We start from the raw sequence: 49724 nt of genomic DNA, 5'->3' as shown, positions 1-49724 counted from the left end.
CGCTCAATCTTACGGCTTCTTCTTTGAATGCTTTGTCGTATCGATTCATTTCTCTCGTCCCCTCGTCAGCTTTCATTTTATTTCATACGAGGGTGTTTTTCGACTGCATTTTTATCGTAGCACTCCAGATTGGCGGTAAGACACTTACTACCTTAAGCGATGGATACAGTCCCATTGATTATGACACCCTTCACTCGATCCCAAAAGAAGTGGGGATTCATCTTCAGCGTGAAGCACACCGAACAGACAATCCTATTTTTACCCATAACATGTTTCTCATTCGCGGTGAAGACCATCCTCCAATTTTAATAGATGCCGGTATGGGGGGATCTGCTGGTCCTACATTAGGTTGGCTTACAAGTTCTTTAGCAAAGGCAGGCGTGGAAAAGGAAGAAATCGGGTTCATCTTAATGACCCATTTACACCCTGATCATTGTGGGGGACTCGTGGATGAGAACGGAGAAGCAGTTTTCCCGAATGCTACACTTGTAGTGCACCAAGATGAATTAGATTTTTGGCTCACAGTAGAAGGCGAGCAACGCTCACCGGAAAGTCTAAAACCGTTTTTTGGTATGGTTCGAGCATCCGTGGAACCTTACCTTGAGCGGCTAATAAAAATGACCTCTGGAGAAGTTGCTCCTGGTATTCGTGCCGTACCACTGCGTGGACATACTCCCGGACATACCGGTTTTCTGGTTGAAAGCGAGGGAGTGGAAGTTTTTATTTGGGGGGATATTATACACCTGCCTGCCATTCAACCTGCATGGCCGTCCGTTGGAGTAATCCACGACGTCGATCCAGACGCCGCTGCAGTCACGAGAAAGAAAGTATTTGTTGAAGTAGCCGATCGGAAACAGTTAGTTGCAGGAAACCATCTAGAGTTTCCAGGTTTAGCTTATTTAGAGCGTAAAGGTGAGGCCTTTAAGCTTGTCCCAGAACTCTGGATTTCTAAGCTATAACGAATAAACAACACAGAAAAGAGCAAATAAATAAAATAAGGAGTTATGCGAAATGAATGGATTTAGGAGCCAAGGCGAAGAGCTGCTTACGGAGTTATGGGCCAACGTATATAATCTTCCTCAAGATCTCGATGTTATCGACCGTGTATGTACCGATGACTGTATCCTCTCCAATCCAGATGGCGACGTTGTAGGGCGCGCTGCCTTTAAAGAGTGGGCACGGACATTTACCTCGAAAATCCGCGACATCAAACTAAAAAGCCTCGACATGTTCAGCAGCGCCGATGGGAAGCGCGTTGTCTCACGATGGGTAGTCACGGGGTACAATCAAGGTATACTAGGCTCCCTTTCTGACGATCGCCCGATTCAGTTTACCGGAATCGCGGTATGGGAGGTTCGCGATGGTAAGCTCGCTCACAATTGGGTTGAACGAAGCACATATGAGCTCTTTCGGCAACTCCAGGAGTAGTAAGAATTTGCCCGCGATACCATTTTTCGTTTAACAAAGCAGACAACTGCGATACATTGACATGTCATTCGTTCGATCATCAAGAGCCAGGTACGAGCGAATTGTTTGTAATGTAACCGCAGATCACATAAAAAATATAAGTGTCCAAGACTTTGCATCATTTGCAAGGTTTGGACGCTTATATTTTTTTTCGGTTCCGCATGGACTTTATATACCCATACCAACTATTTTCGTTATTTATATCGTATAACGAACTAATTTTCCCGCATATGCATTTATAGAAGAAGAAGAAGGAGGATGGACGTGCAGAAGCTCCTAGCGGAAGCCTATTGCCCGAGATGCCGGACGCTCAGATGGACCCCGGCCTGTCCGGAACGCGACGAACCGTTAAGCCCCGGGGCGTACCCCGTCGCGCTATGCCCGGCCTGCAAAGCAACGATCGAGGAAACCTTGACCGCTTATTATAGGGATCACCATTCCGAATAAGCGTCGTGAACGCTGGTTTGTACCAATAACCAATCGGATACAAACGGATGAATGACCACATCTTTGTGAAAGGCGTTGATCCGGATGTATGGCATGGGTTATTTCGGACCGATAACCAGGCACAGAACATGATTTCGATTGATCGTGGATGCGGAGAGGAACATTCCTTTAAGCAAAGCCATGAAATGCTAGTAAAGCGCGATAACGACAAAAGAACCTGGACCGCCGTCCAGGTTCTTCCTATTGTACAGATATAGCTATCATGATAAAATCAGATTACGCCCAAATTATTACACGAGACAATAAAAAGTCCATTTTACAATTTAATCTTACCATGCCACCGGATCCCTGTCAACCGAATGTTTTCACGATTCTGCTTGTGAAGGAGAGATGTCGAATGAACGCCTTGGTTCTCGATTTCAGGGAAGCGGACACTAGCCAGCTGATGCTCGTCGGCGGTAAAGGGCTCCATTTAAGCGAGTTATCGGGCCTTCCGGGCATCCGGGTTCCGGAAGGATTTTGCGTCACGACGGAGGCCTTCCGGCAAGCCGTCGCCCATAGCAGCGCGTATGCCGCGCTGCTGGACCGGCTGAGCGCGCTAAGCGCGGAGGATCGGGAGCAAATCGGCGCCGTCAGCGGGCAGCTTCGGCAGTTCATTCTGGAGGCCGACCTGCCCTCCGATATCGCGGATGCCGTTGCCCGCCGTCTCTCCCGGTTCGGCGAGGCGCACGCGTACGCGGTACGCTCCAGCGCGACCGCCGAAGATTTGCCGCATGCTTCGTTTGCCGGCCAGCAGGATACGTACTTGAATGTCGTCGGCACGGAAGCGATCCTGGCGCATATCCGCAAATGCTGGGCGTCGCTGTTCACGGATCGCGCGGTTATTTACCGGGTGCAAAACGGCTTCGACCACCGTCACGTATACGTATCCGTCATCGTGCAGCGAATGGTCTTCCCCGAGGCGTCCGGGATCTTATTCACCGCCGACCCGGTGACGTCGAACCGGAAGCTGGTCTCGATCGACGCCGGCTTCGGGCTGGGCGAAGCGCTGGTCTCCGGCTTGGTATCCGCCGACGGGTACACGGTTCGGGATGAACAAATCGTCGAGAAGCGAATCGCGGCCAAAGCATTGGCGATCCACGCACGGACCGAAGGCGGGACGGAGACGCGTCCGATCGAGCCCGGCCAGCAGCGGACGCAGGTGCTGACGGACGAACAGATCTTGCGGCTGGCCAGCCTCGGCAGGGCGATCGAAGCTCATTTCGGCTGCCCGCAGGACATCGAATGGTGCTTGGCCGGCGATGAATTCCATATCGTCCAGAGCCGCCGATCACGACGTTATTCCCGCTTCCCGAAGAGTCCGATCAAGCGAAGCGCGTGTATCTCTCCGTCGGGCACCAGCAAATGATGACCGACCCGATCAAGCCGCTCGGCTTGTCCTTCTACCTGCTCGTTACGCCGGCCCCGATGCGCATAGCCGCCGGCAGGCTGTATGTCGACGCGACGCCGATCCTGTCCTCGCCCGACACCCGGGAATCGGTGCTCGATACGTGGGGCAAAGCCGATCCGCTGATTAAGGACGCGCTGATGACCGTGATCGAGCGGGGCGATTTCATTCCCGCGCCGCCGAACGATGCGCCGGAACCGGATCCAGGCATGCGTGTGAAAGGCAAGCCTCCGGAGGGTTTTCAGCCGCCTCCGTTCGAAAACGATCCGGCTATCGTGGCCGAATTGATGAACCGCAGCCGAGCGTCGGTCGAAGCGCTCCGACAGAACATCCGCGGGAAGTCGGGACCGGAGCTGCTGGATTTTATTCTGGACGACATCCGGGAGCTGAAGCGGATTCTGTTCGATCCGCAAAGCACGGCCGTGTTCATGGCCGCCATGAACGCGTCGTTCTGGATCAACGAACAGATGGAGAAGTGGCTGGGCGAGAAGAATGCGGCCGATGCGATCTCGCAGTCCGTCCCCCATAACATCACGTTGGAGATGGGCCTGGCGCTGCTGGATGTCGCCGATGCGATCCGTCCCTATCCGGACATCGTTGCGTATCTGCAGCGGACGAAGAACGACCGTTTCTTGGAGGAGCTGCCGAAGTTCGAGGGCGGACGGGAGGCCCGGGAGGCGATCGAGGCGTATCTCGGCCAATACGGCATGCGCTGCGCCGGCGAAATCGATATCTCGCGGACGCGCTGGGCCGAGAAACCGCTCACCCTCGTCCCGATGATTCTCGCGAACGTCAGAAGCTTCGAGCCGCATGAAAGCCGCCGGAAGTTCGAGCGGGGGCGCCGGGAGGCAGCGGCCAAAGCGCAGGAGCTGATCGAGCGCCTGAAGGCCTTGCCGGACGGCGAGCGAAAAGCCGCCGAAACCGAGCGAATGATCGGCCTCGTCCGCAATTTCATCGGGTACCGGGAATATCCCAAATACGGCCTGGTGAGCCGCTACTACATCTATAAGCAGGCCTTGCTGGAGGAAGCGGGCCGGCTCGTGCAAGCGGGCGCCCTGCGGGAGCGGGAAGAGCTGTTCATGCTGACGTTCGAAGAGCTGCGCGAAGCCGTCCGTACCCGGACAGCCGACCGCGGGCTCATCGGCAGACGACAGGAGGCGTACAAGGTCTATGCCACGCTAGCGCCGCCGCGCGTCATGACCTCCGACGGCGAGATCATCACGGGCACGTACATGCGCGACAACCTCCCCGCAGGCGCGATTGTCGGCTTGCCTGTCTCTTCCGGCGTCGTCGAGGGACGGGCGCGCGTCATCCTCGACATGGAAGCGGCCGACCTGGAGGAGGGCGATATCCTAGTCACCTCCTTCACGGATCCGAGCTGGACGCCCTTATTCGTATCCATCAAAGGCCTCGTCACCGAAGTCGGCGGCGTGATGACCCATGGGGCCGTCATCGCGCGCGAATACGGCTTGCCGGCGGTGGTCAACGTGGAGCGCGCGACCGAGCGGATCCGGGACGGGCAGCGCATCCGCGTACATGGCACCGAGGGGTATATTGAATTGCTGTAGACGGGCGAGAAATAAGCTGGCATCCGAGGCATCCGGGGGGAATCCCCCGGATGTTTTTTTGTACCCGGAGCCCCTGTGCGTGCAATAGCCGGGTTTCGCGCCGATCCCGCTGAAACTTTTCCGGCTGAACACTCGTCAAGCATGCATTAGAAGAAAAAACAACTTTTGGTTCGAACCTACAAGGATTTCCACATGGAAATCTCGTATTCATTTAGAGGATTAATCGCGGCAGCCGTGAAGAGCGGGGTTACGCAAGACTAAGAGACGTGGGTGATCATTTTTGTTACTGTTCGACTACATCGTGAATCTTTCGATATTTTCGCTCTTGGTCAGTATGCCGTTCGTGATCCGTTCGTTCATCAACCTCAGGCCGCTGCAGCATCCGCAGATTTGGATCGGCCTCTATGGGGGCGCCGTTGCGATCGTGCTCGTCCTGTTGGCCGTGAAGCAGCAAGGCTATGTCTACGATATCCGATACGCCCCCGTCATCTTGACATTTGCTTATCTCGGCCCGGTGTCGGGCTTGATTACCGCGTTCTTCGCTTTGGCCATCCGCTTGCTGTCAAGCGGCAACTGGTTTCCCGCCATCGGCGGCTGGGCGTTCATCATGGCGGTCTTCTCCCTGCTGCATCTGTACTTTGCCCGCCGCGGACTGCCTCCGTTCAAGCGAAGCGTAGCGTTGTCCGGCGCGTACATCGTCCTGTACCTCTGCACCGTGGTGACGTTCCGCATTCTGGTGAACAAGCCGCTTTTTCACGTTCAATATTTGGTGTTCGTCATTCTAGGGGTCCTGCTGGGCGGGCTGCTGATCGAATCGCATGAGCGGCTGCGCCGGATCATGGCCGAACGAAACGACATGGAAGCGTCGCTGAACGCAAGCGAGTACCAGTACCGGCTCATTGCCGAACACACGTCCGACCTCATCATGGTGATGGATCCCGACCGCGCGATCCGGTATCTCTCGCCTTCGCATGCCTTCGTGCTCGGGTATCCCGACTTGACGCAGGATTGCGCGACGTTGAACCGGGTCATCTGCCCCGAGGACGCGAAGGTATTCAACCAGACCGTCGCCCGAATCCTGGCGCAGAAGCAGGCGCAGTCGATGGAAATCCGGTTCCGGCACCAAGACGGGCATCTGATTCCGTTCGACTCGCTGTGCAAGCCGATCGAGGGAGAGGGCGGACAAATCGAGCATCTCGTCATCATCAGCCGGGACATCTCCGAACGGAAGAAGGCGGAGGCGTTCCTGCTGCAGTCCGAGAAGCTGTCCATCGTCGGCGAATTGGCGGCGGGCATCGCCCACGAAATCCGCAACCCGCTGACGACGCTTAAAGGCTTCCTTCAGCTGTACAGCCTGGAGAACTCCGAGATGAAATACGGCGATCTGCTCCGGGACGAGCTGGAACGCATCGAGATCATCACGAGCGAGCTGCTCTCGATGGCCAAGCCGCAGGCCGCCGCGTATACCGTCGCGAACGTCAAGGACGTCATCGAGCAGACGCTCGAGTTCCTGACGCCGCAGGCGCTGATGCACAACATCGCGTTCGTCCGCGATTACCGGGGGGCGCACTTTCCGGTGACGTGCGCCAGGAATCAATTAAAGCAGGTGTTTCTCAATATTCTGAAGAACGCGATCGAATCCATGCCGGGCGGCGGCGACATACGCATCGGTCTGCGGCTGGAGGAGAACGGGGAGTGCCTCGTCTCGATCGAGGATCAGGGCTGCGGCATTCCGGAGGAGCATCTGCAACGGCTGGGGCAGCCCTTCTACAGCCTGAAGGAGAAGGGGACGGGACTCGGCCTCATGATCAGCCATAAAATCATCAAGCAGTATCACGGACGCATCGCCTACCGGAGCAAAGTCGGCGAAGGTACGCGGATCGACATCTGGCTGCCGGTCGGCGGCTGAGACCGGGCGGAGGCCGCTTCCGGTCGGGCTGAAGCCAGACGTCACGGGGTCTCGATCGCGGCCGTTATGAGGCCGTCGCGCCGCCCGTTACTCGCCGGACGGGGGCTCTTTCGAAAGCGGTACCAAGCCGAACGCCCGTAACGGGAGCAGCAGGATCGCGGGAAGATACGAGGGCTTTTTCGGTTTCGGTTTCATTTCTGCCTGCGTCCATTTCCAAGCGTGCTTATCGCTTTCACGGAGCTCCCGATTTTTTAATTGCATCTGTTTTTCGTGCCAATAGGGATGATGCATCATCTGCCTCACGTTCCTTTCGGGTCGCCGTTATGAACGGCCAGCGCTTCGAACGTGGTTCATTATAAGAAAAGAAGTATGACAGCAGCGTGTCATACTTCTTCGTAGCGGCCCAGCATGGCCGCTATTTTCTTTGTCATCCGCTGCCGCAGCGACGGCGGCTCGAGCACGATCGCGTGCTCGCCGAAGCCGAGGAGCTTCTCGATCAGCCAGTCGGCGTCGATCGTTTCGGCGATGGTGAGCGTAAGCGTGCCGTCTTCATGGAACGTCTTCTCGTCCTCGTAAAATTCGTCCAATACCCGGGCGGAAGACCCGGGCTCGAAGCGAATGACGGCATGCTCGACCTGCTCTTGGCCGTATCCGCCGCCGGGGAAGATCTCATCCATGCGGGCTTCCCGATGCGGCTCGAAGGAGTCGGCCAGCTCGGCCAGCTCCGACATTCTCGTGAGCTTGAACACCCGGTAGTCGCGGCGCAGCCGACAGTAGCCGTACAAGTACCACGTGTTGTATTTCATCACGAGACTGACCGGCTCGACGATCCGGTCCCGATGCTCGTCCTTCGCGTTCATATACCGGAAGCGGATGACCCGGCCGGCGTGGATGGAGGAGCGAATCGCACGGAGCTGCGAGACAATGGCGCACCAGCTGCCGAGGTCCATCCGGAGGCTCGGGGCGCGTCCGTTGTCGGTCTGCACGGTCTTCAGGCGCTGAATCGTCTCTTGCGCCCGCTCGTCCTCGAAGACGGTCGACGCGCTGTCGAGCAGGGTGATCAAGGAGGCGATGTCGTCGGAGCCGAGCAGGCTTTTGTCCATCTTGTATCCCTTCATGATCCCGTACCCGCCGTTCGCGCCTTGATAGGAGACGACGGGAATGCCCGCCGCTCCGATCGCCTCGATGTCCCGGTAGATCGTCCGCTGCGAGACACCGTACCTGTCCGCCAATTCCGCCGCCGACACCACCTCGTGATTCAGCAGCCTGTAGATGATGGATAACAAGCGTTCGAGCTTCACGACTGCATACCCGCTTTCGTCACAATTTCGGATATCCGTTACTATGATCGTAGACGAGCGAAGGAGAATCTTCAAGCCTCATTTGCCAACCCCGCCCATAATCCCAAGCCCTGGCTAAACTCCTATCCATCCTCATTCCTGTATATGGTAAACTGAGGCTGCAGTTAAAATGGACCTGATAGGAGCATGCCGGTTATGGAAGCGAGTAGACTCAAATCGTTGCGCGTAAAACAAATCATATTCATGAATGCATGTATGTGCATCGTCATTCCGGCTGTCGGCTGTCTCTTGCTTGGTTTAGAGCCGTCGTCTAAGGATACGTATCTGGTATGCGCTTTTTTGTATGGCGCCTTATTGCTTCTTGAAATCTGGGGCTTCTTTTTTCCGAAGCATCTGCTCTTTATGTATGGCCCGCGGTTTATGCGTGAAATTGCGGAATATGAATGGAGAAAGCTGGGCAAGACGCAAAATCGGAAAGAGAGGATTGTCAGACTAGTTGCCTTTGCAATCTTACTTGGGAATCAAGTAGCGGCTTTCCATCGCAATAGGAATGACGCTCCCATGCAATTCCGGGATTTGCCCGAGTTTTGGACGATTGTGGCCATCATCCTATTTATCCTTACCTTAGTGGTCAACGTGGCCCTCCTGTACCGTATTCAGAAAGTCGATAACACCGAGCCGGAGCAATTCCGCTGGTTTACGCTTAAGACGCTGGCATTGGGTGTTATCTTAGGCTTGGTCTCGACTGTCCTTATGAGTACGGGGTTCGCCATCGTGTCAAACTAGCTGGGAGAACGCAATAACTCTGAACTGTAAGGCGGCTTCCGAACCTGGGATGCCGCCTTTGTCGTGATCGATCGCCTGCGTAAACTTTGTGGCGTTAAACGCTTACATAGCTGATATACTGGTCGGGGGAGGGGGTCGCGGAGTGACGTTTTTGAATCGGATTCGTCAATACCGGGTATATCGTAGATTGATTATGTCCTATCTCGTTCTGATCGTGGCGTCGATCGCGGTTGTCAGCTCGATTCTGTACGCGCTGTTTTCGCTCGAAGCGGTGAAGGAGATCGACCGTTCGTCCAAACAGGTGCTGTCGCATGTCAGCTACACGTCTAACGTGGTCTACCAACAGATCCAAGACGTCTCCAGTCAGCTGCTGGTCGATAAGGACGTCCTGTCTTTCTTCTATGCCGACGAGGTCGATAAGCTCAAGAATTACAGAGCCTACATGATGATCGCGAAGGTGCAGAGCGTGTACCCGTTCATCAAGGATATCAGCATGTACAATTTTACGAACGGCGAATATATCGATACGTTCGGACTGCCGCGGGACCCGAAGGTGAACGCGAAGTCGAACGCCGATTATTTGAGCTTCTACCCGCGCGTGGCGGTCGCCGATGACGATGCCGGCCTGCGGCTGCTGACGTTCAGCATCGTGCCGGAGCGGAAGCTGGACACGAATACGCCGAAGTATGCGCTCGTGCTCGACCTGGACGAAGCCTCGATCCAGAATACAATCGGAAGCTTGAATACGTCGTCGAAGCGGGGCGACACCTATGTGATGAACGCAGGCGGCGAAGTGCTGTCCCACTCCGACGCCGTGTATTTCATGAGCGATTTCACGGGCCGGCCCGAAGTGAAGCGGATATTGGGCGACGGACAGAATCAAGGCAACTTCGTGCAGAAGATCGACGGCAAGAAGAATATGATTACCTACGTGAGGTCGCCCGCGCTCGACTGGTACTTCGTCAGCTCGCAGCCATACAGCGAGCTGCTGTCGAACATACACGCGCTGCGCAGCTGGACCTGGATCATCTCGCTGCTCTTGATCGTGCTCGGCGTCGGCATATCGCTGCTGTGGACCGGTAATTTCTATCATCCGATCCGCAGGCTGCTCGATCAGGTCACGCCGGCCCAGGCCGCCGAGCAAGGCGGCGGGACGCTCCTGAATCAGGACGAGTACGCGCTGCTGACGAACGCGTTCATGCAGTCCATGCAATCGGCCGAGAAGCTGGAATCGAAGCTGAACCGTTCCCGGCGGGTGCTGAAGAGCAGCTCGATTCTATCCCTGCTGCAAGGTATCGATAAATTGACGGCGGAACAGATCGGGGAGGAATGGGGGAAGCGGCTCAAAGGGCCATGCTTTCGCGTCCTGCTGTTCAAGATCGACGACAAGGCGCAGTTCAAGCAAACCTATCAGCCGTTCGAGAGGCAGCTGATCCGGTTTGCGATCGGCAATATCGCCCAGGAGCTGCTCGGCCGCGATTTCGAGAACGACGCCGCCGTGACCGAGGATGAGCTGGCCGCCATCCTGCAGCTGCCGGACGAGGCGCTCGGCGACACGCTCTATCTGACGCTCTCGGAAATTCAGGACGTGGTGCAAGCGTATTACAAGATTAGCATCACCGTCAGCATCGGCGACAGCTGCGACTCGTTCGCCGGCCTGCACGATTCGTACAGCTCCGCCCGGGAGTACGGCGAATACCGCCTCTTCTTCGGTTATCATGCCATCATTGACGCCGCGCGGGCCAACCGGAACCGCGACGGGAATCTGCAGTACCCGTCCCTCAAAGAGCGGAAGCTGATCGATGCGGTCAAGCTGAGCAGCGCGAAGTCCATTCAGTCGGGCATCGCCGAGTGGATCGCGTTTATTTCCGCGTGTACGTACGCCCAGGCGATGCAGTTCACCAATTTTCTGCTGCTGACGATGATTCGGGAATTCGGCTCGATTTCGGAGCTCGGCGATACGAATACGAACGGCTTGTACGCGTATTTCCATCGCATCGAGCAGGTGGAGACGCTGGATCAGCTTGGCGCGGCGCTGGCGGATTTCTGCGAACGCGTCGTTACGGTCACGGAAGAGCATAAATTGCAAGTTGCCTCGCTCAAGAGCGCGCGCGTGATCGAAGAGGTCAAGCAGCTGATCGAGTCGCGCTACGCCGACGCTCGATTGTCGCTTGAATATGCGGCAGGGCAGGTTGACCTATCTGCCGGCTACTTGGGCAAAATGTTCAAGCATCAGACGCGGACGACGTTCAACGATTACGTGACGCTCGTGCGCATCGAGCATGCCAAACGGCTGCTGACCTCGACGAATGAAATCGTCTCCGAGGTCGGCGCGAAAGTCGGCATTCCGGGCGCCGCGTATTTCTCCACGCTCTTCAAACGCCATACGGGCATGTCGCCGTCGCAGTACAGGGAGAACCATCGGATTACCGGATAGCGGATGGAATCGTTCCGGAAAGGACTTTAGCGGCAGAGGCGCAAATACATACGGTTCATGCGGCAGACGATAAGCGGCTTCTCCCCCGCTTATCGTCTTTTCGTTTCGCGCACTCGCTTTCGATATCGAGCGAATCGCGGTTTTTCGCAAGTAATATCGCGAGCTTGAAATTTACGCTGCGCTGCCGGACGGGATATGCTGAGGCAAGAAACAGAAGGAGTGCATGCCGATGAACGACGCGACCGTTAAGCTTCGAACCTCAGCGAATCCAAGAGAAGGGAAGGTGAAGCCGAAGAGGCCGGGCGTACTGCGCGAGCTGTCCAAAAATCGTTTCTCGTATTTACTGGCGCTGCCGGCCGTCATCTATGTGTTTATCTTTTCGTATGCGACTTATCCGTATCTGGTCATCGCCTTCCAACGATTCAACTACCAACAGGGGATCTTCCGCAGCGAGTGGATCGGGCTCAAAAACTTCGAATTCTTCTTCAAGTCGAGCGACGCATGGACCGTCATGGCCAACACGATCAAGCTGAACCTGTTGTTCCTGGTCTTCGGCACCGTCTTTGCGGTCGCGCTGGCCATGCTGTTCAATGAAATCCGCCATAAGCTGTTCATTAAGCTGGCGCAGTCCACGATGATCTTCCCGAACTTCCTGTCCTGGATCATCGTCAGTTACTTGATGTACATGTTGTTCGCGACCGACAGCGGCATGGTCAACCGTATTCTGGACGCACTCGGCCTTAGCGCGCCTAACTGGTATTCGGAGGCAAAGATGTGGCCCTGGCTGCTGACCGGCATGAAGATTTGGAAGGATGCGGGCATGGGCTCGATCATCTATCTGGCCGCGATCACGGGCATCGACCAGTCGCTGTACGAATCGGCCGATATCGACGGGGCGTCCCGCTGGCGGAAAATCCGCAGCATTACGATGCCGCTGCTGGCGCCGACCGTGGCGATTCTGACGCTGCTGAACCTGGGCAAAATCTTTTACGGCGATTTCGGGATGCTCTACGCGATCATCGGGGATAACGGCGTGCTGTATCCGACCACGGACGTCATCGATACGTACGTGTTCCGCGCGCTGCGGCAGATCGGCGACCCGTCCAACGCCGCGGCGATCGGCTTGTTCCAATCCGTCGTCGGCTTCCTGCTCGTCTTCATCGCCAACTTCATGACCCGCAAATTTTATAAAGAAGGGGCGTTGTACTAATGAGCCGGCGCCGTTTCTCTGTCGTTTCCGCATGCATTTACTTGGTTCTCGCGGTGTTTTCCCTGTTCTGCCTCTTTCCGATGGTGCTGACGATCATCGTCTCGTTCTCCGACGAGAACAGCATTACGGCGCACGGGTACAGTCTGTTCCCGGACCGGTTAACGCTGGACGCCTACCGGCTCGTGTTCTCGCAGGGAAGAATTATTTTCCATGCGTATCTGATCTCCGCCATCGTCACGATTGCCGGCACGTTCCTGGCCTTGCTCGTCACGAGCATGGCCGCCTACACGCTGTCGAACAAAAACGTCAAGTACCGCAACGGGCTGGCGCTCTACTTCTTTCTGACGACGCTGTTCAGCGCCGGGCTGGTGCCGTGGTACTTGATGTGCCAGAAGCTCGGCTTGCTCGAGAACATCTGGTCCTTGATCGTGCCGAATCTCATGTTCAGCGCGTTCAACATGTTCCTAGTGCGCAACTTCATGGACAGCCTGCCCGGCGAGCTGCGCGAGTCCGCTTATGTAGACGGGGCCAACGATTTGCGCATCTCGTTCCGCATATATCTGCCGCTCTGTTTGCCCGTGCTCGCGACGGTGTGCCTGTTTTACGCGCTCGGCTACTGGAACGACTGGTTCAACGCGATCATGCTCGTCTCCGACAAGGACCTGTATCCGATACAGTACTTGCTGCTGCAGATCAAATCCAATATCGACGCGCTGAGCATGATTCCGAAGGGTGCGCAGATGATGACGATTCCGGCGGAATCGACCAAGATGGCCACTGTGGCGCTGACCGTCGGGCCGATCGTGCTGCTATATCCGTTCCTCCAGCGGTATTTCGTGAAAGGCTTGATCGTGGGTTCCGTGAAAGGCTGATAGCGAGGAACCGATCTCCAACGAGCAGGACATAAGCAGCACGCCAGGGCAACATCAATTCAAAGGGAGTGGGTCAGTGATGAGAAGAAAATCGGCTTACATGCTTACCGCAGCGGTGCTGAGCGTGGCGCTCTTGGCCGGATGCGGCAATAACGGCGGCAATGCCGGCAATTCCGGCAACGCGGGGAATGGCGGCTCTGGTTCGGGGACCGCGAACGCGAATGCCGATGGAGGCGGCGCTAACACCGCCAAGCAAGATGTCGTCACGATCAAATACGTCATTCCGGGCACCGAACCGGCCAGCTGGAAGGAAGTCAGGGACGCGGTCAACAAGAAGCTGCTTGCCGACGGCGTGAACGTCCAGATCGACGAGCAGTACATCGACTGGGCGGCATGGGATCAGAAGCTGAACCTGATGCTCTCGACCGGCGCGGATTTCGATATGTTCCAGGTCATGAACGACGTCGTGTCGTTGTCCAATTACATTGCCCGCGGCGCGGTTAAAGACATCTCGGCGGAACTGAACGAGTACGGCCCGAACATTAAAACCGCGATCAGCGACGATATTTTCAATGCGGTCACGAAGGACGGCAAAATTTACGGCATCCCGGCCAACTGGATGGAGCCGGCGGTCGTCGACTTGTTCACCTCGAACGACTTCCTGCTGAAGAAGTACGGCATCAACACCAAAGTCACCACGCCGCAGGAGATGCTGGACGCGATGGAGCAGCTATACAACAAGGCGCCCGCGCCGAAGCCGCAGTTCCCGTTCACGCTCAGCAACGTATCCGCGACCGGCATGGACTTCCTGCACCGGACCTTCGATTCGTTCCCGTTCGACGTCCGCGACGGCATCGCGATGATTAACAACGACGGCACGGTCAAGGACTGGGTGGACACCGACGAATTCAAGCAGGAGAGCGCCTTCTTCCGACAAGCGTACCAGAAGAAGCTGATTAACCCGGACGTCCTGACGCTGAAGCAGGACCAAGTGCAGAAGGAAACGGAGAAAATGAATTGGGGCTTCGTGATGGGCACGCTCGCCAACTCGCAGGCCCAGCTCGATAAAGACCTGCCAGGCGCGAAGCTCGGCGATTTCTCGCTGCAGGAGTTTAATCCGGAGAAGGGGCATTACCGCTTCACGAACGCCAAAAACCTCAACGTCGTCGCGGCGAACAGCAAGCATCCGGAGGCCGTCATCCAATTCTTGAACTGGCTGTACGCGAACCAAGATAACTACGACTTGTTCATGTACGGCATCGAGGGCAAGACGTTCAAGAAGACGGGCGACAATTCGATGGAACCGATCCTCGATCCGAAGACCCAAGCCTCGCTAATCCCGAATGCGGATTGGATGATCGGCAACCTTAACTTCATCCGCGTCGGGGACATCATCACGGCGACGCGCAAGCTGTATGAGCCGGACAACGGCGCGAAAAACTTCCTCTCCTCGGGCTTCTTCTTCGACGCCACGCCGGTGAAGACCGAGCTCGGCAACGTGAAGGCAGTTATCACGTCCGATATCGCGCCGATCTATGCCGGCGTCGTGGATTACGACAGCCACATCGCGCAGGCGCAGCAGAAATTGAAGGCTGCGGGCGTCGATAAAGTCATCGCCGAATACCAGAAGCAGCTGGACACTTATCTGGCAAGCGCCGCCAAGTAATCGGCAGCATCGCCGCTGGTGGCTGTGGCAAACGGAAACTGGAACATCGTAGCGGAGGGCGGAAAGCAATAGTTGAGCGGCCTCCCGATTGCTCTGGCAAACGATTTTCGGCTGCGCAACTTGCTTTCCGGCGGTTCCGATTCGGTTGCGCATAATCCATAAGTTGGATTTTATGAATAAAGAAGGGAATGGCAAGGAGCGTCGCGAATAGCCTGGATGGAAGCGAATTTGAGAGGTTGAACCTCTTGGGAGGGTATCTATGGCGCGCCGTCCAATCGTCTTGATTCACGGCTATTCGGGGAATGGCCGATCCTTTCGCACATGGGTCGATAAGCTGATCGCGCGGGGCTATGACCCGCAGTCGGTGCATGTCTGTTCGTACGAGACGCTGACCAACGAGGTGACGATTCCAGACATCGCCGAAGCGTTCGACCGGGCGCTCCGCGAGCGGGTCGGTCTCATGGAGGACGAACCGTTCGACGCGATCGTGCACTCCACGGGGATGCTCGTGCTCCGAGCCTGGCTGACGGTATACGCGAAGCGGCGGGACCGGCTGAAGCATCTGGTCGGACTGGCGCCCGCCACGTTCGGGTCGCCGCTGGCCCATAAGGGCAGGAGCTGGCTGGGCGGCGTGTTCAAGGGCCGCAAGGAGATGGGGCCGGATTTCCTGGAGGCCGGCGACCGCGTGCTGGATGCCCTGGAGCTGGGAAGCCGGTTTACCTGGGAGCTGGCCGAGAAGGATCTGCTCGGCAGCGTGCCGTGTTACGGCCCGAACGGGGATACCCCGTACGTGTTCATATTCTGCGGGACGGAAGGGTACGGCGGCATCAAGAAGCTGCTCAGCGAGCCGGGGACGGACGGGACCGTGCGCTGGGCGGGCTGCGGGCTGAACGTCCGGAAGATCAAAGTGGATATGACGCTTAGCGCGCCGGACCAGCGAATCGCGTTCTCGGCGTGGAGCAACGTGAACATTCCGATGCTGCCCGTCGCGGGGGCGGATCACGGCTCGATCTTATCGAAGCCGCCGGAAGGGCTGGTCGATATGGTTCATGCCGCCCTGGGCGTCGAGGACGGGCAAGCGCTCGCGGAATGGAAGAAGGATGCCGACAGCCGGACCACCGGCGTCCTGACCAAACTGGCCAAGTGGCAGCAGTTCGTGATCCGGGCGAGGGACGAGCGGGGCGACCCCATTCAGGATTATTACATTCAATTGGTAGGCAGGCGCAATCAGGGGCGGGCCAAAGCGCTGGAATCGTTCGCTCTGGACGTGCATACCTATAACGGCGACGCGAGTCTGCGGAGTTTTCACGTCAATCTGGATAAGCTGGACCCCGGCTCGCTGCAGAGTCTTTCGCTTAAGGTGATCGCCTCCTCCGGATCCTCGCTTGTCGCGTATTCCGGCTGCGTGAGCGCGGCGACGGCGGCGGCCGAGGTGCACGGGAACGAAGGCACATGGCAGGCCGAGCTGGATTTGTCCAGCTTGCTGGGCGAACGGGAGGTCAAGTTTTTCTACCCGTTCACGACGACGCTGGTCGAGCTGAAGCTGAACCGGGAGCCGCTTCCGCTTACAGGGCCTAACCGCGTTTGCAGGTTCATCGAGCCGAAGTGAATGCGAATCTTCTACCTATAGAATAGTGTTAGCCCTCGGGGACATTGCCGTCCCGGAGGGCTTTTTGTCGTTCATCGTTGGATGGAATAAACATTCCGAAATCGCTTGACGTTCGCTCTGTACGGGACTATACTAACTATGGAACAAACATTCCAAATAATTCTGAGGAGGCATCATCATATGTCGAAGGTTTGGCTCATTACGGGAAGCTCCCGCGGTTTTGGACGCAGTCTGGCGGAAGCGGTGCTGGCGAAAGGCGACCGGCTCGTCGCGACGGCCCGCAACACCGATCAAATCGCCGACTTGGCGGCGCGTTACGGCAGCCGGGTTCGCATCGTGCAGCTGGACGTGACGCGGTACGAGCAAGCCGAAGCCGCCGTCAACGCCGCATTCGAAACGTTCGGACGCCTGGACGTCCTGGTCAATAACGCCGGTTACGGCAACGTATCCGCCATCGAAGAAACATCGCTGGACGACTTCCGCGCGCAAGTGGAGACGAATCTGTGGGGCGTCGTGAACGTCACGAAGGCCGCGCTGCCGTCGCTGCGGGAGCAGGGCTTCGGCCATATCGTCCAGTTCTCGTCCATCGGCGGCCGCACGGGCGCGCCGGGTCTCGCGCCGTACCAAGCGGCGAAGTGGGCGGTGGAAGGCTTCTCCGAGGTGCTGGCCAAGGAAGTCGCTCCGCTCGGCCTGAAGGTTACGCTGATCGAGCCGGGCGGCTTCCGCACCGACTGGGCCGGCTCCTCCATGCAGCATGTCGAGCCCGGCGAAGCGTACCAAGGCACGGTCGGCGGCTTGCTGAAGCATCTGCGCGACACGACCGGCCAAGAGAACGGCGATCCGGACAAAGCGGCGCAAGCGATCCTTGCGATCGCGGACGAGGCGAATCCGCCGCTCCGCCTGCTGCTCGGCAGCGACGCGGTGGACATCGCGAATGCTGTGGATACGGGCAAATTGGCCGAAACGAAGCGGTGGGAGGCGCTCAGCCGTTCGACCGACTTCGCGGCGAAGACGCTGGATCCGACCGTAACGCGCATGTACGACGAGTTTAACGAGCAATAAGCATCCCCTAGAATGGCGAAGGACGCATATTCGGCTGACGGAACGCCCATCCTAAACCAAAGCGGCAGCTCCATACGGCCAAGTGAAGAGCAGGATAGAAAGGAGTTCCATCGATGACGCAAATCTCCGCCGATAATCAAGTGCTTACCTTAATCAACGTGTTCACTGTCGAACCCGAGAATCAGGATCGGCTTGTCGAGCTGCTCACATCGGCGACGGACGTTTCGGTCCGGTACGCGGACGGCTTTATTTCCTGCAGTCTCCACCGCAGCCTGGACGGGACGAAAGTGACCATGTACGCGCAGTGGAAGAGCGAGGAGCACTACCAGGCGATGCGGGACGATCCGAAGCCGCTTCCGTATCTGCAGGAAGCGATGAAGATCGCTACGTTCGAGCCCGGCAAGTACGAAGTCGTCAAGACGTTCGAACATGTAAAGGCCTAATTCCGGACAACCTTGCCGCTGCCGGTTAAGCGCGCAAGGGCTGGACGTTTCCTATAGGGTATCCAATGGGGATTCCATTCATGCCGCGAGGCGGAATGGAATCCCTTTCCGCGTTTGACGGAGGGAACCTTATGCAACTAAGCGCTTGTTGTGAATGAACATTCCGAATATAGCGGGGCTGCAAATCGGAAAGAGGAGTCGAGTGATGGAGAGGTATGGAATATTGGTTCCAGTGGAGCGGCACTTCAAACAATCCTCGCCATGCCTGTATCGTCGCCGCGCCGACCTGGTATATAATCGGAACTAGCAGGGGATCGATGCAATCGGGATCGGATGAGATTGCAAACGCTTACCCCGACGCCATCTCGGAATGGTCATCCACAAGGAGCGTGAATGGAATGAATGCCATGTATGCGTTCGACGACGTCGCGAGACTTCCTCTGCCCGGGGACAATTGCGCCATCGCGATTCGCCGGCTGGACGCCGGCACTGTCTTGGAGTACGAAGGCGAGACCATGACCTTGGATTATACGGTGATGGAGGGCCACCGCTTCGCGGTGAAGCCGATTGCGCCCGGCGAGGCGCTGCTATCCTGGGAGCTGCCGTTCGGCGAGGCGCTCGAGGCGATCCGGCCCGGCCAGTATGTTATTAACGAAACGGTATTGGAAGCGCTAAGCGTGCGGCAGCTGACGTTCGCGCTGCCGCCGGCGGCGAACTTCGCGGACCGCGTGCCGCCGTACGTGCTGGACGAAGCCGGCTTCCGGCCCGCGCCGGCCGCGCCGGCATATCCGGATACGCGGACGTTCATGGGCTACCGCCGCAGCAAATCCCGCGGCGTGGGCACGCGCAACCACGTGGTCCTGCTCGGCACCACCTCCCGCACGGGCAGCTTCGTGAAGCAGCTCGCCGCCCGGCTGCAAGCGGACTTGAAGGCGTACCCCCATATCGACGGAATCGTCCCGGCCGCCCATACCGAAGGCGGCACCGAGAACCCGAATAACCTCGACGTGCTGCTGCGGACGCTGGCCGGCTTCATGGTGAACCCCAACGTCGGCGCGGTGCTGGTCGTGGATTACGAGCGGGAGCCCGTCACCAACGCCATGGTGGAGCAATATCTGCGCGAGCATCATTATCCGATCGGCGACGTGCCGCACCGCTTCCTCTCGCTCCGGGGCGGCTTCGAAGCGAACTTGGCGGCGGGCGAAGCGATCGTGCGCGGCTGGCTGCCGGCGGTCAACTCGACCGAGCGGACGCCGGAATCCATCCGCCACTTGAAGATCGGGCTGCAGTGCGGCGGTTCGGATGCGTTCTCCGGCATTTCCGCGAATCCGCTGCTGGGCTGGATATCGGAGGAATTGGTGCGTCACGGCGGCGCCGCCAGCTTGGCCGAGACGGACGAATTGATCGGCGCGGAGCCGTACGTACTGGCGAAGGCGAGCAGCGTGGAGACTGCGCGCAAATTTCTGGCGCTCGTCGACCGGTTCAAGGAGCGCGCGTCCTGGCACGGAGCGAGCGCGGAAGGCAATCCGTCCGGGGGTAATATGTACCGCGGCCTGTATAACATTTACCTGAAGTCGATCGGCGCGGCCCGCAAAAAGGATCCCGTCACCCGGCTCGACTACGCTACGGAATACGGGGAGCGCATGACGGAGGGCGGCTTTTATTTCATGGACAGCCCCGGCAACGACCTCGAAAGCATCGCCGGGCAGGTGGCGGCCGGCTGCAACCTGATCTTCTTCACGACGGGCAACGGCTCGATCACCAACTTCCCGTACGTGCCGACGGTCAAGGTCGTCACGACGACGACCCGCTATCAGCTGTTGGCGGACGATATGGACGTGAACGCGGGCCGGTATTTGGAAGGAACGCCGATGGAGGAACTGGGGCAAGAGGTGTTCGAGCACACGATCCGCATCGCTTCCGGCCAGCGCAGCGTCGGCGAGCAGGCGGGCCATGCCCAGGTTCAGATCTGGCGCAACTGGCAGCAGAAAGATGCGAGCCGTCTCGAGGCCTTGCTCCGTCCGTCCGCACCGGCGGGAGAGCCGATCGCCATCCAAGCGGATGCAGCGGCGCCGGCTGGCCCTAACGTCGCGTTCACCTTCATCCGGCGTCCGGAAGGAACGGCCAGCGATGCCATCGGGCTGATCGTGCCGACGAGCCTATGCGCCGGCCAGGTCGCCCAGATGATCGCGCAGCGGCTGAACGAAGCGGGAGTCGGCCGGCCGGGAGTGACGCGCTACGTGGCGCTGGCGCATACGGAAGGCTGCGGCAATTCGGGCGGACAGGCCGAGGAGCTGTACGCGCGGACGATGATCGGCTATATGACCCATCCGATGGTGAGGCATTGCCTGCTGCTGGAGCATGGCTGCGAGAAGACGCATAACGACTTCATGCGCCACCGGATGGAGGAGACCGGCGTGGACGCGAGCCGGCTCGGGTACGCCAGCATTCAGCTCGACGGCGGCATCGCGAGCGTGACGCGGAAGGTAGAGACGTGGTTCGCCGACCGTGCGGCGGCGGACGCGCCGGCCGCGAAGGCGACGGTCGGCCTGGAAGGAATGCGGATCGGCCTCATGAGCGATGGTCCGGTCGCGGAGGAAGCGGGCGAGCAGCTGGCGAAGCTGACCCGGCTGATCGTCGGCGCGGGCGGCGTGGTCGTCGTGCCGCAGAACAGCGGCCTGCTGGATTCGGAGGCGTACGGCGGCCGATTGCTCGCCGGCACCGGCGCCGGGCCTTCCCTCGCCTATGGCGAGCGCGTCCGCCGCAACGGCTTCCACGTCATGGAGACGCCGACCGAGCATTGGGTGGAGACGGCGACGGGCCTCGGCGGCACGGGCGTCGAGCTGATCCTCGCGCTGGCCGGGCGGCGTCCGATGCAGACGCATCCGTTCATCCCGATGCTGCAGCTCGCCACGGAATCGGCCGATTCGCTGCCGTACGCGCAGGATTTAGATCTGCTCCTGGACGGAAATCCGGAGGCGTGGACGGCGCGCATACTCGAGCTGAGCAAGCGGACCTTGGAGCGCGAGTTCACGCCGCGTCTCTACCGGCAGGGCAACGTGGATTTCCAATTCACCCGCGGCTTCTTGGGCGTGTCGCTGTAATCGTCCGTTGTCTGCCGTCTGGCGCAGATGAAGCCGGGCGCCGCACTCCCGCTTCTCCGATTAGGCTGCCGATGCGTCGGCGGCCTTTTTGCCGCGGCCGAAAGGCAGCCGGACGGCGGCTGCGCCCATGATAGACGCTTAGGTATGATGTAGTGAAAGACGCCGTAAAACAATCATAATTCGCCGATTCACAACAATAACATATTGTAAAACGATAAATCGCATGATATATTCAAAACGATCAATCGAAAGCGGGGTGCATGCAATGGAACGTGGAACGACCTTCTTTCTGAGGGCGACGGTGGTCTTGATCGGTTTGCCGGTCTTGGGGATCTGCGCGTGGGGACTGCCTCTCGTCATCGGTACCGGTTATTTTCCGGCGTATATGCTTCTGCCCGTCGTGATTCTCGCGTACGCGTCGGCGATTCCGTTTTTTTATGCCCTGTACCAGGCTTTGCGGCTGCTGGGCTTCATCGACCGGAACCGCGCGTTCTCCGAACGCTCCGTGCAGGCGCTGAGCAGGATTAAGGGCTGCGCCTTCGCCATCTGCGTCTTGGACTTGGCCAGCCTGCCGTTCCTGTATCTCATGGCGGAGAGCGACGACGCTCCGGGGCTTATCGTCGTCGGCCTGGTCATCGCGTTCGCCTCGCTGGTCATCGGGGTCTTCGCCGCCGTGCTGCAGAAGCTGCTGAAATCCGCCGTCGAGTTCAAATCGGAACTCGATTTGACGGTCTGAGGTGATCTTATGGCGATGATTATTCATATTGACGTGATGCTGGCGAAACGAAAAATGAGCGTGACCGAGCTCTCGGAGCGGATCGGCATTACGATGGCCAACCTGTCGATTCTGAAGAACGGGAAGGCGAAAGCGATCCGCCTGTCGACGCTCGAGGCGATCTGCAAGGCGCTCGACTGCCAGCCCGGCGACCTGCTGGAATACCGGCCGGACGTTTGACCCGCCAGATGACCGGCCATAATCCCGTTACCCGCCGCCGCGGCGGGGAAGCCAAGCTCGCGCGGCCGCTTGCGCAGCTGCTGCTGTTCGGCTATCATCAGGCGATGAGCTGCATGTTCCCCGTGGCGATCTTCTGCACGTTGGCACTATCCGGCCTGATCCGGGTGCCGTTCATCCATCGTTACGATCTCATCCTCCTCGTGCTGCTTGCCGTGCAGTACTTGATGTACCGCAGCGGCCTCGAGACGCTGGACGAGATCAAGGTCATTGCCGTCTTCCACGCGATCGGGCTGATGCTCGAAATCTACAAGGTCGGGATGGGATCGTGGTCGTACCCGGAGCCGGCCTTCACGAAGCTGCTCGGCGTCCCGCTCTACAGCGGATTCATGTACGCGAGCGTCGCCAGCTACATGTGCCAGGTATGGCGCCGGCTGCGGATGGACATGACCGGATGGCCCGGGCTGCTGCCCTCGTTCGCGCTGGGCGGCGCCATTTATTTGAACTTTTTCACGCATCATTTTATCCCGGATATTCGCTGGTGGCTGACGGCGCTGGTGGTGGTCGTCTTCCGGAAGACGCGGATCGTCTACCGGGTCCGGAGCAGCACTTATCGGATGCCCTTGACGGTTGCGTTCTTCCTGGTCGGATTCTTCATCTGGCTGGCCGAGAACATCGCGACGTTCTTCAAGGCCTGGCAATATCCCGATCAGCATCAGGCGTGGCGGCTGGTGAGCTTCGGGAAGATCAGCTCGTGGTTCCTGCTCGTCATCATCAGCGTCATCATCGTGGCGCAGCTGAAGCACGTGAAGGCAAATCGGACGCAATAGAATGGAGGGCTTCGCATGCAAAAAGTATTGTTGACCGGGTTCGATCCATTCGGAGGCGAAACGACGAACCCCGCGTGGGAGGCGGTCAGCCGGCTGCGCGGCAAGCGTTACGACGGCTTCGAGGTGGAGGTTCGGCAAGTGCCGACCGTATTCCGGACGTCGCTCCTCGCGCTCCGGCAGGCGATGCTGGAGGTCCGGCCGGACGTGGTCATCGGCGTCGGGCAAGCCGGCGGCCGGAGCGATATCGCGGTCGAGCGGGTGGCGATCAATCTCGATGATGCCCGCATCCCCGACAACGGCGGCGAGCAGCCGCTCGATCAACCGATCGCTGAGGATGGGCCGGCGGCGTATTGGTCCACCCTGCCGGTCAAGGCGATCGCGGCCGGGATTCGCGAGGCGGGCATCCCGGCAAGCGTCTCGCTGTCCGCGGGCTCGTTCGTCTGCAACCATCTCTTCTACGGGCTTCGGCATCTGATCGCCACCGAGTTTACGGCGTGCCGGGGCGGCTTCCTTCATGTGCCCTATCTGCCGGAGCAAACGATCGGGCGCGCGCCGACGCCGAGCATGAGCCTCGCGCACATGGTCAGCGCCATCGAAATCGCCGCCAAGGTCAGCGTGCGGTACGACAAGGACATTGTCGCCGTCGAGGGCCGGTTGGACTAGCGCGTACCGGCGGAAGCGTTCGCCTGAATCGCATGATTGATTGGATCGCCTAATAGAGTCGGCTCGCCTTCTTCGGAGGCGGGCCTTTTCGCCGTCCGGGCGCCTCGCCGCGCGAGCCTCGGATCTTCGGCAAGCGGAGAGGCGGAACCGCATACCATAGGGTAGCGCCTATTTCGCTGTGGCGCCGGAAGCGGGGGAAGTCATGAGAAGCCGATCGGCATTCATTTCTGAGCGAGGGGTGGCGCTATGCATAGCGAAGCCGCGGAGCCGACCTTGGCTTATGCGCAACGGCAGGATAAGGCCGACGGATTGGCGCGGTTTCGGGAGGAATTCTACCTGAAGCCGGGCACGGTCTATATGGACGGGAATTCGCTGGGGCTGCTGTCGAAGCCGGCGGAGCGGACGCTGCTCGACGCGCTGGCGGATTGGAAGGAGCACGGCATCGACGGCTGGACGCGGGGCCGGCATCCGTGGTTCTCGTTGTCGGAGCGGCTGGGCGCCATGATGGCGGGGCTCGTGGGCGCCGATCCCGACGAGGTGATCGTGACCGGCTCGGCCACGGTCAACCTGCATCAGCTCGTCGCGACGTTTTACCGGCCGCATGGCGCGAGGACGAAGCTGCTGGCCGACGAGCTGAATTTTCCATCGGATCTCTACGCCCTTCAGAGCCAGCTGGCCGTCCGCGGCCAGGATCCCGGCGGGGGCTTGGTCTGCGTGAAGAGTCCGGACGGTCGGTTCCTGGACGAAGACGCGATCATCGAGGCGATGACGGAGGACATCGCGCTGATCGTGCTGCCGGCCGTCCTCTACCGGAGCGGGCAGCTGCTGGACATGGAACGGTTGACGGCGGAGGCTCACCGGCGGGGCATTCCGATCGGGTTCGACTGCTGCCATTCCGTAGGCGCGGTGCCGCATGCGTTCGATGCCTGGGGCGTGGATTTCGCGTTCTGGTGCAGCTACAAGCATCTGAACGGCGGGCCGGGCTGCCCCGGCGGCCTGTATATCAACCGCCGCCATCTCGGGACGCGGCCCGGGCTGGCTGGCTGGTTCGGCTCGCGCAAGGACCGCCAGTTCGATATGGCCGCCGCGCTGACGCCGGCCGAATCGGCGGGCGCGTATCAGATCGGCACGCCGCATATCCTGAGCTTGGCACCGCTGATCGGCGCGCTGGAGCTCGTCGCGGAAGCCGGGATCGAGGCGATCCGCCGGAAATCGCTCGGTCTCACCCGGTACCTGATGGCGCTGATCGGCCAGGAGCTGGCCGGCTGCGGCTTCGGCATCGGAAGCCCGGAGGAGGACTGCCGGCGCGGCGGGCATGTCAGCCTCGAGCACGCCGAAGCGGCGCGGATCTGCAAAGCCCTAAAGGAGCGCGGCGTCGTTCCGGACTTCCGCGCGCCGAACATGATCCGGCTGGCGCCGGTGGCGTTGTACACGTCATATCGCGAGGTGTGGGACGTCGGTCAGATCCTCCGGGACATCATGGAGCGGCAGGCGTACAAGGCTTATCCGAACGAACGCGACATCGTCGCTTGAGTGAATGGCCGGCCCGGCTCCGCCCGGCAAGCCGGAAAGGGCCTTCGGGCAAGATGCCAAGAGAGGGGCAGCGCGCATGGAAAAAGACATTCGGACGGACTTCAGCGGCTCGATGTCGTACGGGGACTATCTCCGGTTGGACCAAATCTTGTCCAGCCAGCAGCGCCGCTCCGGTCATCATGACGAGATGCTGTTCATCGTCATACACCAGACGAGCGAGCTGTGGATGAAGCTCATCCTGCACGAGCTGAACGCCGCGACCCGCAGCATCCGGGCCGGTGAGCTCGAGCCCTCATTCAAAATGCTGGCGCGCGTTTCGCGGATCCAGCAGCAGCTCACGCAGTCCTGGTCCATTCTTTCGACGCTGACGCCCGCCGACTATATGGGCTTTCGCGACAAGCTGGGCAGCGCGTCCGGCTTCCAGTCGCACCAGAACCGGCTGATCGAATTCGCGCTGGGCCAGAAGAAGGGCGAGACGCTGACGGTGTTCCGGCACCGCCCGGAGCTGTACGCGGCCATGCAGGAGGCGCTGCGCGAGCCGAGTCTGTACGATGCGGCCATCGGGGCGCTTGCCGCGCGCGGGCTGCCCGTCGACGAAGCGGCGCTGGACCGGGACTGGTCGCAGCCGTACGCGCCCAACGCGAGCGTGGAAGACGCATGGCTGACCGTGTACCGCGACGTGGAGGCCTACTGGGATTTGTACGAACTGGCGGAGAAGCTGGCCGATATCGGCAGCCAGCAGCAGGCGTGGCGCTTCCACCATCTGTCGACGGTCGAGCGCATCATCGGGCATAAGCAGGGGACGGGCGGCTCGTCGGGCGTGACGTATTTGAAGCGGGTGCTGGAGCAGCCGTTCTTCCCGGAGCTGTGGAGCCTGCGAACCAAGCTCTGAGGACGGACCGGAAGACGGATGGGAGGCGGGCGGGGTGAACGATAACAAATGGATCGATATCTCGCAGCCGCTCGATGAACGGGCGGCCGGCTGGCCGGGAGACACGCCGTTCGCTTACGAGCGGGCTTGGCGCAAAGAAGATACCGGTTCCGTGAATGTCGGCCGGATTCGCATGAGCCTGCATACGGGCACGCACATCGACGCGCCGTATCATTTCGACGATGCGGGCGCAAAAGCGATCGACCTGGAGCTGGACGTCTATCTGGGTGAGGCCCGCGTCGTGCATATGCCGGGTGTGCGAGGTATCGGAATCGTCGGCTTAAGCGGCATCGACCTGGGGGAGACGGCCCGACTGTTGATTCGGACGGACGCCTGGCCGGACCGGCATGCGTTTCCGGCGTGGATTCCGCCCGTCGAGCCGGGGCTGGCGGCGTATCTGGCGGCGCGCGGCGTTCGCCTGCTCGGGCTCGATCTGCCGTCCGTCGATCCGCTGGACAGCAAGGAGCTGCCCGCGCATCACGCGCTGGCGGCGCACGGCATCCATATTCTCGAGGGGCTCGTCTTGGACCATGTCCAGCCCGGCCGCTATGAGCTTGCGGCCCTTCCGCTGCCGCTCGCGCAGGCCGACGGCAGCCCGACCCGGGCCGCGCTTCGCAAGCTACTCTAGTGCGCGAATGCCGTGCCCGGGCACGGCTGCGCGGTTTTACGCCAAGAACCAATATTTCTCGGGAAATAACGCTAATGAGGTTGATCGTGCCTCTGCCGTCCCATGGCGGCAGACACAGCCGACATGATCGACCGAACGGACACGATTGGTTATACGAACCGAATCAATCCGCCTAACCGAATCTAAGCAACCCGGTCTCTCGCTGGAGCCGGCTGCTTATATTTGGTAATTTATGGATATATCCCGCGCGGGCAGGGCGGCGCTTGTCGAGCTCAGCCGACGCAGCCTTCGTTTTCGAATCGCTTCCCTTGTCCGCACCGTTGGATGTACAATCGGTGGAGAGATTCTGCGCTTCGGCAGAGCAGGCGAAGGAGGGCGAAGACATGATACGGCTGGCGATCGTAACGAGCGCCCTGCAGCGGATGACGGTGTGCGAGGCCAACGAGCTCTACGGCGAAACGGGGCGGTTCCGGTATTTGCAATTCGCGGACGACGCGGTTCAAGGCGCGATCGATCTGAGGCGGCCCGAGCGGATCGTGCTCGAGTATCCGCGGGCGCTCATCCATCTGATCGACCGCAACGCGCCGGACTTCCGGCGGCTCTTCATGATCGGCCACGGCATCGGGACGATTGCGGCGCACTACCCGGACCAGGAGGTGACCGTCGCGGAGATCGACGAGCAGGTCGTGGAGCTGAGCCGGACGTACTTCCATTACCGCCGGGACAACGTCCTGATCGGAGACGGCCGGCAGCTGCTCGCGGAGCAAGCCGACGGGGGGCATGATTGTCTCGTGCTGGACGCGTTCACCGAGGAAGGGACGCCGCATCACTTGAGCACGCTGGAGTTTTTCCGGCTGGCGCGCGGCAAGCTCCGCGATCCCGCGCTGATGCTGCTCAATCTGATGGGCAAGGGAGCGGGGGACAAGCGCGTGCGGGCGATTCATACCGCGCTGGCGGAGGTCTTCCCGCATACGTTGGCGTTCGCGCTGCCGGGGGAGGCGTCGTCGGAGCAGCGGAATATGCTGCTGGCCGGAAGTGCTTATCCGCTGGCGTACGACCCGAGGGCGATGGCCGGCTTCGCGTGCATCGCGCTGGATCCGGGATTCGCGCCGCGAGACCGGAAACCTTCGGCGGCGGATACCTTTTAACCTAAAAATCTAATTTCGCCATTTTCTTTCTTTGCGCGAATCGTGATTTTAGCCAGCATTGCTCCGGGTTTGCATACCCGCTCTCTACTTCATGAAACAAGGCTGCTAAGATAGCCTGTACTTGGGCTAATGTTGTATCGCCCGGAAGTTCATGGACGCGCATAAGTTCAGTGCTTTTAAAGGCTTCTGCCGTTCCTTGAACCTCCTGTTTTCCGAAGGCTCTGACTTCGATTTCGATTTTCATAGATACAAACCTCCTCGCATCGGTTACGGTAAGCAGGCACGATGGGACCGATTGGACCAGCACCAGCCTGTTTTTCTTATTCATGGAGGTATTCTCGTATTCCTTGCCGTCTATATTACAAAACTATGAGAACTATTTGAAATCGTTGGTTGCAGCAAAGCCAAAAGCAAGTACCGCCCAGGGCAGCGGTGCTTTTTTTGCGTTTACACGCCAGGCGAACGGAAGCATAGCCGGCGAGCTGTCCGTGGCGAAGTAGTCGAACATGCTGCGACCGGATTATATAAAAGGCACCCGAAGGAGGAATAGATGGGAACGGACGAGTGAGGTAAAATTTAGGATAAATAGAATTGTAAGCGTTTCATATGTTGCTCCGCATGTTAAGAGGTGAGGTTCAGAGGATGAAGATTAGGGAGGGAACTAGGACGATGACGATGAGGATACGCACGCGCTGGTTACCGGGCATCATTTGCGTGCTTTTTGCGCTTGTCGCTTATCCGGCGGCTGCCGCCGCGAATAGCGCAGGCACGATCTACACTCAAGAGGGCCGCGCGCCGGCGGCACAAACCCCCGGCGCCGCCAAAACGGCATCGCTGGCGGGAGGGTGTCTGCACAGCTTGGCGCTTCGCAGCGACGGCACGATCTGGTCGTGGGGAGATAATTATTGGGGCGAGCTCGGGGACGGGACCACGATTTCCCGCGCCGAGGCCGTGCCGGTCAAGAGCCTTAAAGGGGTAAGCGGCATCGCGGCCCGGAATTGCAATAGTATGGCGCTGCTTAGCGACGGCACGGTGTGGACGTGGGGGGTTACGATTCCTTCCGCAAGCGATGCCTATCCGTATCCCGGCCCGGCGCCGGTTCAAGTGAAAGGCAATTTCGGGCAGGCGTTCGATGGGGTCATCGCCATTTCCGCTGGCATGGAGTATTATTTGGCGCTCAAGAGCGACGGCACCGTCTGGGCATGGGGGAGGAACGCTTCGGGTCAGCTTGGCGACGGAACCGTGTCCGATTATTACGATTACCACTACTCGCCGTCGCAAGTGACAGGCCTGGATTCGGTTATTGCCATTGCCGCCGGCGGCAGTTTTGGTTTGGCGCTTAAGAGCGATGGTACCGTATGGGAATGGGGAGGCAGCTTCGACGACGAGGACAATCCCGCGCCGCGCCCGACCCCGTTTCAGGTAAAGGGCCTCGACGGCGTGACCGCGCTGACGGCCGGTCTCCAGCATGGCTTAGCGCTTCGCAGCGACGGCTCCGTCTGGGCGTGGGGGCATAATGACAAAGGCCAGCTTGGCGATGGGACCACGACGCTTCGTTCTGTTCCCGTACAGCTCCCCGGCCTTGCCAACGTGGTGAGCCTGTCGGCCGGCGACGATCATAATTTGGCGCTCGACGGCGACGGTACCGTCTGGGCATGGGGAGCTAATCGATCGGGTCAGCTTGGCGATGGGGGAACCACGCAGCGCCTGTCCCCGGTCCGGGTACAAGGTCTCGATTCCGTCACCGCGGTGGCCGCCGGGGATTATCATAGCTTGGCGCTCCGACGCGACGGTACCGCCTGGGGGTGGGGAGACAACCAAGGGGGGCAGCTCGGAGACGGAAGCTATCTAGACAGCCCTGTCCCCGTCGAGGTTCAAGGATTAGACCGGCAAAGCCCCGAAACCCTTCTTTATCGGGTCGCCGGACCGATTCTCGACTTCGACGCCACCCGGGTCTTGTTCTACTATGGTAAGGAACTGTGGCTGTATGACCGCGTGAATCACGCCCAAATCAAAGTGGCCGAGGCCGAAAGCATCTACACGTTGAGCCGCGCGGAGCTGTCCGCGGAAGGCGTCGTGTATACCGACAGGCAGAAGACGTCGTATTGGAAGGACGGCGCGGTGCGAAGGAGCTGGGAGGGAGCGTATCTGTTCGATGCGAACGGAAACTTCGCCGTATTGGGCGACAGCGTCGTCGATTTAACGACCGGCTCCTCGCGTGACTTGCCGAATGCCGCGTTCTATCGGGATATGCACAACCGTTTCGATTTATCCGCCGACGGAACGGTCGCGTATACGCTGAGCGCGCAGCCGTCGGAAATCTACGTGTCGTTGCCGGACGGGACGATGAAGACGATCGGCCTGACGTCGCCCGGCGATTCCGCGTATTTCGGGGTCTTGATGGACGGAACCGATCTGCTCTACAGCGCCGTAACCCAAGATAGCGCCGGGAATACCGCGCGGTCGCTGCGCTTGCGCAGCTCCGACGGCCGAGTGACGACGATCGCGACGGATTCGTTCGCATCCTCCGATTATGCGGCGGATCCGCGGCAATCCTACCGGATCGAGAACGGGTGGATCGCCTACCGGACTTACGACGAAGCTGCCAAGCGTTGGCGCCTGGACGTTCGCACGCCGGATGGCGTGACGAAGCACGTGTATACCGCCCCCGTTGGCGCGTCGCGGACAGACAAGCCGATTACGATCTTACGGCTGGCGCCGGACGGCACGATCGTTTATGCCGATCAAAATACGACGTATGTGTACGCGTCGCAAGCAGGCAAGGTCGTTGCCGCGTTCAACGAATCGGGCGAATTGGATTACCGCGAGCATGTCGCATCCAGTCAGGACGGCGTAGAGTACCGGTTACTGGCATGGTACTTGCTTGACGGGAGTTTGTTGTACGGCGTTCGGCTCTGACGCAAGCGGAGCGGTCGCCGTCCTGCCGGAAGCGGAACGGAGCAGCGCGCCTGAGGCAGCTGCTCCTTGTTCGTTCGCCGCCGGGGCGTTCGTCGCAACTTCAGCCTCGCTGAAGCGTATACATGTCGCGGGAACAGGAAGAAGCCGCCAAGTACGGCGGTTCGGCACAGGCAAGCTGACAGCGTTCCATCCCGATCACGGGACCGTTCTACGAAGGAGGAGAGCCGATGAAGAAGCTGCGTTGGGGAATCATGGGATGCGCCCAAATCGCCGCGAAGGCGTTTATCCCGTCCGTCCGCGCCTCGGACATGCATGCGATCGCGGCCGTAGCGAGCCGCGATGAAGCGAGAGCCCGCGCGTATGCGGATACGCACGGCATACCGGGCGCGTACGGCCGGTACCGGGACCTGCTGACCGATCCGGACATCGACGCGGTCTATATCCCGCTGCCCAACCATCTGCACCGGGAATGGACGATCGAGGCCGCCCGGGCAGGCAAGCACGTGCTGGTCGAGAAGCCGATGGCGGTATCGGCGAGCGACGCGGCCGCCATGGTCGAAGCCAGCGAGCGATACGGCGTGCATCTGCAGGAAAACGTCATGTATCGCTGCCATACGCGCTACGACCGGATCAAGGAGATTCTCCGTTCCGGCGAGATCGGCGCGATACGCGGGCTGCACGGCGTCTTCACGTCGGACCGTTCCGCCATGGAGGGCGACATCCGCTTCGTCCGGGAGATGGGCGGCGGCAGTCTGTACGACATCGGCTGCTACTTGTTCAGCGCGGCGCGCTGCTTGCTGGAGCGGGAGCCGGAGGCGGCAACGGCGCAGGCATTCTTCTCGCCGGACCACGGCGGCGTCGATATGATGGCGTCCGGCCTCGTGGAATTTCCGGACGACGTGGCGCTGACGTTCCAATGCGGCTTGTGGGCGGACTTCGCCAACACGCTCGAGATCCGGGGGACGCGCGGCACGATCCGGCTGCCGTCGGCCTTCTCGCTGCGCGGCGACCTCAGTCCCGATATTCAGGTCACCGCTGGCGGCGAGACGCGAACGGAACCGTTCGAGCGCGGCAACCAGCAGCAGGCGCTGCTGGACAGGTTCGCGCGGGCTGTGCTTCTCGGGGAGCCGGAAGCCATCAGCCCGTGGGACGGCGTTCGCAACCTGCAGGTAATCGAGGCCTGCTTGGCGTCCGCGCGCGAGAAGCGGCGGGTGGCGATCGACGCCCTCGATGCCGGCGCGAGCAGCGCGGCAGGTCAATAGGCGCAATTCGTTCTTTAAAAAGAAGACCCGAAGCCTCAGCAGGCTTCGGGTCTTCTTTGCTTTCCACGACGCATCTCCGCTAATCTCCGCGGTCGAAAGGGATCCCGCGGACGCGCCGCGCACGTTCGGCCAGTCCGGCAAGCAAGAGCATTAAAAAGGGCCGGTCGCAAATAGCAACCGGCACCTGACAAGTTCAATAAAGTTAAAAATACGATACAAATAGAATTTCAACGAGCTTGTCGTTGAAAAATTTGATTTTTTTAAATTTTTGGGTACGAAATAGGTGTCCTTGACCTCTATAATAGTATTATAAATGATGTTTTTTTATAAGTCTATACTTTTTTTTGGATTTTGGATATATTTTTCGGGCGGCTAATAAGAGGAGGTTGAAAACGGTGATTACGCTACAAGGCATCAGCAAATCGTTCAAGGTGGCGAAGCGGTCCGCGGGCTTGCGGCAGGCCGCGAAAGCGCTGTTCGTTCGCGAGCATACCGTCGTCGACGCGCTCCGCGATATCTCGTTCTCCATCCGGGAAGGGGAGATCGTCGGGTATATCGGCCCGAACGGAGCAGGCAAATCCACGACGATCAAAGTCATGAGCGGCATCATGGTGCCCGACCGCGGAACCTGCTCCATCATGGGCTTCACGCCCTGGCAGGAGCGCAAGGCCTACGTGGGGAACATCGGCGTCGTTTTCGGCCAGCGCTCGCAGCTGTGGTGGGACGTACCGGTCATCGATTCGTTCGAGCTCCTGCGCGATATTTACGCGATTCCGCGCGGTTTGTACGCCGCGAATCTCGCCCTGCTGACGGAGACGCTGGAACTGGGCGGCCTGCTCCACACCCCGGTCAGGCAGCTGAGCCTGGGACAGCGGATGCGCTGCGAAATCGCGGCCTCGCTGCTGCACGGTCCCAAAATCCTGTTCCTGGACGAACCGACGATCGGACTGGATGCAGTCAGCAAGATCGCGGTCCGGCAATTCATCAAAACCATCAATAAAGAGAAGGGGGTCACCGTGATCCTCACGACGCATGACATGAGCGATATCGAGGCCTTGGCCGACCGGATCCTGATGATCGGCAAGGGTACGCTGCTCTACGACGGCAATCTGGCCGAGCTGCGCGGCAGGTTCGGCACCCACCGGACGGTGACGGTCGATTACCGCCCGACACCGGTTCCGCTGGAAATTCCCGGCGCTTCCCTGCTGTCCTGGTCGCCGGAGCGGGCGGTGCTCAGCGTGGACACCGAGCGCGTCCTCATGGCGCAAGTCATCTCGCGGCTCTCGGAGCAGGTCGAGCTGGTGGACGTCGCGATCGAGACGAAGCCGGTCGACGAGCTGATCGTCGAGCTGTATAAGGAGCACCGGGTATGAACGCGTACTTGTCGATCTGGAAGCTGCGCTTCATCACCGGCTTGCAGTACCGCGCCGCCGCGTACGCGGGCATGGTAACCCAACTCTTCTTCGGCCTCGTCTTCATCATGATCTTCGTGGCGTTCTATCGGAACGGCGCGCAGGACCAGCCCATGTCCCTGCCGGACGTCGTCACGTATATTTGGCTGCAGCAAGTCTTCCTGTCGTTCATCATGCTCTGGTTCCGCGACAACGAAATCTTCCAATTGATTACCGGCGGCAACATCGCCTACGAGCTGTGCCGTCCATGCGGCATCTACGAATTCTGGTTCGCCAAGCTGCTCGCCCAGCGCGTGTCCAGCGCGGCGCTGCGCGCCGTGCCGATTCTGCTCATCGCCTTCCTGCTTCCCCGGGCTTATCAGCTTCGGCTGCCGCCTTCGCTCGCGACGGGCGCGTTATTTCTGACCTCGCTCGTGCTCGGCCTCCTGATCATCGTGTCCATCTCGATGCTGATCTACATCTCCGTGTTTTGGACGATGTCGCCTACCGGTTCGACGCTGCTCATCGCCGTCGTTGGCGAGTTTTTCGCCGGGCTGGTGCTTCCGGTTCCGCTGATGCCCGCATGGCTGCAGCATGTGGCAAGCGCGATGCCCTTCCGGTGGTCGGCGGATTTCCCGTTCCGCGTCTACTCCGAGCAGATTCCGCGGGCTGAAGCGCTCTGGGGGATTCTCATTCAGCTCGGGTGGCTCGCGGTCTTGATCGGGTTCGGCCGATGGGCCTTGAACCGGGCATTACGTCAAGTCGTCGTGCAGGGAGGGTGACGAGGATGCGCTTATACTATCGCTACTTGCGCATGCAGTTCAAATCGCAGCTGCAGTACCGGACATCGTTCTGGCTGCTGACGCTGGGCCAATTCTTCATTCCGTTCTCGGTGTTCGCCGGGCTGTACTTCATGTTCGAACGGTTCGGGCACGTGCAGGGCTGGAACTTCTACGAGGTTGCGCTGTGCTTCGCCGTCATCCACCTGTCGTTCTCGTTCAGCGAATGCTTCTCGCGCGGCTTCGACGCCTTCTCCACGCTGGTCGGTAGCGGCGATTTCGACCGGCTGCTCGTCCGTCCCCGGACCGCGGCGCTGCAGGTGCTGGGCTCGAAATTCGAGTTTACCCGCATCGGCCGGCTGGCGCAGAGCTGCCTGGTGCTCGCCTTGGCGCTCGTGCACCTGCCCATCGCGTGGAGCGCGATGAAGGCGGTGACGCTGCTGCTCATGATCGCGAGCGGTATCTCGGTGTTCACGGGCATCTTCATGCTGGCCGCGACGATGTGCTTCTGGACGATCGAAGGGCTGGAGGTCGCGAACATCTTCACGGACGGGGGCCGGGAGATGGCGCAGTACCCGCTGCAGATCTATCAGAAATGGGTCATGATGTTCTTCACCTTCGTCATTCCGTTCGGCTGCGTCAATTACTTGCCGCTGCTCTATCTCCTGGGCCGGGCGGAAGGCCGCGACATCCTCTACATGCTATCGCCCCTCGCGGGCTTCCTCTTCCTCCTGCCCTGCATCCTGGTGTGGCAGTTCGGCGTGCGGCATTACCGCTCCACGGGTTCTTGACGGGCTCGGGCATGTGCGCTGGAGAAGCGCGGTTCCGGGGGTGGCGGCAAACGCACGACAAAGCCTAGGTGAAATGAACGCGAAGCTGCCGTCACGCACGGCGGCTTCGTTTCGTTGTCCGGCCGACGGCAGGAGTTCGTGCGCTGCGGCTTGAAATAGGGAGAGGACGGCAATGGCGGGCATCTTGCGGTGCAGAGGAGCGGAGGCTGCGGGGGGAAGGGCATGACGAGGCATGGCCTTCGCTTCGGGTTAAGCAGGCCGGACCCGAATCGCGAGCGGGGCGCGATTACGGCCGATGCGCGCCGGAGCGGTATTCCCGCGGCGAGCAGCCGGTGTGCTTGCGGAATACGCGATTGAAGAAGCTGATGTCGCCGAAGCCGGTCTCGTGCGCGATGTCGAGCACTTTTTTGTCCGTGGTCCGCAAGAGGGTAGACGCATGGCGAATTTGAACGGTATGCTTGTAATCGAGCAGGCTCATGCCGGCCGCTTCCTTGAACTTGGCGGTGAACGACGAGACGCTCATGCCGCTCAGCCGGCTCAGCTGCTGCAGCGTCAGCGGCTGGTAATAATGCCGGTCGACGTAATGAACGATGGAGTCCATCCAGTCGCGGTCGCTGACGCTCGGCCGCAGCCCGGCTTCGCGGTTCTCCTGATGATACCGGCTCAGCCAGACGAGGCATTCGATGAACCGGGTCTTGATCACGAGCTGGTAGCCGTCCCGGCGCTGCGCGAATTCCTCGAAGACCGCCTGCAGATGCGACTGGATATGCACCTTCTGCGCTGGCTGAAGGGGATGGTACGGCACGAACGCGTGGTTTTTGCGAAGGAACGGGACCAAGTAAAAGAAATTGATGAACGACGGCATCTGCTGCAGCACTTCCATCTCGCGCCGGAGGAATGCGGCGTCGAAGAGCACGTTATAGACGACCGTCTCCCGGTCCGCGGCGCAGACGTAGCTGTGGTAGACGTTCGGCTCGATCACGAAGACGTCGCCCGCCGCCAGGCGGTACGCATGGCCGGACATCTCGTGCACGGCGCTGCCTTCCACGACGAACACGAGCTCGATGAAGTCGTGGGTATGCGAAGGGATGGTCTCGTTCTTCCCGATCGTATAGCGGTCGATGTAGAACGGAAAATCGTCCAGCTTGAAAAATTCGTCGCCCTTGAACATCGTCATGATCGGCCACATCCTTCGTTCGGTTTGCGCGCGTAGCCTGATTATGGCATGGCGCGGCCGGGCGTGTCTATGCGCGAACACTATGAACCGAAGTCGGAAAGGGGAGCGGTCGGCATGCCGAACCGGGAGAGCAAAGAGATTCATCCGCAAGTCGAGGCGTATTTGAAACGGATCCGCTACGAGGGACCGCTGGACGGGAGCGCCGAAGCGCTGGCAGGCTTGCAGCAGGCACATCTATTGGCGGTGCCGTACGAGAATTTGGATATTTTGAACGGGGTTCCGCTGTCGCTCGATGCCGAGGCGCTCTGGGATAAAATCGTCCGCCGGCACCGCGGCGGCTATTGCTTCGAGCTGAATGCGCTGTTCGGCTGGCTGCTGCGGGAGCTGGGGTACACGGTGACGGACTTCGTGGCGCGGTTTTGGCGCGATGAGACGGCGCTGCCGCCGAAGCGGCGGCATCACGTGCTGCAGGTGGAGGCGGAGGGTGCCCTCTACCTGTGCGACGTCGGCGTCGGCGGCGCGGTGCCGCGGCGACCGCTGCTGCTGCAGGACGGGCTGGAGCAGGTGCAGGGCTCGGAATGCTACCGGCTCGACCGGGACGCGGCGTTCGGCTGGTTCCTGAGCGAGCGGAAGCGGGGCGAGTGGGGACGGGTGTATTCCTTCACGGAAGAGCCGCAGCTGAAGGACGATTACGTATTCGCGAGCTACTGGTGCCAGCATGCCCCGGAATCGCCGTTCCGCGCGGGAGCGCTGCTCGCGATCTGCACGCCGGAAGGCCGGAATACCGGCGCAGGCGAGGAAATCCGCCTGTTCCGCGGCGGCGAGGTGACGGTGCTGACGCCGCAGACCCAAGCGGAGTACGCCGCGGCGCTGAAGACGTATTTCGGGATTGACGTCCCGGAGGCGGAGGCGCCTCTGGGCAAGGAGGAAGGATAGGGATAGCGGATGGAAGAGAAAGATGAAGGCGCCGTATCCTCCTTCGCTCGGATCTCGACGGCGGCTGCTGCTGCGGCGATTCGTCCCCGAAGGATGCGTGCCGCGCGGCTGGCGAGATTGGGCACACGTTACCACACGATCCGTAAATATGCAGCGACGAGATAGGGTACGTCGTACGCGGCCACACGATCCGTTATTTGGCGAATACGGCGGTTATAGGCAGTTAGGCGGCCACACGATCCGCTATTCGCAGGTTTTGGTGCCGAATTGCGACCATTCAAGCCCAATAGCGGCTCCTGAGTCCGCCAAATGCTTAATTTCGCCTTTTTCGGCGCAATAAGCGCTGCTGTGGCCGCGAAAGCGCTCGCTACAATCACGGCCGGGCATCTCGGGCGATGCAGGCGCCGCAGAGGCCGCGAAAGCGCTCGCTGCAATCGCACGGCCGGGCATCTCGGGCGATGCAGGCGCCGCAGAGGCCGCGAAAGCGCTCGCTGCAATCGCACGGCCGGGCATCGCGGGCGATGCAGGCGCCGCAGAGGCCGCGAAAGCGCTCGCTGCAATCGCACGGCCGGGCATCTCGGGCGATGCAGGCGCCGCGGAGGCCGCGAAAGCGCTCGCTGCAATCGCACGGCCGGGCATCGCGGGCGATGCAGGCGCCGCGGAGGCCGCGAAAGCGCTCGCTGCAATCGCTTGGCCGGACATCGCGGGCGATGCAGGCGCCGCGGAGACCGCGAAGGCGCTCGCCGCAATCGCTCGGCCGGGCATCACGGGCGAGGCAGACGCCGAGTTCGCGTGCATGTCGGCGCGGTACGCCTGCGACGGTTGCGGCAGGGCCGGCCGCCGGCACCGCGGCAGGGCCGGTCGCCGGCACCGCGGCGGACAATACAATAAGCCTCGGTTTCCGTTATGGCGGAAACCGAGGCTTACACGCGTTTTCGCGATCGCCGCTAAGCCTTCACCTTGCGCGCCGCGGCGATCGCCCGGAAGCAGATCGCGCAGAACGCGAGGCAGCACGCGACGAACAGCAGCGTGCGGCCGTTATGGTGGACGTAGAGCTTAACCGTCTCCCAGCGCTCGCCGAGCATGAACCCGACGTAGACGAACAGGGTGCTCCAGACGAGCGCGCCCGCGTATGCGTACAGCAGGAAGGCGCGGATCTTGAAGCGCGACATCCCGGCCATGTAAGCCGTCACGTGACGGAAGCCGGGGATGAAAAAGCCGACGAACAGCAGCAGTTTGCCGTAGCGGTTCATCCAGCATTGGGCGCGTTCGATTTTGGCGGACGACAGATGCAGGCGGGGGCCGTACTTGAGCAGAAACGGCAGGCCGAGCCGGTTGCCGATGGCGTAGCTGGCCGTGATGCCGGCGGCTGCTCCGACGAAGGCGCTGAGCACGACGAGCGGCGCCAGCAGGGTGCCATTGCCGACGAGATAGCCGGCATAGGTGAGCAGCGCTTCGTCGGGCACGGGCACGCCGATGATGCCGAGCGACAAGGCGAGCGTCAAGCCGATATAACCGTAACGGGCGATCAGCAGCTCCAGGACATGTTCCACGGGGATAGCCTACTTTCCGAGGTAGTGATATGAATGTACCCGATGAGTGCGGGGAAGACAAGCGAGCGGCGACACGAATGTTATATGAAAATGATGTTGTTTTATATTTCTTCCCATATCGGAATGGACTATACTAGGGACGAATTCATTTTATCGTTAAAGGTGGCTATTCTCGTGACCCGAAAACTGCGTTGGGGCGTCGTCGGCACTGCCGGCATCGCCGTTCGTTCCGTCATCCCGGGCATCCAGGCTTCCGAAACCGGAGAATTGACAGCGATTGCAAGCCGAGACCTCGCCAAAGCCGAAGAGACGGCGGCCAAGCTCGGCATTCCGAAAGCCTACGGCAGCTATGAAGAAATCGTGAGCGATCCCGAGATCGACGCGATCTACGTGCCGCTGCCGAACCATCTGCACATGGAGTGGTCGATCCGCGCGATGGAAGCCGGCAAGCACGTGCTCTGCGAGAAGCCGATCGCGATGAACGCCGAAGAGGCGCAGCGCATGGCGGATGCCGCGGAGAAATACGGCGTCCATCTGGCGGAAGCGTTCATGTACCGTCACCACCCGCGCTACGAGGAGATCGCGAAGATCGTCGCGTCCGGCGAGATCGGCGAGCTCCGCGGCATCCACGGCACGTTCACGTTCAATAACGCCGGCGACGCCAAGAATGTCCGCTACCGCAAGGACTGGGGCGGCGGCTCCATCTACGACGTTGGCTGCTACCCGCTCAGCGCGGCGCGCCTCATTACCGGCGCCGAGCCCGAAGCGGTCACCGTGCACGCGCTCATCTCCCCGGAGCACGACAACGTCGACATGATGGCGTCCGGCATCGCGGAATTCCCGAACGGCGTCGCGCTGACGTTCGACTGCGGCATGTGGGCGGCGTTCCGCAACACGCTCGAAATTCTCGGCACGGACGGCCGGATCGAAGTGCCGTCGGCGTACATCGGCGACGCCACGTATTACGTGCACACGAAGGACGGCAAGCGCGAAGTAAAGCAGCCGGAGCTGAACCAATACGCGCTGCAAGCCGACGCGTTCGCCCGCAACGTCTGGCACGAGCAGCCGGTCCGGTTCGCGCCGTCCGACGCGGTCGCCAACATGCGCGTCATCGACGCCTGCCTGGCCTCCGCCTATACTCGCAAACGCGTCACGCTCTAAACCCAATCGCGAAGGGAGTCAACCGATAATGAAACATATCCAGCTTCCCGGTTTAAAGCAAGGCGTATCCCAGCTGATCATGGGGTCCGACTATTTCTCGCCCGACGTGTACGAGCTCGTCAGCGCCAACCTGGACGCGTTCGTCGCCATTGGCGGCAACACGATCGACACCGCTTACATCTATGCCGGCGGCAAGAGCGAGCAGGCGATCGGCATGTGGCTGGAGGAGCGGGGCAACCGCGAAGCCATCAACGTCTGGACGAAGGGCGGACATCCGCATCACGGCGTGCCGCAGGTCAACAAGCAGGCCATCTACGACGAACTCATGACGAGCCTCGAGCGGCTGCGCACGGATTACATCGACGTCTATGCGCTGCACCGCGACGACACGAACGTGCCGGTCGGCGAGATCGTGGAGATCTTGAATGGGCACGTCGAAGCGGGGCGCATCCGCGCATTCGGCGGCTCCAACTGGACGACGGCGCGCCTGCAGGAAGCGAACGCGTACGCGGCGGCCCACGGCCTGCGCGGCTTCGAATTCAGCAGCCCGAACCTGAGCCTCGCGAAGGCGCAAGAGCCGTACTGGGCCGACTGCATCAGCGTGGACGGCGAGATTCTGGCATGGCACGAACAGACCGGCCTGCCGATCTTCTCCTGGTCTTCGCAAGCGCGCGGCTTCTTCACCGGCCGCTTCACGCCGGAAGACCGCACCGACGCCGATCTCGTGCGCGTCTTCTATAACGACGACAATTGGGAGCGCTATCGCCGCGCCGAGGAGCTCGGTAAGCAGAAGGGCTTCTCCACGATTCAGATCGCGCTGGCGTACGTGCTCAACCAGTCGTTCCCGACGGCTGCGATTATCGGTCCGCGCAACGAGGCGGAGATGAAATCGTGCCTGGAAGCGACGACCATTCCGCTGACGCCGGAGGAAATCAAATGGCTCGATCTGAGAACGCGCTAATCGAATTGTGGCCGGAAGGCGCGCCGTTCGCCGCGGGCGGCGCCGACGAGGACCGGCCCGCCCTGACGCCATATCCCGCCACGGGCGCCAAGAGCGCCGTCATCGTCTGCCCCGGCGGCGGCTACGGCATGCGCGCCGCGCATGAGGGCGAACCGATCGCGCGGTGGCTGAACGGCCTCGGCATCGCCGCCTTCGTCCTGCGCTACCGGGTCGCGCCGTACAAGCACCCGAGTCCGCTGCTGGACGCGCAGCGGGCGATCCGCTGCGTGCGCCTGCGCGCCGAGGAATACGGCATCGATCCCGAGCGGATCGGCATCCTCGGCTTCTCCGCCGGCGGCCACCTCGCCGCCTCGGCGGCGACGCTGTACGAAACCGGCCGGCCGGACGCGGACGATCCGGCCGAACGGCTATCGAGCCGGCCGAACGCCGCGATTCTGTGTTACCCGGTCATCTCGATGGGACCGGACGGCCATGCGGGCTCGCGCGCAAATTTGCTCGGACCCGAGCCCGACGCGGCTCTGATCGAGCGGCTGAGCGCCGAGCGGCAGGTGACGCCGGATACGCCGCCGACGTTCCTCTGGCATACGTCGGACGACAGCGTCGTGCCGGTCGAGAACGCGCTGCTGTTCGCCTCCGCGCTGCGGCGCGCGGGCGTGCCGTTCGACCTGCACGTGTACGAGAAAGGCCCGCACGGCATGGGTCTCGCCGAAGACGACCCGCACGTGTCCACCTGGACGGCGGTCTGCGGCGAATGGCTGAAGCGCATCGGCTTCTAGCGAAGCGGACGCAAGGGTTCCTAAGCCGGTTCGATCCTCTCCCGCCCGGCGGGAGAGGATATTGCCGGTTCGGGACCGAAAGCGGTTCCTTCGCGCGGGCGAACAGTGGTATTATAGATTCGCAATCCACATTAGATTTTATCCATACCAAAGGAGCGTCGAGCCACTTATGAGCAGCAATCAAGCGTACCGAGACACCTATCAAGGCGAGCCGGCCGTATGGCTGAAGTTCGGCCGATACGAAGCCGTCCTGCTTCCGGAGGTCGGCGGCAACCTGATCGCCTTCCGCGATACCGAGAACGGCTATGCGTTCCTGCACGAGCCGACGGCGGAGGAAATGCCCGAATTCAAGGCGAGACCGTTCATTCACGGCATTCCGGTCCTGTTCCCGCCGAACCGGTTCGAGGACGGCAAATTCCCGTGGAACGGCCGCACGCTGGAATTCCCGGTCAACGAGCCGGCGACGGGCAACCACCTGCACGGCTTCGTGCACAGCGAGACGTTCGAGGTCGAGGATTTCGGCTCGACCGCGACCGAAAGCTACGTCGTCGCCGCCTTGAAAGTGGACGAGCGCAGCGAGGTATATAAGTACTTGCCGTTCCGGTTCACGCTGCGGCTGCGCTACGCAGTCGGTGCGAACGGGCTCGAGCAGCAGTTCACGGTCATCAATGACGGCGATGAGACGATGCCGTGCCTGTTCGCGTTCCACACGGCCGTGAACGCACCGTTCGTGCCGGGCCATTCGGCGAAGGATTACCGGCTGAAGCTGACGATCGGCGAGCGGTGGCACATGAGCGAGCGGATGCTGCCGACGGGCGAATGCCAGCCGCTGACGCCGAACGAGGAAGCGATGAAGGGCGAAGGTGTCTATCCGTTCTTCGAATCGCTCGACAACCACTATACCGCCGTGCCGCAGAACGGCCGCAACCGGATGGAGCTGACGGATACGAAAGCGGGTCTCACGCTCGTCTACGACGCCGGCACGTCGTACAAGCAATGGATGATATGGAACAACGGCGCGACGGAAGGCTTCTTCTGTCCCGAACCGCAGGTGAGCCTCGTCAACGCGCCGAACACGGACAAGCCGGCCGACGAGATCGGTCTGTTCAGCCTCGCGCCCGGCGAGATCTGGCAGGAGCGCGCGCGGATCTACGTGAAATAGACGGCGGCGTCAGGACCGCTGACGCACGCAAATAAAGTCCGCAGCCGAGCGGCCGCCTTCCTTCGGGGAAGGGGCCGCGGACTGCGGACCTTTTGTGTTGGCGCGCACCGGTATCCGTTCGGGGCTTCGTTCGGCGCGCGGCTATTCGGTGACGGTGATCCGCATCCGTTTGGCGGCTTCCTCCAGGATCCGCTTGTCCCGCATCAGCATGAACACGGTGGAGTAATCGCCCGTCGCCGTCAGCGAGGCGTCGACGGCCCGAATCGCCTCCGGCATGGACATCCACTTCAGCGCCAGACCGAGCTTCTTCTCATGCTCGGTCAGCCGGGCCTCGTGCGCCTCCTTCGCTGTCGCGACGAAGCAGTAGGAGACCTGCAGGAAGCCGTTCTTCTTCTTGTGCTCCTCGATATAGCCGAGACGGCGGACGATCGCCGCGTCGTAGCCCGTCTCCTCGCGCACCTCGCGCAGGAACGCCTGCTCCGGCGTCTCCTTCTTCTCAATGCCGCCGCCGGGCAGCTTGTAGATCGCCGACTTCGCGATGTACATCATGGCCACGTTCGCTTCGGCGTCCAGCAGCACGCCGCGGGAGGCGGAGCGGGAGACATGCGGGAGCAGGTCCGGCTCGCCGCCGCGCACGTCGCGGTCCGTTATCCGGTACAGCAGCCGCATGCGATCACCCCTTTCTTCGTCGTCTAGGTAGGTCCGTTCATTGCTCGTCCGCGCGGCGCGTCGCGGGCCGGCTTTTGCGTATCGCGGAGGGCGCCTTGCTGCGTACTTTCTTAAATACCCGGCCGAAGTACGTCATGTTCGAGAATCCGACGAGGCCGGCGATTTCGGTCACGGGATAGTCGGTGTCCAGCAGCAGCCGTTCCGCCTCCTGGACGCGCAGCACGTGCATATATTCGATCAGCGTTTTGCCGGTGACGCTTTTGAATATTTTGCAGAAGTGATTGGGGCTCAGGTTGACCAGGCGCGCCGCTTCGCCGACGCTGATCGTCTCCTGGTACCGCTCCCGCAGCGTCAGGAGCAGGCTCGTAAAATCGTACGGCTTCTGCGCGCGCGCCGGGGCCGGGGCCGCGTGCAGCTCGGCGTAGCGGAAATACAAGCCGAAAATGCGCAGCAGCTCGGCCTTCACGAGCAGCTCGTAGCCGGCCTGCTTGCCCGTGAATTCCACGAGCAGGCGCGAGAAGGCGGCGTTCATCTCCTCGATGTACGGCGCGTCCGTCCGCATCCAGCTCGGCCACTTGACCCGGGGGTTCAAGTAGGGGACGAAGTAATGCGGTTCCGTAATGTCGAGCCCGCTGCCGCGCACGAGCGCTTCGTTGAACACGATGCAGATCAGCTCCGTATCCGGCGCGAGCTTGACCGCGCTGTGCAGCTGCTTCGCGTTGACGAACGCGAGCTCGCCCTTGCCGAGCTGCTCGAAGGCGCCGTCCACCTGGATGCGCGCTTGTCCCTTCCGGACGTAGATCCATTCGAGATGATCGTGCCAGTGCGTCCGGATCTCCCCGGTCACGGCGAAGACGTTGATGGGGAACGTACGGTCGGGAATGAACGTGTTTTCTTTCAGCGGGCTGACGGTCATGGGCGCCTCCTTCTCGCGCTTGCGCACGATATTACGGCTTTAAGGATTCATTCTCGGATGATTCCGGTTTGCGGCCAGCGGATAAACGTAAGATTGTACGAATATAACACAAATTCGTGGCTAGTCTCAACGAAAATCTTTCAGTACGATAAGGTCAGTTTCGATAAAGCGCTGAAAGGTGATGACTACGTTCGTATGAATTCCATCCGCATCGGTACGCTGGTCGGCGGCGGCAACGCCGACAAGATCATTCCCCAATTGATTCCCCACGGCTTCGAGTCGTTCGCGCTCACGTTCTGGCAGTCCACGCGCAGCGCGGACCTGTACGAGCTTGCCAAGCGAGTCCGTGAGGCCGTCGAAGGGCGCGATATCGTCATCTCGGCGATCGGCGTCTTCGGCAATCCGCTGACGGGCGCCGGTGACAACGCGGACACGCTGGCCAGCTGGGAGCGGCTCATCGACGCGGCGGAAGCGTTCGGCACGAACCTCGTGAACGGCTTCACCGGCCGCATGCCCGGAAGCATCGACCAGTCGCTGCCGCGCTTCGCGGAAGTGTTCGGCGAGCTGGCCAAGCGGGCGGAAGCGCGCGGCGTGCGCCTCGCGTTCGAGAACTGCGACATGGGCGGTACGTGGGGAAGCGGCGAATGGAACATCGCGCATAACCCGACGGCCTGGGAGATGATGTTCAATGCGGTGCCGAGCGACAATATCGGCCTGCAGTGGGAGCCGTGCCACCAGATGGTCAGCCTCATCGACCCGATTCCGCAGCTGCGCAAATGGGTGGGCACGGGGAAGATCTTCAACGTGCACGGCAAGGACGCGACGATCGCGTGGGACGTCATCCGCGAATACGGCATCCATGGGCCGCGCGAGTTCGTCTGGCACCGGACGCCGGGCTTCGGCGATTCCAACTGGACGGACATCATCTCGATCCTGCGCCAGGGCGGCTATGCCGGCAGCATCGACATCGAGGGCTGGCACGATCCGGTGTACAAGGGCGAGCTGGAGATGACGGGGCAGGTTCATGCCCTGAACTACCTGAAGCGCTGCCGCGGCGGCGACTTCGTGCCGAATCCGGCGGAATAGGCCGGAACGGAACCGTTTCCTTACCCTTACTTTACCCAAAAGGAGCATAAACCGATATGACGCATAAAATCGTCGTCGCCGGCTGCGGCGGCATGGCCAACACCTGGGTGGATTACGCGCTGCAGCGCGACAATGCCGAGATCGTCGGCCTGGTCGACCTCTATGAGGAAAGCGCGAAAGCGATGGCCGCCAAGAAAGGGCTGAACGTGCCGACGTTCGCGAATTTGAGCGATGCGCTCGCGGCAACGGGCGCCACGCTCGTCTTCGACGTGACGATCCCGGCGAGCCACAAGCAAATCGCGATTACGGCGATGCAGGCCGGCTGCAACGTGTTCGGCGAGAAGCCGATGGCGGAATCGTACGCGGACGCGCAGGAGATCGTCGCCGTCAGCCAAGCGACGGGCAAGCGGTACTCCGTCATGCAGAACCGCCGCTACCTGAAGCAGATCCGCTCCTTCCGCGACCTGGTCGGCTCCGGCGCGATCGGCACGCCGGGCTCGATTCACGCCGATTTCTTCCTCGGCGCGCATTTCGGCGGCTTCCGCGACGTCATGGACAACCCGCTCATCGTCGACATGGCGATCCATACGTTCGACCAGGCGCGCTTCATCACGGGCGCGGATCCGATCTCCGTCTACTGCCACGAGTTCAACCCGCCGGGATCGTGGTACAAGGGCAACGCCTCCGCGATCTGCATCTACGAGATGAGCGACGGCTCGGTCTTCTCCTACCGCGGTTCGTGGTGCGCGGACGGCCTCAATACGTCCTGGGAATCGGATTGGCGCGTCACCGGCAGCCTGGGCGGCGCCCGCTGGGACGGCGCGTCGATGCCATACGGCGAGGTGGTCAATATGGAGAAGGCGGAAGGCTTCATCCGCGAAATGACGCGCATCGAAGGCGCGGCGGTCTGGGATGGCCGCGAAGGCCACTGGGGCTGCCTTGACGAGATGTTCGCGGCGCTCGAGGAAGGACGGCCGGCCGAGACCGACTGCCTCGACAACATCAAGAGCGTAGCCATGGTGTTCGGCGCCGTCGAGAGCGCGCGCACCGGGCAGAAGGTGAAGCTGTAGCATCGCGCAAGAGCCCGCCTCGGGGGACACCTGGGGACGGGCTCTTTTTTATGGCCGTGCGACGACCGGCCGCGGGTATCTTCAGAACCTCTTCAGAAAATCTTCAGCATTTCCTAGAGGGAGACTACAGATTTACCGGCTAAGATGAGGACAGTCCGGAAGCGCCGCGCGCGGTACCGGAAATTCGAAGCCAAAGGTGGAATCCTGTCCATGAATAACGCGACCCGATCTTCCGCGTCCGGCGCGCCCCGGCGCCGTATGATGGCTTGGCTGCCCTTGCTGTGGATGCTGCTCCTTCCGATTCTCAATCTCTTCTACGTGCTGCTCAATCGCCCTGGAGAGCAGGTTCACCGTCTTGCGACGGGGTTCGACCGGGCGCTGCCCGTCATTCCCGCGTTCTCGGTGCCGTACGTGCTCTGGTATCCGTTCGTCGCGCTGACGCTGATCGGCCTCTTCCTGAGGGATCGCCGCTCGTATTATCGGATGCTGGGCGCGCTGTGCCTGGGTCTCGTCATGTGCTACCTGGTCTACGCGTGCTTTCAGACGACGGTCGACCGGCCGGCGGTCGCCGGAGACGGATTGTTCCCGTCGCTCATGCGCGGGGTGTACGCGAACGACGCGCCGTTCAACTGCTTTCCGAGCATTCACGTCCTGACGAGTTATCTGATGCTTCGCGCGGCTTCGTCCTATCGTCTCCCCCTTCGCGCCGGCATCCGGATCATGTCCGTCCTGATTATGTGCTCCACATTGTTCGTGAAGCAGCACGTCATTGCGGACGTCGCCGCCGGCATCGCGACGGCCGAGCTGGCCTACTTCGCCTGCGGACGGATTCAGCGCCGCTTGACGGCGCGCCGGAGCGCCGCCCGCGAAGGTGCGGATACGCCGGGCGCGGCGGCGGGACGCAGATCCCGCAAACGCCAAGCGGGTTGAATTGTTGTATACTATTTCCAACGTCGCCTAGAACGGGAGAGGACCCATGAACCAACGAACCGTATTGGTCGTCGACGACGATCCGGATATCCGCCAGATCGTGCGCATCTACTTGCGCAACGAAGGCTACCGCGTGCTTGAAGCGGAGAACGGCCGAGCGGCGCTGGACGCGCTGAAGGAAGAGGGGGACGCGATCCGGCTCGTCATCCTCGACGTGATGATGCCCGGCATGGACGGCATGGCCGTCTGCCTCGCCGTGCGCGAGCGGTCGGACGTGCCGATCATCATGCTGTCGGCCAAGAGCGAGGATCTGGACAAAATTACCGGCCTGACGACCGGCGCCGACGACTACGTGACGAAGCCGTTCAATCCGCTCGAGCTGCTGGCGCGCGTCAAAGCCCAGATGAGGCGCATGGACGCGATCGGCGCGAAGCGGCAGGAATCGTCCGTCATCGCAATAGCAGACCTCACGATCGAGCCGGACCGGCACCGGGTCACGGTGAACGGCGGCGAGGTCGCGCTCACGCCGCTCGAATTCGCGATTCTGAAGCTGCTCGCCGCCAACCGCGGCCAGGTGTTCAGCGCCGACCGGATTTATCGGACCGTCTGGAAGGAACAGATCGGGTACTCCGACAATACAGTCATGGTGCATATCCGTAACCTGCGGGAGAAGCTGGAGGCTAATCCGCGCGAGCCGGTCCACATCAAGACGGTGTGGGGAGTGGGATACAAAATTGAGTAGGAAGCCCTGGTTTACCATCCGCACGCAGCTAATCGCCACGATCGTCGCCAGCCTCTTCGCCAGCATCCTGGTCGTCGCCGCGTTCAACATGTTCACGCGCTCGGCGTTCAAAATCTCTTTCACCAGCTACGAAGCCGCAAAGAACCGGATCGAAAATCGCTTGACGTATTTGGACGACGAGCTGCCCGGGCGCGTCAACCGGTATTCGCTGCAGGCCGCCGTGGACGAAGCGAGCGATGGGGGGCAGGTGGACGTCTACGTGGCGGACGAATCCGGCAACGTGCTGTTCCGCTCCGCGGGCGCGGGCAAGACGCAGCTGAACATCATCGGCTACTTCGCGTCCCGTCCCAAGGAGACCGGAGATTACGAAGGCAAGCCGTATTCGCGGATCGAAGCCGGCGTCTGGGGAGGCAAACCGGTGTACCTCGTCGCCGAAGGCCGCTTGAAAGGAGAGCTCGCCTACATGATTCGGGACCAGCCGGCCAAGAACGTCATGCTGTTCCTGCTCATCTTTATCGTTTGCTTCTATTGGTTCGCCTCCCGAAAGACGAAGAAGATCCAGCTCATCGACCGTCAGCTGGCCGAAATCGCCAAGGGCAACCTGGACGTCCGCTTGAGTACGCGGGGCCGGGACGAGCTCGGCGTCGTTTCCAAGAACATCAACGCGATGGCGGAAAGTCTGCAGCGTCAGCTGGCGAAAGAGCGCAAGCTCGAGGGGTCCAAAATGGCGCTCATCACGGGCGTGTCCCACGACCTGCGCACGCCGCTCACGAGCGTCGTCGGCTACCTCGATTTGCTGCAGAAGCGCGTGTACGCGGACGAAGAGGAGCGCGACCGGTTCGTCCGCAACGCGTACAGCAAGACGCTGCAGCTAAAGAAGCTGATCGACGACCTGTTCGACTACACGCGGCTTACCTCCGGCGATCCGCAGCTGCGGCTGCAGCCGCTCGACCTGGCGGAGCTGCTGCGCCAGCTGATCGCGGAATACGAGCCGATCGCTCAGGAGCGCGGCCTCAATTTCAAGCCGGAGCTTGCCGCGGACGCCCTTCCGCTACGGGCGGACAGCGAGAAGCTCGTCCGGGCGGTCGATAATTTGCTGATGAACGCGATGAAATTCTCCGACGTTCCGGGGGCGATCGTCGTCCGAGCGGGAACGGACGAATGGGGCGGCACGCAGTACATCGAGATTGAGAACCGAGGAACACCGGTGACGTCGGAGCAGGAGGAGCAGCTGTTCGACCGGTTCTACAAAGCCGACGCCGCCCGGACAGCGGCAAGCGACGGGTCTGGCCTCGGACTGTCGATCGCGAAGGAAATCATCGAGCGGCACGGCGGATCGCTGCTCTTGAAGCATCTAGACGGGTTGTTCACGTTCCGGATCGAGCTGCCGGCAGCACCCACACCCGGCGATGCCGATTAAGCACAAGCCC

General features: G+C 60.8%; 41 protein-coding genes and 1 pseudogene. 36 read left to right on the top strand and 6 right to left on the bottom strand.

Annotation, left to right across the window (positions count from 1 at the left end; genetic code table 11):
- From ACFPB1_RS09080 to ACFPB1_RS09065, 4 genes and pseudogenes are all read left to right on the top strand, one after another.
- A partial coding sequence (locus ACFPB1_RS09080; protein ID WP_379224240.1) for an MBL fold metallo-hydrolase occupies positions 1-959 on the top strand: 959 nt, incomplete at its 5' end.
- Positions 960-1011: 52 nt separating this feature from the next.
- Positions 1012-1428 carry an ester cyclase gene (locus ACFPB1_RS09075; protein ID WP_379224238.1) on the top strand — a complete coding sequence of 139 codons (417 nt, stop codon included), beginning with the start codon at positions 1012-1014 and terminating at the stop codon, positions 1426-1428.
- A gap of 883 nt (positions 1429-2311) precedes the next feature.
- Positions 2312-4929 (top strand): annotated as a pseudogene (ppsA, locus tag ACFPB1_RS09070) (phosphoenolpyruvate synthase).
- Between the two features lie 280 nt (positions 4930-5209).
- Positions 5210-6838 (top strand): ATP-binding protein, encoded by a 1629-nt coding sequence (locus ACFPB1_RS09065; protein ID WP_379224236.1) that lies wholly within the window; start codon positions 5210-5212, stop codon positions 6836-6838.
- Positions 6839-7221: 383 nt separating this feature from the next.
- Here ACFPB1_RS09065 and ACFPB1_RS09060 read toward each other — a convergent pair whose 3' ends face one another.
- The gene (locus ACFPB1_RS09060) at positions 7222-8139 is read right to left on the bottom strand and encodes a helix-turn-helix transcriptional regulator (RefSeq protein ID WP_379224234.1); all 918 of its coding nucleotides are present in this window, start codon (positions 8137-8139) and stop codon (positions 7222-7224) included.
- A gap of 195 nt (positions 8140-8334) precedes the next feature.
- Between ACFPB1_RS09060 and ACFPB1_RS09055 the strand changes: the two genes are divergently transcribed.
- The 17 genes from ACFPB1_RS09055 (at position 8335) to ACFPB1_RS08975 (ending at position 28013) form a co-directional block, all read left to right on the top strand.
- Complete coding sequence (locus tag ACFPB1_RS09055; RefSeq protein ID WP_379224232.1) at positions 8335-8925, top strand: hypothetical protein; 591 nt, start codon at positions 8335-8337, stop codon at positions 8923-8925.
- Positions 8926-9067: 142 nt separating this feature from the next.
- Complete coding sequence (locus ACFPB1_RS09050; protein WP_379224230.1) at positions 9068-11362, top strand: helix-turn-helix domain-containing protein; 2295 nt, start codon at positions 9068-9070, stop codon at positions 11360-11362.
- A gap of 283 nt (positions 11363-11645) precedes the next feature.
- The gene (locus tag ACFPB1_RS09045) at positions 11646-12572 is read left to right on the top strand and encodes an ABC transporter permease (RefSeq protein WP_379224228.1); all 927 of its coding nucleotides are present in this window, start codon (positions 11646-11648) and stop codon (positions 12570-12572) included.
- Positions 12572-13444 (top strand): carbohydrate ABC transporter permease, encoded by an 873-nt coding sequence (locus tag ACFPB1_RS09040; RefSeq protein ID WP_379224226.1) that lies wholly within the window; start codon positions 12572-12574, stop codon positions 13442-13444. Before ACFPB1_RS09045 ends, ACFPB1_RS09040 begins: the two co-directional genes overlap by 1 nt.
- Before the next feature lie 79 nt (positions 13445-13523).
- Complete coding sequence (locus ACFPB1_RS09035) at positions 13524-15110, top strand: extracellular solute-binding protein (RefSeq protein WP_379224224.1); 1587 nt, start codon at positions 13524-13526, stop codon at positions 15108-15110.
- A 259-nt stretch (positions 15111-15369) separates the two neighbouring features.
- Positions 15370-16719 (top strand): esterase/lipase family protein, encoded by a 1350-nt coding sequence (locus ACFPB1_RS09030; protein WP_379224222.1) that lies wholly within the window; start codon positions 15370-15372, stop codon positions 16717-16719.
- A gap of 180 nt (positions 16720-16899) precedes the next feature.
- Complete coding sequence (locus tag ACFPB1_RS09025; protein ID WP_379224220.1) at positions 16900-17781, top strand: oxidoreductase; 882 nt, start codon at positions 16900-16902, stop codon at positions 17779-17781.
- A gap of 113 nt (positions 17782-17894) precedes the next feature.
- A complete protein-coding gene (locus tag ACFPB1_RS09020; protein ID WP_379224218.1) occupies positions 17895-18224 on the top strand; it encodes an antibiotic biosynthesis monooxygenase family protein in 330 nt (109 codons plus the stop codon).
- Between the two features lie 398 nt (positions 18225-18622).
- The gene (locus ACFPB1_RS09015; protein ID WP_379224216.1) at positions 18623-21328 is read left to right on the top strand and encodes a UxaA family hydrolase; all 2706 of its coding nucleotides are present in this window, start codon (positions 18623-18625) and stop codon (positions 21326-21328) included.
- Between the two features lie 265 nt (positions 21329-21593).
- Positions 21594-22064, top strand: a complete 471-nt coding sequence (locus ACFPB1_RS09010; protein ID WP_379224213.1) for a DUF2975 domain-containing protein — start codon at positions 21594-21596, stop codon at positions 22062-22064.
- A 9-nt stretch (positions 22065-22073) separates the two neighbouring features.
- Positions 22074-22283: a helix-turn-helix domain-containing protein gene (locus ACFPB1_RS09005; RefSeq protein WP_379224211.1), complete on the top strand. Its 210-nt coding sequence runs from the start codon at positions 22074-22076 to the stop codon at positions 22281-22283.
- Between the two features lie 8 nt (positions 22284-22291).
- Positions 22292-23110: a DUF817 domain-containing protein gene (locus ACFPB1_RS09000; RefSeq protein ID WP_379224209.1), complete on the top strand. Its 819-nt coding sequence runs from the start codon at positions 22292-22294 to the stop codon at positions 23108-23110.
- Between the two features lie 15 nt (positions 23111-23125).
- Positions 23126-23773 carry a pyroglutamyl-peptidase I gene (gene pcp, locus ACFPB1_RS08995; protein ID WP_379224207.1) on the top strand — a complete coding sequence of 216 codons (648 nt, stop codon included), beginning with the start codon at positions 23126-23128 and terminating at the stop codon, positions 23771-23773.
- 246 nt (positions 23774-24019) lie between these two features.
- Entirely contained in the window at positions 24020-25306 is a 1287-nt protein-coding gene (kynU, locus tag ACFPB1_RS08990) for a kynureninase (RefSeq protein WP_379224205.1), read from the top strand.
- A 76-nt stretch (positions 25307-25382) separates the two neighbouring features.
- Positions 25383-26198 carry a tryptophan 2,3-dioxygenase gene (kynA, locus tag ACFPB1_RS08985; protein WP_379224203.1) on the top strand — a complete coding sequence of 272 codons (816 nt, stop codon included), beginning with the start codon at positions 25383-25385 and terminating at the stop codon, positions 26196-26198.
- Between the two features lie 34 nt (positions 26199-26232).
- On the top strand, positions 26233-26865 hold the full coding sequence (gene kynB / locus ACFPB1_RS08980) for an arylformamidase (protein ID WP_379224201.1): 633 nt from the start codon (positions 26233-26235) through the stop codon (positions 26863-26865).
- 383 nt (positions 26866-27248) lie between these two features.
- Positions 27249-28013 carry a spermidine synthase gene (locus ACFPB1_RS08975; protein WP_379224199.1) on the top strand — a complete coding sequence of 255 codons (765 nt, stop codon included), beginning with the start codon at positions 27249-27251 and terminating at the stop codon, positions 28011-28013.
- A gap of 1 nt (position 28014) precedes the next feature.
- Here the strand turns inward: ACFPB1_RS08975 and ACFPB1_RS08970 are convergent, their stop codons facing one another.
- Positions 28015-28257, bottom strand: coding sequence for a hypothetical protein (locus tag ACFPB1_RS08970; protein WP_379224197.1), 243 nt, complete (start codon positions 28255-28257; stop codon positions 28015-28017).
- A gap of 425 nt (positions 28258-28682) precedes the next feature.
- Between ACFPB1_RS08970 and ACFPB1_RS08965 the strand changes: the two genes are divergently transcribed.
- The 5 genes from ACFPB1_RS08965 to ACFPB1_RS08945 all read left to right on the top strand — a co-directional run bounded on the left by ACFPB1_RS08965 (position 28683) and on the right by ACFPB1_RS08945 (position 35155).
- The gene (locus ACFPB1_RS08965; protein ID WP_379224195.1) at positions 28683-30932 is read left to right on the top strand and encodes an RCC1 domain-containing protein; all 2250 of its coding nucleotides are present in this window, start codon (positions 28683-28685) and stop codon (positions 30930-30932) included.
- Between the two features lie 227 nt (positions 30933-31159).
- Positions 31160-32194, top strand: coding sequence for a Gfo/Idh/MocA family protein (locus ACFPB1_RS08960; protein WP_379224193.1), 1035 nt, complete (start codon positions 31160-31162; stop codon positions 32192-32194).
- 395 nt (positions 32195-32589) lie between these two features.
- On the top strand, positions 32590-33567 hold the full coding sequence (locus tag ACFPB1_RS08955) for an ABC transporter ATP-binding protein (protein ID WP_379224191.1): 978 nt from the start codon (positions 32590-32592) through the stop codon (positions 33565-33567).
- Positions 33564-34367 (top strand): ABC transporter permease, encoded by an 804-nt coding sequence (locus tag ACFPB1_RS08950; RefSeq protein WP_379224189.1) that lies wholly within the window; start codon positions 33564-33566, stop codon positions 34365-34367. Before ACFPB1_RS08955 ends, ACFPB1_RS08950 begins: the two co-directional genes overlap by 4 nt.
- Positions 34368-34372: 5 nt before the next feature.
- A complete protein-coding gene (locus tag ACFPB1_RS08945; RefSeq protein WP_379224187.1) occupies positions 34373-35155 on the top strand; it encodes an ABC transporter permease in 783 nt (260 codons plus the stop codon).
- Positions 35156-35441: 286 nt separating this feature from the next.
- Here the strand turns inward: ACFPB1_RS08945 and ACFPB1_RS08940 are convergent, their stop codons facing one another.
- Complete coding sequence (locus ACFPB1_RS08940; protein ID WP_379224185.1) at positions 35442-36332, bottom strand: AraC family transcriptional regulator; 891 nt, start codon at positions 36330-36332, stop codon at positions 35442-35444.
- A 114-nt stretch (positions 36333-36446) separates the two neighbouring features.
- On the opposite strand from ACFPB1_RS08940, the gene ACFPB1_RS08935 reads away from it, so the two are divergent.
- A complete protein-coding gene (locus ACFPB1_RS08935; RefSeq protein WP_379224183.1) occupies positions 36447-37268 on the top strand; it encodes an arylamine N-acetyltransferase family protein in 822 nt (273 codons plus the stop codon).
- Between the two features lie 947 nt (positions 37269-38215).
- Here ACFPB1_RS08935 and ACFPB1_RS08930 read toward each other — a convergent pair.
- Positions 38216-38821: a DedA family protein gene (locus tag ACFPB1_RS08930; protein ID WP_379224181.1), complete on the bottom strand. Its 606-nt coding sequence runs from the start codon at positions 38819-38821 to the stop codon at positions 38216-38218.
- 174 nt (positions 38822-38995) lie between these two features.
- Between ACFPB1_RS08930 and ACFPB1_RS08925 the strand changes: the two genes are divergently transcribed.
- The 4 genes from ACFPB1_RS08925 (at position 38996) to ACFPB1_RS08910 (ending at position 42881) form a co-directional block, all read left to right on the top strand.
- Positions 38996-39982 carry a Gfo/Idh/MocA family protein gene (locus ACFPB1_RS08925; RefSeq protein WP_379224179.1) on the top strand — a complete coding sequence of 329 codons (987 nt, stop codon included), beginning with the start codon at positions 38996-38998 and terminating at the stop codon, positions 39980-39982.
- A gap of 28 nt (positions 39983-40010) precedes the next feature.
- Entirely contained in the window at positions 40011-40943 is a 933-nt protein-coding gene (locus ACFPB1_RS08920) for an aldo/keto reductase (protein WP_379224177.1), read from the top strand.
- Complete coding sequence (locus ACFPB1_RS08915; RefSeq protein WP_379224175.1) at positions 40919-41719, top strand: alpha/beta hydrolase; 801 nt, start codon at positions 40919-40921, stop codon at positions 41717-41719. The genes ACFPB1_RS08920 and ACFPB1_RS08915 overlap by 25 nt, the downstream gene beginning before the upstream one ends.
- 169 nt (positions 41720-41888) lie before the next feature.
- Positions 41889-42881, top strand: coding sequence for an aldose 1-epimerase (locus ACFPB1_RS08910; protein ID WP_379224173.1), 993 nt, complete (start codon positions 41889-41891; stop codon positions 42879-42881).
- Positions 42882-43022: 141 nt separating this feature from the next.
- On the opposite strand, the gene ACFPB1_RS08905 is transcribed toward ACFPB1_RS08910, so the two are convergent.
- Positions 43023-43550, bottom strand: a complete 528-nt coding sequence (locus ACFPB1_RS08905) for an NUDIX hydrolase (RefSeq protein ID WP_379224171.1) — start codon at positions 43548-43550, stop codon at positions 43023-43025.
- Between the two features lie 37 nt (positions 43551-43587).
- Complete coding sequence (locus tag ACFPB1_RS08900; protein WP_379224169.1) at positions 43588-44466, bottom strand: helix-turn-helix domain-containing protein; 879 nt, start codon at positions 44464-44466, stop codon at positions 43588-43590.
- Between the two features lie 195 nt (positions 44467-44661).
- Between ACFPB1_RS08900 and ACFPB1_RS08895 the strand changes: the two genes are divergently transcribed.
- The 5 genes from ACFPB1_RS08895 to ACFPB1_RS08875 all read left to right on the top strand — a co-directional run bounded on the left by ACFPB1_RS08895 (position 44662) and on the right by ACFPB1_RS08875 (position 49714).
- Complete coding sequence (locus tag ACFPB1_RS08895) at positions 44662-45552, top strand: sugar phosphate isomerase/epimerase family protein (RefSeq protein ID WP_379224167.1); 891 nt, start codon at positions 44662-44664, stop codon at positions 45550-45552.
- Between the two features lie 56 nt (positions 45553-45608).
- Complete coding sequence (locus ACFPB1_RS08890) at positions 45609-46622, top strand: Gfo/Idh/MocA family protein (RefSeq protein ID WP_379224165.1); 1014 nt, start codon at positions 45609-45611, stop codon at positions 46620-46622.
- A gap of 210 nt (positions 46623-46832) precedes the next feature.
- Positions 46833-47552, top strand: a complete 720-nt coding sequence (locus tag ACFPB1_RS08885; protein ID WP_379224163.1) for a phosphatase PAP2 family protein — start codon at positions 46833-46835, stop codon at positions 47550-47552.
- Positions 47553-47598: 46 nt separating this feature from the next.
- Positions 47599-48294: a response regulator transcription factor gene (locus tag ACFPB1_RS08880; RefSeq protein ID WP_379224161.1), complete on the top strand. Its 696-nt coding sequence runs from the start codon at positions 47599-47601 to the stop codon at positions 48292-48294.
- Positions 48287-49714 (top strand): sensor histidine kinase, encoded by a 1428-nt coding sequence (locus tag ACFPB1_RS08875; protein ID WP_379224159.1) that lies wholly within the window; start codon positions 48287-48289, stop codon positions 49712-49714. The genes ACFPB1_RS08880 and ACFPB1_RS08875 overlap by 8 nt, the downstream gene beginning before the upstream one ends.
- The last annotated feature ends 10 nt before the right edge of the window (positions 49715-49724 follow it).

The organism is Paenibacillus sp. GCM10023250 (assembly GCF_042653205.1).
Taxonomy (GTDB): domain Bacteria; phylum Bacillota; class Bacilli; order Paenibacillales; family Paenibacillaceae; genus Paenibacillus_Z.
Note: the sequence above shows the minus strand (reverse complement) of the source record. Positions and strands in the feature narration are given on the sequence as shown.

Coding starts and splice junctions, on each gene's coding strand:
- ACFPB1_RS09075 (WP_379224238.1), top strand. CDS start 1,012: ATGAATGGATTTAGGAGCCAAGGCGAAGAGCTGCTTACGGAGTTATGG.
- ACFPB1_RS09055 (WP_379224232.1), top strand. CDS start 8,335: ATGGAAGCGAGTAGACTCAAATCGTTGCGCGTAAAACAAATCATATTC.
- ACFPB1_RS09040 (WP_379224226.1), top strand. CDS start 12,572: ATGAGCCGGCGCCGTTTCTCTGTCGTTTCCGCATGCATTTACTTGGTT.
- ACFPB1_RS09035 (WP_379224224.1), top strand. CDS start 13,524: ATGAGAAGAAAATCGGCTTACATGCTTACCGCAGCGGTGCTGAGCGTG.
- ACFPB1_RS09030 (WP_379224222.1), top strand. CDS start 15,370: ATGGCGCGCCGTCCAATCGTCTTGATTCACGGCTATTCGGGGAATGGC.
- ACFPB1_RS09025 (WP_379224220.1), top strand. CDS start 16,900: ATGTCGAAGGTTTGGCTCATTACGGGAAGCTCCCGCGGTTTTGGACGC.
- ACFPB1_RS09020 (WP_379224218.1), top strand. CDS start 17,895: ATGACGCAAATCTCCGCCGATAATCAAGTGCTTACCTTAATCAACGTG.
- ACFPB1_RS09015 (WP_379224216.1), top strand. CDS start 18,623: ATGAATGCCATGTATGCGTTCGACGACGTCGCGAGACTTCCTCTGCCC.
- ACFPB1_RS09010 (WP_379224213.1), top strand. CDS start 21,594: ATGGAACGTGGAACGACCTTCTTTCTGAGGGCGACGGTGGTCTTGATC.
- ACFPB1_RS09005 (WP_379224211.1), top strand. CDS start 22,074: ATGGCGATGATTATTCATATTGACGTGATGCTGGCGAAACGAAAAATG.
- ACFPB1_RS09000 (WP_379224209.1), top strand. CDS start 22,292: ATGACCGGCCATAATCCCGTTACCCGCCGCCGCGGCGGGGAAGCCAAG.
- pcp (WP_379224207.1), top strand. CDS start 23,126: ATGCAAAAAGTATTGTTGACCGGGTTCGATCCATTCGGAGGCGAAACG.
- kynU (WP_379224205.1), top strand. CDS start 24,020: ATGCATAGCGAAGCCGCGGAGCCGACCTTGGCTTATGCGCAACGGCAG.
- kynA (WP_379224203.1), top strand. CDS start 25,383: ATGGAAAAAGACATTCGGACGGACTTCAGCGGCTCGATGTCGTACGGG.
- ACFPB1_RS08975 (WP_379224199.1), top strand. CDS start 27,249: ATGATACGGCTGGCGATCGTAACGAGCGCCCTGCAGCGGATGACGGTG.
- ACFPB1_RS08970 (WP_379224197.1), bottom strand. CDS start 28,257: ATGAAAATCGAAATCGAAGTCAGAGCCTTCGGAAAACAGGAGGTTCAA.
- ACFPB1_RS08965 (WP_379224195.1), top strand. CDS start 28,683: ATGACGATGAGGATACGCACGCGCTGGTTACCGGGCATCATTTGCGTG.
- ACFPB1_RS08960 (WP_379224193.1), top strand. CDS start 31,160: ATGAAGAAGCTGCGTTGGGGAATCATGGGATGCGCCCAAATCGCCGCG.
- ACFPB1_RS08950 (WP_379224189.1), top strand. CDS start 33,564: ATGAACGCGTACTTGTCGATCTGGAAGCTGCGCTTCATCACCGGCTTG.
- ACFPB1_RS08945 (WP_379224187.1), top strand. CDS start 34,373: ATGCGCTTATACTATCGCTACTTGCGCATGCAGTTCAAATCGCAGCTG.
- ACFPB1_RS08940 (WP_379224185.1), bottom strand. CDS start 36,332: ATGACGATGTTCAAGGGCGACGAATTTTTCAAGCTGGACGATTTTCCG.
- ACFPB1_RS08935 (WP_379224183.1), top strand. CDS start 36,447: ATGCCGAACCGGGAGAGCAAAGAGATTCATCCGCAAGTCGAGGCGTAT.
- ACFPB1_RS08920 (WP_379224177.1), top strand. CDS start 40,011: ATGAAACATATCCAGCTTCCCGGTTTAAAGCAAGGCGTATCCCAGCTG.
- ACFPB1_RS08915 (WP_379224175.1), top strand. CDS start 40,919: ATGGCTCGATCTGAGAACGCGCTAATCGAATTGTGGCCGGAAGGCGCG.
- ACFPB1_RS08910 (WP_379224173.1), top strand. CDS start 41,889: ATGAGCAGCAATCAAGCGTACCGAGACACCTATCAAGGCGAGCCGGCC.
- ACFPB1_RS08905 (WP_379224171.1), bottom strand. CDS start 43,550: ATGCGGCTGCTGTACCGGATAACGGACCGCGACGTGCGCGGCGGCGAG.
- ACFPB1_RS08900 (WP_379224169.1), bottom strand. CDS start 44,466: ATGACCGTCAGCCCGCTGAAAGAAAACACGTTCATTCCCGACCGTACG.
- ACFPB1_RS08895 (WP_379224167.1), top strand. CDS start 44,662: ATGAATTCCATCCGCATCGGTACGCTGGTCGGCGGCGGCAACGCCGAC.
- ACFPB1_RS08890 (WP_379224165.1), top strand. CDS start 45,609: ATGACGCATAAAATCGTCGTCGCCGGCTGCGGCGGCATGGCCAACACC.
- ACFPB1_RS08885 (WP_379224163.1), top strand. CDS start 46,833: ATGAATAACGCGACCCGATCTTCCGCGTCCGGCGCGCCCCGGCGCCGT.
- ACFPB1_RS08880 (WP_379224161.1), top strand. CDS start 47,599: ATGAACCAACGAACCGTATTGGTCGTCGACGACGATCCGGATATCCGC.